Source organism: Nonomuraea turcica (genome assembly GCF_030718205.1).
Classification (GTDB): Bacteria; Actinomycetota; Actinomycetes; order Streptosporangiales; family Streptosporangiaceae; genus Nonomuraea.
Map to the genome: position 1 here is coordinate 1 of NZ_JAUZQF010000042.1, position 57,219 is coordinate 57,219.

Consider the following 57,219-nt stretch of genomic DNA (forward strand, 5'->3'; position numbering starts at 1 on the left):
ACATCGTGTTCCGTATCCAGACCGAGGAGCCGGTGCCCGCCCCGCATCCGGGGCCGAACACCGCGATCGACCGGGGCATCGCCGTCCCGCTCGCGCTGTCCACCGGAGAGAAGATCTTCCACCGTAAACAGTGGCTGTCCGGCGGGGAGCAGCAGCGCCTGCTCCGTCTGGAACGCAAAGCCGCCCGCCAGAAACGAGCCGCGAAACCCGGACAACCTGCCAGCAGCCGGTTGAAGACAACCTACGACCAGATCGCCCGCCTGCGCGCCAAAGCCAAGCGCCGGGCCATCGACTGGCAACACCAGACCACCGCCGAACTCACCGACCGGTTCTCCGTCATCGTGCTCGAAGACCTCAAGGTCACGAACATGATGGCGAGCGCCGCCGGCACCCCCGAACAGCCGGGCACGAACGTCGCCCAAAAACGCGGCCTGAACCGCGCCATCGCCGGACAGGCATGGGGCCGCACCGCCGAGTTCCTCACCTACAAGGCCACCGCCAAAGGCGGAACGGTCGTCTACATCCCGGCACCGGGCACCAGCCAGGAATGCCACGCCTGCCACACGATCACCGAAGGCTCCCGCCAGAGTCAGTCCCGGTTCGTGTGCAACAACACCGCCTGCGGGTGGATCGGCAACGCCGACGTCAACGCCGCCCGCACCCAGTTGTACCGGTACAACTCAGCCGCCGGACGGGCGGTCACTGGACGTGGAGGCCCTGCACCATTGGGGCCGGTGAAGCGTCAAGCACCTCATGGCGGGACTACCCGCACCGCCCCGCAAGGGGTGGCGGCGTAGCGGCCATGAGAATCCTCCCCCATTCATGGGAAGGAGCACGTCAATCCTCCGGGCACCGCAACACCTTCGGGCTCGACAGCACCGCGTACGCCTCCGAACTGGGCCACCGCACCTGGGACGAGGTCAATGTGCTCCGGCCGGGCCAGGACTACGGCTGGCCGGACACCGAGCGCGCGCACTCAGCCCGCCGGACCAGTGGTGCGCCGGTCCGTGACGAATCATCCTCACCTGTACGACACACCACGAATCTCGGCGACGGTCCGTGGTTCGCCGACATGAGGAGGACGCGGCCGATGTACATTACGGCTATGCCCGCCAAGGCCCCCCGCGAACGCATCATCGAGGCCACGGCGACGCTCCTCTCCGAAGGCGGCCGCGACGCCGTCTCCACGCGCACCGTCTGCGCAGCGGCCCGAGTGCAAGCACCAGCCATCTACCGGCTGTTCGGTGACATGCAAGGACTGCTCGACGCCGCCGGCAGTTTCGGCCTCGCCACTTACCTGGCCAAAAAGGCGGCGCTCGAGGACACGGACGATCCCGTCGAGGATCTGCGCGTCGGATGGGATCTCCACGTCGAGTTCGGCCTCGCGCAGCCGGCCTTCTACACCCTCATCTTCGGCGACGTGCGCCCCGGTCACGAATCCCCGGCAGCGGAGCAATCCGCCGCCATCCTCGCGCACAAGGTCAACCGCGTCGCCCAGGCCGGCCGGCTTCGCGTCACCGAAGAACGCGCCGCTCAACTCATCCACTCCACCGGCAAAGGTGTGACGCTCACGCTCATCGCCACACCACCGGAGAAGCGCGACATGACTCTGTCCACGATGGCCCGCGAGTCGATCCTGGCCACCATCACCACCGACCCCGTCACCGCGGACACCTCCACCGGTCTGCTCAACGCCGCGGTCTCGCTCCAAGCCCACCTAGACGAGGCCACCATCCTCACCGACGGGGAACGTACGTTGCTCGGCGAATGGCTGAGCCGCATCGGCAAGAACTGAGGCGATGCTGTCTGTTGGACCGGCTGTCGGCCGATCGAGGAGCGCCCTGGCGGTGTTCATGGACGCACAGGCAGAGCGGTCAGGGCGCGCATCAGGCCGGGCTTCCAGACGATCTGTTCGGCGGGCACCGCCAGCCGCAGCCCGGGCAGCCGCAGGAGCAAGGTATGCAGAGCGATCTGGGCCTCGGCGCGGGCGAGTGCGGCGCCCAGACAGTAGTGGATGCCGTGCCCGAAGCCCAGATGGGCGTTGTCGCCGCGGTCGAGCCGCAGGCTACCGGGGTCGCTGAAGCGACGCGGGTCACGGTTGGCCAGGGCGTTGACCACCTGAACGGCTTCCCCGGCGGGGATGGTGACGTCACCGACGCGGGTGGGTTCGAGGGTGAAGCGCAGCGGGGCGATCTCGGCCGGGCCGCTGTGGCGCAGCAGTTCCTCGACCGCGACGGCCATCGCGTCCGCGTCGCCGCGCAGGCGGTCGGCCTGGTCGGGATGGGTGAGCAGGAGAAGAACGCCATGGCTGATCAGGCTGACAGTAGTCTCGTGCCCGGCCATGAGGATGCTGATCGCGACCGAGGTCAGCTCTTGTGTACTGAGCCGGTCGCCGTCGTCCTCCTGCGTGCGGACCAGCGCGGACAGCAGGTCGTCGCCGCCGTCGCCGCGCTTGGCCTCGATCAGCTCGGACATGTACGCCACCAGGGCCCTGGCGCCTGCCGCCATCGCCTCCAGGTCGCCGGCGGTCATGGCCTCGCCCCAGACGCGCCAGGTGCCACGGTCGGCCTGGGGCACGCCGAGAAGCTCGCAGATGACCTGGACGGGCAGCGGGTAGGCGAAACGTTCGATCAGGTCGATCTCGTCGTGCCCGGTGAAGTCGTGCCCGCTGAAGTCGTGCCTGGTGAAGTCGTGCCTGGTGAAGCCGTCGATGAGCTCGTCGACGATCTGCTGGATGCGCGGGCGGAGCCGCTCCACCCGGCGGGCGGTGAACTCGCGCGAGACGAGCCTGCGCAGCCGCGTGTGGTCCGGCGGGTCGTAGGCGCCCATGGTGCGCGTCAGGTACGGCCGCACGTCCTCGGGTATCCCGGCGATGGCCGCCACGTTCAGCTTGGTCTGGCGGGCCATGTCGCTGCTGAGCCGGGGGTCGGTCAGCACGGCGAGGCTCTCCTCGTATCCGGTGACCAGCCAGATCGGCGTGCCGTCCAGGTAGTGGCCCCGGGTGACGGGGCCGTGCTCGGCGAGGCCGGCCAGGAAGGCGTCGCGGTCGGGGGTGGTGAACAGTTCGGCGAGGTCGGCGTTCACGCGGTCGGTGGTCATGCGAGGGTCTCCAGGATTCTGACTGCGGTGTGGACGCCGTTCTCGGCGCGGATCCGTGCGCCGAGGTTGTCGGCGCGTTCGGCCATGCCCTGGTCGGTGGCGGCGGCCGTGATGGCGGCGGCCAGGCTGTGCGGGGTGAGCCTGCGCTGCGGTTGGGGTGCCGGGGCGATGCCCGCCGCGTGCATCCGCGAGGCCCAGAACGGCTGGTCGGCGACGAACGGGCAGATCACCTGTGGGCGTCCGGCGGCCAGGGCGGCGCCGGTGGTGCCGCTGCCGCCGTGGTGCACGATCGCGGCCATGCGTGGGAACAGCCAGTCATGGGGCGCCTGGTCCAGCAGGAGCATGGTGTCGGGCAGGTCGTCGAGGTGGATGCCGCCCCAGCCGGAGACCAGGACCGCGCGGACCTCGGCCAGCTTGACGGCCTCGGCGACGATCCGGCCGACGCGGCGCGGGTCGGTGCCCGCCATGCTGCCGAAGCCGATGCAGACCGGCGGCTCTCCGGCCTGAAGGAAGGCGCTCAACTCCGCCGGCGGCGTCCACCCCGGGGCGGCGGGCAGGTACCAGAACCCGGTGGTGGGCACCCAGGACGGATAGTCGAGCCCTCGCGGCAGCACGTGCGTGCTGAAGGCCTGCAGCACGGTGACCGGGCTGCCGTCAGGGGCGCGCAGCACGTCGTGCCGTCCCCGCCGCCGGGGCAGGTGCAAGGTCTCGCGCCGGAACCGGTCGGCGACGCCGGCGATGGAGGCCCGCAACAGCAGCCTGGTGGGCAGGTACGAGGCCCGGTTCAGCGCCCGGGGTACCGTGACGCCGGCCAGCATCGGGTTGGGGAACGTGCCGGTCGGCACCCACACCGGCTGCATCGCGGCCGGCACGGCGGGCACGCCCAGGCGCTCGGCGATGTGATGGCAGGGAAAGCCGGGCGGGTGCACGATCACATCCGCGCCGCCGTCGGCTGCGGCGGCCATGTCGGCCAGCACCTGGGCCATCAGCGGCTTGGTCCGTTTGATGACGGTGAGCGCGATCTTCTTGCCGCGCAGGCCCCGGTAGTTGGTCTCGATCGCCTCCCGAATGTCTGGGTCGTCGATGAGCCGGTTCGGGCCGTCGTCCAGCGCCGCGAACGGCAGGCCGTACGGTTCGGCCAGGGACGCGGACGCGGCCGGGGCACCCAGCACCGCCTCGTGTCCGGCCTGGCGCAGGGCGTGGGCAAGCGCGGCGTAGGGTTGCACGTCGCCGCGGGTGCCGTGGGTGAGGATGAGGACCTTCATCGGCGTTTCCTGTCTGCGGGCGGGCCGGCGGCCGCACCTGCTCATCGACATTTCGTGGATCTTGCTCGCCGACCAGGCTTCCCGGCACACCGTCGACCCGCCACAGGCCGATTCCCTCCAATATATCGAAATTTCGGAAATTTCTGAAGACTCACAACGATTCGCTATCCTGCTGCATGGAGGTGGCGGGTGAGCGACAGGCAGGAGCAGTGGCTGGCGGCCGAACGGCTGGCCCTGGCGCTGACCGAGGGCGGGATGCAGCGCATGTCCGCGCGGACGCTCGCGGTGTTCCTGTTCACCGACACCGAGACGGTCACCATGGGCCAGATCGCCGAGCGGCTCGGCGTGAGCGCGGGCTCGGTCTCCGGCGCGGTCAGGACGCTGCTGTCAGTCGGGCTGATCGAACGCCTGCCCGCTCCCGGCAGCCGGCGTGAGCACTATCGGCTGCGCGACGACGCCTGGCCTCGGCTGTTTTCCACGCAGAACACCGTCGTCCAGGTCATGTTGCAAGCCGCAGACACCGGTATCGCGACCACCGAGCCGGGCGATCCGGCCCACCAGCGGCTGGCGCGGATGCGGGACTTCTACCAGTTCCTGCTGGACGAGCTGCCATCGCTGCTGCAGCGCTGGCACCAGCGACAACTGCCGCGTCCCTGATCGAACGCGGCGCGCCGGGAATGGGCTGCTCCACCGGCTGATGGCGCCGCCGTCCTCGTCTCCGTGCTGCACGCGTTGGACTGAGTAAGACCCGTTCTCATGGAGTTCTTAGACGGGCTTTATGGCAGTTTTCGCTGAGGTTTATGACGATGGGGCGATGGAGCGCGTGCCGCAGGACGCTGGTGCGGCCGAGGCTCAGGGAGCCGTGGCCGGGAGGGCTCGGCGGTTCGTCGTCGGGGGTGGCGCACTTGTCGTCGTGGCGGTGCTGGCGTACTGGCTGGGAAGCAGCGGTGGGAACGGCGAAGCGGCCGCGCCCCGGCCGAGCGCGACGCCGACGCCCAGTGCGACGCTCGCGGTGTCCGAGGTCTTCAAGAGGGCCGGGCCGTCGGTGGCGGTCATCCAGGCCGGGAAGTCGCTCGGCACCGGGGTGATCGCGGCTGACGACGGGACGATTCTGACGGCACACCACGTCGTCAAAGGCACCAAGGACGTCACCGTGACGTTCGCTGACGGCACCAAGACGAAGGCCGTTGTCGTGTCGGCGAATCCCAAGCGTGACGTCGCGACCCTCAAGCCCGCGGAGCTGCCCGAGATCGTCGTCCCGGCGACGCTCGGCGGCGCGGTGGCCGTGGGTGCGCCCGTGGTGGCGATCGGCAATCCGCTGGGCCTGACGTACAGCGTCTCCACCGGTGTTGTGTCGGGCCTGAACCGGAGCGCCGAGGACGGTGACCTGAGCGGGCTCATTCAGTTCGACGCCTCCGTCAACCCGGGCAGCTCCGGCGGTCCCCTCCTGGACGCTCGCGGCCTGGTCATCGGGATCGTCGTCTCGATCGCCGACCCGGGAGGCGACGAGGCGTTCGCCGGCATCGCGTTCGCGGTGCCGATCGGCGTGGCCCTGGGTGGCAGCGAAGGCGACGGCCCGCCGGGCGACGGGCCCCTGATTTGACCGACGAGAAGGAACACCATATGACCTCGACCAAGTCCCCCGAGTCGGCTCATCCGCTCGAACATGTGCTGTTCGAGGTCAAACGCACGATCGTCGGGCAGGACGTCCTGCTGGAGCGCATGGCCGTCGCACTGATCGCCGACGGCCACCTGCTCGTCGAGGGCGTGCCGGGCCTGGCCAAGACGCTCGCGGTGCGGTCGCTGGCCGCCGCGATCGCCGGGAGCTTCCAGCGCGTCCAGTTCACCCCCGACCTGGTGCCCGCCGACCTCGTGGGCACGCGGGTCTACCACCAGCACTCCGGCGAGTTCAAAACCGAGCTCGGCCCGGTGTTCGCGAACCTGCTGCTGGCCGACGAGATCAACCGCGCTCCCGCCAAGGTGCAGAGCGCCCTGCTGGAAGTGATGCAGGAGCATCAGGTGACGATCGGCCGTGAGACGTTCCGGGTGCCCGAGCCGTTCCTCGTCATGGCGACGGAGAACCCGATCGAGTCGGAGGGCACCTACCCGCTGCCCGAAGCGCAGGTCGACCGTTTCATGATGAAGGTGGTCGTCGACTATCCGACGCAGGCCGAAGAGCAGGCGATCGTCGACCGGGCGCTGCGTCCGCCGGAGTCGCCGCAGCCGATGGTGACGGCCGCGGAGCTGATCGCGATGCGGGCCCGCGCTCAGGAGGTGTACGTCGACCCGGCCATCGTCGACTACGCGGTGCGGCTGGTCGCCGTGACGCGTTCCCCCGCGACGGCCGGGCTCGGCGAGCTGGAACGGTATGTCACCTACGGGGCGAGCCCGCGGGCGTCCATCGCGCTCGTCACGGGCGCCCGGGCGCTGGCGTTCCTGCGCGGCCGCGACTACGTCCTGCCGCACGACCTGTCCGAGCTCGCGCTCGACGTGCTGCGCCACCGCCTCGTGCTGTCGTACGAGGCCCTCGCGGACGACGTCGACGCCGACACGATCATCACCAGGGTGCTCGGCGCTGTCCGGGCGCCCGACGTCGTCCTGCAGAACCGCTGAGCCATGGCCACCGCCCCCGAGAGGCTCCTGCTCCGCCTGGAGTGGAAGGTCGTCCGCAGGCTCGACGGCCGGCTCCAGGGCGCCCACCGCACCGCGCACCGCGGCTCCGGGATCGACTTCACCGGGTTGCGCGCGTACGTCGACGGCGACGACGCCCGCCACATCGACTGGAACGTGACCGCACGGCTGGACGAGCCGCACCTGCGCGTGTTCACCGAGGACCGCGAGCTGACCGTGTGGCTCGTGCTCGACCGGTCGGCGTCGATGGCGGCCGGCCGGCCGGGGCGCGGCAAGCACGACGTGCTCGCCGAGCTCGCGCTCGTCCTCGCCCGGCTGTTCGGCCGGGGCGGCAACCGCGTCGGCGCCCTGCTGTTCGACACCGGGATGCTGCGCGTCGTGCCGCCCGGCACCTCCCGGCGGCACGCGCTGCGGATCGGCGCCGAGCTGGAACGCAGCTCCGCGGCGCACGGTGGTGCCACCACCGACCTGGCGGAGATGCTCGATGCGGCCGGACGGCTGGCGCGCCGCCGCGCGCTCATCGTCGTGCTGTCGGACTTCATCGGCGACGGCGACTGGGAGCGCTCGCTTCAGCGCCTGGCCCGGCGGCACGAGGTCGTCGTCCTGCGGATCGTGGACACCGCCGACGACGTGCTGCCCGAAGCCGGGCTGATCGTGGTCGAGGACGCCGAGACCGGCGAGCAGCTCGTCGTCGACTCCGCCGACCCGTTGTTGCGGGTCCGCTTCCGCGAGGCCGTCGACGCCCGCGACGCCCGGCTCACGGCGGGCATGCGCCGGGCCGGGGTGCCCGTCCACCGCATCGACACCGACCGCGACCTGGACGAGGCGCTCGTCGAGGTCGTCGCCCGAACCCGGGACCGGTCGCCGTGAGCGAGCTCATCTCATGGGAGGCCTCATGACCTTGTCCTCCCCGCTGCTGCTGGCCGTCGGACTGCTCGTCACGGCGGCGCTCGCCTGGGCGGCCGTCGTCTCGGCGCGCCGCCGGACGGCAGCGCTCGCCGCGGCCGGCGTCATGGTGCCGGGCGGGCGCCGGGCGTACCTCGGAGTCGGACTGACGATCGCCGGCGTCGGCATACTCGGGATCGCCACCGCCGGCCCGACGGCCATGGTGCCGGTCCCGCGGACGGAGGGCACCGTCATCCTCGCCATCGACGTCTCCAACAGCATGGGCGCCGACGACGTAGCGCCCACCCGGCTGGCGGCCGCGCAGCGGGCCGCCCGCGCGTTCGTGGCGGCGCAGCCTGACAGCGTCGACATCGGAGTCGTCGCGTTCGAACGCGGCGCGCTCACCACCGCACGGCCCGACGCCGACCACTCCATCGCGCTCAAGGCCATCGACCGGCTGAAGATCGCCGGCGGCACCTCGCTGGAAACGGCCATCACGGGCTCGCTGTCGGCGATCATCGGCAAGCAGGTGGCCATCGGTCGCGACGGCACCGCACCCGACATCGGCTACTGGCCGTCGGCGACGATCGTGATGTTCTCCGACGGGCAGAACCGGGGCCCCGACGTCGAACGTGCCGCCACCGTGGCCCAGCAGGCAGGCGTCCACATTCACACCGTCGGCGTCGGCACCACGGCCGGGGCGACGGTGCAGGTCGACGGCTTCCACCTGCAGACCTCGCTCGAGGAGGACACCCTCACCGTGATCGCGGAGACCACCGGCGGCGCGTACCATCCCGCCTCCGACGCCGCACGGCTCAACGGGATCGCCGACACGATCGACCTGCGGCTCACCGTCTCCGACGAGCCGCTGCCCCTCGCCGGCGGGCTGATCTGGCTCGCCCTCGCGTTGCTCACCGGGGGAGCGGCGCTCACCGTGCTTCGGTCTGGACGGGTGATCTGAATGTCGTTCTCATGGCCGTGGGCGCTGCTGACCGTCCTGATCATCCCGCTGATCTTCGCCATCCGCTGGTGGGCGCGACGCCGCCGCCGGCGGGCCGCCGTGCGCGTCACCTCGATCGCGCTCGTACGCAGCGCCCTGCCCGGCCGTACGCGCTGGACGCGGAAGATCCCCGCGGCGCTGTTCGTAGCCGGGCTCGCGCTGCTCGCGGTCGGCGCCGCGCGGCCACAGGCGTCAGTACCGGTGCCGCAGACGTCGGCGACGATCCTGCTCGCGCTCGACACCTCCGGCTCCATGTGCTCCACGGACGTCGACCCCAACCGCATCACCGCCGCGACGAAGGCCGCCACGGACTTCATCGAGTCGCAGCGCGGCGGGCCGCGCATCGGCCTGGTCACCTTCGCGGGCAACGCAGGCCTGCTCGTCCCTCCCACCGACGACACCGACGCGCTGATCGCGGCGCTGGACAACCTCACCACGTACCGCGGCACCGCGATCGGGCAGGCCATACTCACCTCGATCGACGCGATCGCGGACGTCGACCCGTCGGTCGCGCCCACCGGCGCGAAACCCACCAGCAGTGGCGAAGGGTACGCCGGTGCCGCGATCATCGTGCTCACCGACGGCGCCAACACCCAGGGCGTCGACCCCCAGACCGCCGCCCAGGAGGCGGCCCTGCGCCGCGTGCGCGTCTTTCCCATCGGCTTCGGCACCACGAGCCCGGCCCCGATGGTCTGCGGCAACTCCCAATTCGACGGCGGCTTCGGCGGCTGGGGCGGCGGCCGCGGCGGATTCGACAGGGGCGGCCGCAATATCCGCATGATCGACGAGCCCGCCCTCAAGCAGATCGCCCAGACCACCGGCGGCTCCTACCACCGGGCTGAGAACGCCGACCAGCTCCAAAGCGCCCTCGACGCCCTCCCCGGCAGCTTCACCGTCATCCGCCAACGGGTCGACACAGCCGCCGCCTTCGCCGCCGGCGGCGCCATCCTCATCACCGCGGCCCTGTCCCTCTCCCTCTGGTGGAACCGCCCCCGAACCCCGGCCCCCTGACGGTACGCCGAGGTTCGCCTGCGCGAGGCATCCGTCACGAGAGCGGCCACTCGGCATCACCGGGTGGACGTAAGCCCTTCCGCGATCTTCTTCAGCTCGGCCGTGACGGCCTCGATGCCAGAGAACTCCTTGACATACATGGGGCTGACCATGATCTCGGCCCACTGCCTGTCGCCCATTCTGAGGAAGAGGGTCGGGGTGCCCTTCATGCCGTCCTCACCGACGTCCTGCACGACCAGGTAGCCGCTCCGGTCGCCGATGGCCACCTCCTCGCCCTCCCCCTCCTCGCGATATCCCCGGATCCGGTCGTCGACCTCCTGGACGGCCGCCTCCTCATACATGTAGATCTGGACTCGATAGGAGCCTTTGTCGTCGCCCTTGTAGTTGTACGCCGTCGAGTACCTGTCGCCGAAGTCCACCGACCATTCGGACCACTGCAGCCGCTCAGGCAGATATCCCACCTTGACGTGCCCGAACTCCTTCCCGTCGCCCAGGTTCCCGAGGTCCGGCGGTTCGGACCGCACGGGCGGGGTGTCGTCGATGGCAGGCGGTTCCGGTACTGCGGAGATCGTGGCCTGCTCGCCGCTCGTGGCCACTGAACCGGCGGTCAGGTAGGCGACGGGCGCGACGACCACGGCCACGGACGCGGCCACCGCCGCGGCCTTGGCCCTTCTCCTCCTGTTCCGGTGGGAGTGCACCACCCGCGTCAGCAGGTCGGGCGCGGCCTGCAGCCTCGCGGTCTCGTCCGCCATGAGCCGGCGGATCTCGTCCTCAAGCGTGGGCATTCTTGATCACTCCTTCCACTGTTTCCCTGCCGAGCGCCGAGCGGAGCTTGACCAGGGCCTTCGACGCCTGGCTCTTGACCGTGCCGAGCGCGCATCCGAGCACCTCGGCGGTCTGCGTCTCGCTCAGGTCCTCCCAGTACCGCAGGACGATCACCGCGCGCTGCCGGGGCGGCAGGGCGCGCAGCGCGTCCATGAGCACATGGACCAGGTCGGGGTCGCCGGCGCGGGCCGACGTCTCTGGCGGGCTGTGCATGGGAATGATGCTGAGGATCGCCCGGCGGCGGGCGCGGCTGATGGCGGCGTTGATGATGACGCGGCGCACGTAGGGCTCCGGGCTGTCGTGGCGGACCCGGTCCCAGTTCCTGTAAGTACGCTCGAGCGCCGTCTGCAGCAGGTCCTCGGCCTCCGTCTCGTCGCCACAGGCGAGATAGGCGACCCGCAGCAGGCTCGTGGCACGTGCGGCCACAAAGGCGCCGAAGTCATGCTCCGCGCCGCTCACGGCTGTCTGTCCGATGTCACGCCTCCTAATACGCTTCGGCCTTCCGCGACGGTTGCCCGCTGACGCGAACCCTTTCGTGGGCAACCGTTAGGGCAGCCCCAGGCGTATGGATAGTCGTGACTTCGAATCCATGGAGCAAACTGATGAGGTTCGCGACCGCGCCGGCCAGGCGGCTGATCGCTCTCGGCGTCGGCCTGGCCGTGGGCGCCACCGTCCTGAGCGCACCGGCTGCTGCCGCTCCCCCGGAGGGCGCGTACTGGCACACCAGGGCACTGATGACCTCCACCCACCCCTGGCGGTTCGGCACCAAGTCGGACCCCTATTCGCTGGTCCAGCGGCGGATCTCGGAATCGTGGAGCGCCCCCGACGGCAGGAGGTGGTTCGGATACCGGGAACTGGGGACGCAGCCGGCGACCGCGGCGGACAAGAAGGCGTGGCAGCGTGACGGCTCCCCCTCTAAGTGGAGCGAATCGATCGACGGCAAGACCGTGAAGTTGTCCACCGAGCCCTCCAAAGGTCGCATGGTCCCCGTGCGGGAACGGAACCAGTTCCTGCTCGCCGGGCAGTGGCTGACGTACGACGAGGTTCAGCGCCTGCCCGCCGACCCGAACCGTCTGAAGGACTGGCTCACGAAGGCGGGCCAGGTGAGCCGGCTCCAGGACATTTCCATCCCCGGGTGGCTCACGTCGACCCTGCCTCAGCTCCTGCACGCCCTTCCCGCTCCGAAGGAGGTCCGCGCGGCGGCCTACCAGGCTCTGCTGACAATGCCGGGCGTCCGCGCCGACGGCAATGCGAAGGACAACCTGGGCAGATCTGGCGCCGTCGTCGTGATCGACAGATCGAACGGGACGGGAGAGAAGGCGACCTCCGTCCAGCTGAGGCTGATCGTCGACACCGGCAGGATGGTGTTGCTGTCGCAGGACCAGACGGTCATGCTCAACGGCAAGGCGTTCGCGCAGAAGTCGTTCAACGAGACGCTGGTCGAGGTCGGCTGGACCAACTCCCAGCCTGCCGTGCCGGCTCTACCCTGAGGCGCTGTGACTCTGGACCATACGGTTCATCGCCCGGGAGGTGGGCGAATCTCCACGACGGCAACTGCCCCCGTGCCGGTCTGGCCCGGCCGAGCACGGCGCGGACGGCCTGCCCCACCGAGTGCAGGCCGTACCGCACCCTGCCACCTACGCGTCAGCCCGCGTGGAAGCGTAGCCCTCCAGCCGCTGTAATGCCTGCCGGGCCGCACTGACCACGAGGATGCTCACCAGCAGGACCGTGAACATCACGAAGTACACCGTGTGTTCCTGAAGCTCGGCCCTGTCCGCGGCCCAGACATCGAGGACCGCGAAGCCTATGAACCAGGCCATCCACCCGAGGACCGAGGTAGCCAGCAGACCGACGTGCCGTCTGGTCAGCGCGATGACGGCGATGACGCCGAGCGCGAGCTCGACGGTTTTGGCCGTCCACAGGGCCGCGGGCACCCATTCGGCCCCCAGGCCGACGGTGGCTTCCAGGTAGCGGGTGATCTGGGGAACACGATCTTTCCAGCCGAGCGGCAGTTCGGCGAAGTTGCACACGCCGAACGCCGCGAGGAACACTCCGATGGGAACGAAGATCCGAGGCCAGCCGGCCTCCCTGACGTTGAGCAGTCTTTCGACCATGAGAATTCACCCCGTTTGTGTTGCTTGGACCCCCACTTCCTTGGACTCCCGTCAGGCAACGCCGTCTTCTCGGAGTTGATCTCGAATGCCTAACAAATAGCCACATTTGCCACTTCTGTCGCAGGCGTGGCGGCCATCGGCTGCTGAAGCCGACAGGATGTCGTCGCATCCCCCGTCAGGCGCGGCTCGGTGCCGGCTCCGGTTCGGCGAGGGGCGGCGCTGCGCGGCGGGGGAGCAGCAGCGGAGTCGCCAGCAGGAGCACGCCGGCCAGGCCGATGGCCGTACGCGGGCCGAGCAGGCCGCCCAGCACGCCCCAGACGGCCGTCAGGAGCGCGGTCGAGGCCTTGGTCGTCACCGCCCAGGCAGACAGCATGCGGGCGACCCGGCCGGTCGCGGTGCGCTCGAGGCGGTGAGTCGCGCAGACGGGGTTGAAGACCCCGCAGCAGAAGATGAGCCCAAGCTCGACGCCCATCACCAGCAGCAGCCCTCCGGTGCCCGGCCCCAGGAAGGCCAGGCCGACCGACCAGAGCGCGCGCAGCGCCCCGGCCACGATGAGGACCTGGTGCTGCCCGAACCAAGTGACGAGGGGGCGGGCCAGCCGCGCACCGATCAGCCCACCGATCGCGGGCGCGGCAAAGGCGAGGCCGTACTGCCACGGCGCGAACCCCAGTTGGCCGAGCATCAGGACGGCCAGCAGCGGCCCGGTGGCCATCACCAGGCCGTTGAAAAGGGCGGTGTTGAACAACAGCCGGCGCAGCGTCGCGTCGGCGAGGATGTACCGCCAACCGTCGAGCAGGTCCCCGGCCCGCATGCGCGCCGCCTCTCGGCGCTGGGGCCGCGGCTCGTGCCCGCCCATCGCGCCGATGCCCAAGGCCGAGAGCAGGTAGCTGACCGCGTCGGCCACCACCGTCGCCACCGGACCGAGGAGCCCGATCGCCGCGCCGCCCAGCGGTGGTCCGATGATCGTGGTCGTCCAGGCCGTGGACTCGAATCGGGCGTTGGCGACCAGCAGGTCCTCGGCCTGCAGCAACGTCTTCAGGTACGCGCCGGAGGCGGCGCGGAAGGTGATGTCGGCCGCCGCGACGACGACCGAGACCAGCAGGAGCTGAAGGAAGGTGAGCACGCCGAGCGCGAACGCGATGGGGATCGTCAGCAGCGCCGCGAACCGCACCAGGTCCATCGCGATCAGCACCGGCCGCTTGCGGCGGAACTCCACCCACGGGCCGAGCGGCACCGCCACGGCCGCGCCCACCACAGCCCCCACGCAGGAGAGCGTGGCGACCTCGGCCGGTCCGGCGTGCAACACCTGGATGGCGATCAGTGGGAACGCGCCGAAGGCCAGCCACGTACCGAGCGCGCTGGTCCCGTACGCCCCCCAGAGCCATCCGAACTGCCGCCCCAGCCGGTGCCCGCTCCTCATGCCCGACGCCCCTCACTATCCACCCGCACAACCGATCCGCGATCGGAAAGCATCAAAGCGCGCGCCATACCCGGGGATCAAACAACTACAAGGCCCTCGGCCACAACGAACGGTTGTGTCCATAAGGTATGGGCATGGACTTCGACACCGTCCGGACCTTCGTCGCCGCCGCCGACGCGGGGCAGTTTCAGGAGGCCGCCGCCGAGCTGGCGGTCACCCAGCAGGCCGTCTCCAAGCGCATCGCCGTGCTGGAGCGCAACCTCGGCGTGCGGCTGTTCACCCGCACCGCGCGCGGCGCCGAGCTCACCATTGATGGGCAGGCGTTCCTGCCCCACGCCCGCGAGCTGCTGCGCGTCGCCGAGCGTGCGGTCGCGTCCGTGCGCGCCGGCAGCCGTCCGCTGCGCGTCGACGTGATCGCCTCGCGCAGCGCGGCGTCGGGCCTGATGCGCGGCTTCCACCGCGCGCACCCCGAGATTGAGCTCGACGTGGTGATGCTGTTCGATATCGAGAAGGCCGTCGCCGCCATTCGGTCCGGTGTGATCGACGCCTCCTTCCGCGCCGTCGCCGTGCCCGGCCGGCCCCTTCCCGACGACATCGAGTCCGTCCGCGTGCTCGACGAGCCGCTCCAACTCCTCACCGGCCCTGCCCACGCGCTGGCGTCCGCCCGGTCGGTGACCCTGACCCAGCTCGCCGGGCACCGGATCTGGATGCCCGGCATCGTCCCCGGTACCGAGTGGGCTGCCTACTACGACGACCTCGTCGCCGAGTTCGGCCTCACCATCGAGGCGACCGGCCCCAACTTCGGCTCCGACGCGCTCCTCGACACCATCGCCGACACCCCGGCCCTGGCCACTTTCATGGGCGAGCAGACCCGCCTCGTCTGGCCCGCCGGCCACGGCCTGCGCCGCATCCCGGTCACCGACCCCACGCCCGTCTACCCGCACTCCCTCTTGTGGCACCGCGACAACCCCCACCCGGCGCTGGCCACCCTCCGCGCCCACCTCGCCGCCACATCCCCCGGCCACGCGGCCGCCGGGGCCTGGGCGCCGGGCTGGGTGATTCCACGCTGAACGCCGCCGCGCCTGCGACCATCGTGGCCGGATCGATGGATGGGAACTCGGGGACAGGCGTGAGCATCGGCGCACTCCGGCTCTCCTCCTCGTATGGCTGATATGCCCTGACGGTGATCAAGGTTGTGAGATGCCGATTCGGCTCAGGAATCCGGTCGGGCCGCAGTACGTGGTTGGCAAGGGAGCTCGTTCGAAGGCTGTCCGGGCAGTGATCAGCGGCCACTTGGTGGGCGCTATCTGCCCGCGAAGGTCGCAATGGCCAGCGTGCCCGCGGTCGCGTCGCCGAGAGCCTGTGACGAGCCGGTCGCCGGCCGTGGCGGGTCCGGTCCGCGGAGGGCAGTTGCTGTGTTTGTGATCCTGCCTGTCGGACGAGACGGCACGATGTGGACATGACGTTGTCGACGGTGTTCACGGAGATGCTCGGCGTGCGGTACCCGATCGCGCTGGCGCCGATGGGTGGGTCAGCCGGTGGCGCGCTGGCCGCAGCCGTCTCTCGCGGTGGCGGGTTCGGGATTCTGGGCGGCGCGTACGGGGACCCGGAATGGCTGGCACGTGAGGTCCCGATCGTCGCGGGCACCGAAGGGCCGTGGGGCGTCGGATTCCTGACCTGGGGCATCGATCTCGCTGCGGTGGAGCTGGCGCTGAGCTACGGCCCCAGCGCTGTGATGCTGTCCTTCGGCGATCCGAGCCCATACGCGGAGCATGTCCGCCGGGCAGGGGCTCTATTGATCCTCCAGGTCACCGATCTGGAGGAGGCCAAGCGGGCCGTGGACCTGGGCGCCGATGTGATCGTGGCTCAGGGAACCGAGAGCGGCGGGCATGGAGCCGCGCGCGGGCGGTCCACCTTGCCGTTCGTGCCCGCGGTGGTGGATCTCGTAGCTCCGGTGCCGGTGCTGGCAGCGGGCGGGATCGCCGATGGGCGCGGTGTGGCGGCGGCTCTCGTGCTGGGTGCTGCCGGAACGCTCATCGGCACCCGCTTCCAGGCCACCACCGAGGCCCTGGCCCATCCCTCGATCACCAAGGCGATCCTCGAGGGGCGGGGTCAGGACACCGAGCGGAGCACCGTGCTGGACATCGCACGAGGCTCCAAGTGGCCGTCGAAGTATCCTGCCCGCACGCTCGGCCACCCCTACCTCGACCGTTGGCGCAGCCGGGAGGCCGAGCTCGCGGCCGATCCTCAAGCCCTTCAGGACTACCAGGAGGACGTGGCACGCGGCGCGATCCCCCCGCTGCCGGTTTGGGCGGGCGAGGCCGTCGACCTCATCATCGACCTGCCCTCGGCGGAGGACCTGGTCACCGCGATGGCCACCCAGGCCGAGGACGCACTGAATCGAGCGGGACGCCGCTGATCCACCAACCGTCAGCACCGTTCCGGCTCGTTCGTCACGTGCCGCGATGAAACTACCGAGCCAGAGCGGTCACTCGGGCTGTTGAGCCCGTTTATGGTCGCTTGCTGCGCTGCCGCCGGCCGATGCATGCACCAGCAGCCGACGCTGCGCTGTGCCCCTTTCCACTCGGCGGCGCCCATGCGATGCGGGCTGCTGCGTAACAGCATGCAAAAGATGCGTTGCCCCCGGTCCTGTGTCCTCGCGCCTGACGGTGACACGGCCGGCCTCCAGGGCCGGGCGTGGCAGAAATTTGACCGACGACGCTCCGACCCAAAAGTAAAAATTTCGGTCTGTCGCTATGCCATGACTCGTGTGGACCGTTAACGTTACCGAAACTTTGGTGCCCCTATGACCGAAGTGGGGAGGGATGGGCGAACGCCCTGTCACGATGTTGAACGTCCTGTCGTTGTCCTCAGTGACATCTGCTTTCACCCCCATCACCCGTCTTGGTGCCGATGTGCTCCGGACAGGGACGCAGGTCGTCGGGAAGGTCTGCGACTGGGCGGGCGGCCTGCCAGCTGCGGTGCTGGCGATGCCCGCACCGCTGGTCAACCGTGGCAGGACCATTCCGCCTGCGGTTCTCTCCGCTACGGGGTCTCGTGTGGAAGTACGCCCGCCGGGTGTGGCCCCGATGACCGTGGCGTACGAGCGGCGCGGAACCGGTGAGCCGGTGGTCTTGCTGCACGGCCTCGGGTCGAACCGGCAGGCGTGGGACGCGGTGGTGCCGTTGCTCACGGTCGAGCGCGACGTGATCACGATAGATCTGCCGGGCTTTGGTGAGTCCCCCGATCTGCCCGACGGTCAGCCCCACGACCTGCCCACCGTGGTGGCTGGGCTGGACGTGGTGTTCACCGCGCTCGGGCTGGAGCGGCCGCATGTGGTCGGGCATTCCCTGGGCGGGCTGATCGCGTTGCGGCTAGGCCAGGCAGGTCTCGCCCGCAGTGTGACCGCGGTGGCCCCGGCCGGATTCTGGAGCCACACCGAGCGGTGGTATGCCTTTGCCGTACTGAACGCGGCCCGTCAGATCGCGCGCCTGCCGGAGCCGATCACGGCTTGGCTCTCGCAGACGATCCTGGGGCAGGCGGCCTTGACCGGCACCCTGTACATGCGCGCTGACCAGTCCGCGCCGGAGGCAGTGGCGGCGGCGCTGCGGGCACTACGCCAGGCGGTCGCGTTCCAGGCCGCCATGCGTGCCGGGCGTGCACGGGACCTGTTCGTCGGGGACATTCCCGACCTGCCGGTGACCATTGCCTGGGGCACAGCCGACCGGGTCCTGCCGGCGCGCCAGGCTGCGCGTGCGGCAGCCATGATCCCCCTGATGCGGATGGTGTGGCTGCCCGGATGCAGCCATATGCCTATGAACGACGCGCCTCAGCTGGTCGCGCAGGTCATCTTGCAGGCCACCGCCCCAAGCTCCACGGCCGAGCGGAGTGTCGCGGACTCCAGGCCGGAGATCGCCATCCCTCGCCAGTCGACGGGCATTTCCTCATCGGAGTACCACGTACGTTTCGTGTTTGATGGCTAGACAGGGCCATGAATCTGTGGCATTACCTGCGACAACGCTGAGATAGAGCGCGACCGACTGCTCGTTCGGCTCGCGACGCTTCAGGATGCCGAGGGCATGTCGCGTTCTTCGACGCCGGCAACCTCGCGCTACCGGTGCCGGTCAGGGCCCGGCTCGTCCGACTCGCGAACGAACGAGTTCACAAAGCTCACACTGTTGTTGTCGCTGGTTCAGCCGATGTGAGGGCTGCCTCCCTGGAGGTAGTGCTGATCCTCAGCCGCATGGAGCGGTGCATGCCGTAGTTGTCGAGCTCGTGCCGGGGTACCCGGTGGACTTCCCGAGATTCCGGGCTCGGTGTTGGTTGCAGTTGAAGCTGTCGGAGTTCGCGCGTTGTTGTCGGTGCTCGTGTCGGTGTTCAGGTTTAGTTGCCGGATCACGCCTTCGATGCCGATCTTGGTGGTACGGAATCATCTGGAGAGGACACTCCGTAGTTCGGCCCGTTCTATGCAACCCGCGTCCGGGCTGGCGGCATCTCCTCTGGTGTGAAGCCATCTATCTGGGAGCCCCATGAGCCTTGATGAGGAGTACACCGCCTATGTGAGGGGCCGGCTGTCCTGGTTGCGGAAGATCGCCTACCCGTTGTGCCAGGACTGGCACCGCGCGGATGACCTGGTACAGACAGCGATAACACGGCTCTACGTCAAATGGCGCCAGGCGCGGGCGGCCGACGACCTCGACGCCTACGTACGGGTGATGCTGATCCGGGTCTTCCTCGCCGAACAGCGAAGAGGCTGGTTTTCGCGGGTACGGCTGACGTCCGCGATATCCCACCAGCCGCTCGAAAGCGGCGACCGGGACATGGCCATGGACATCCACCGGGCCCTCACCGCCGTCCCTCCGCGCCAGCGCGCCACCCTCGTACTGCGCTTTCATTGCGATCTGAGCGTGGAGCAGACCGCCCACGTGCTGGGCTGCTCCACCGGAACCGTCAAGAGCCAGACCGCCCGCGGCCTCGCCACTCTGCGCGCGATGCTCGGCGAGCCGGAATCCCGTCTAGCACGTGCGGAGGAATGCTGATGGATGTCAAGCAGGTGTTCGACTCGCTGGCGCGCGAGGAGCAGCCGCCTACCGCGGTGGACGTGAACCATGCCATTGCGGCAGGACGCGCCATGCGCAGACGTCATCGTGCGGCCGTCGCCGGGATCACGGCGGCGGTGACGGTCGCGGCCGTCGTTGCGGCCTGGGTGGTTCGCCCGTGGCCGGGGCAGAGGGACGGTGTCGCCGTCGCTGTGCCCGCCGCGCCGTCCGCCACGGCCACGCCACGGCCCACTTACAAGGGATTCGCGGAACTGAAGAAGAAGTATCCCCCCAAGGGAAAGATCGCCTCCGTGCCACCGCTTGTCATGTGGCTGAGCGACGCGCCCCGCAAGAACGAGCTCTTCCTTTGCGAGAGCGGGCCGAACGGTAGCTCCTGCTCCGGATTTCCTCCACTCGCCGCCAACGAGTTCGCCCGCACGCAGGGCAAGCTTCGCGGTATAGGCGTCTGGTTCGGTGTGGCCAAGCACGACGTTCACGGGGTGACGGCTGTCACAAAGGACGGGGGGAAGCTTCCCGGGAACCTCACACGAAGTGTCGGAGCGGGGCTCGGGCTGTGGGCCGTGGAGTATCCCTCGGGAGCCGACGTGCGGACGCTCGTCGTCATCGGCGCGAGGGGGGAGATCCTGCAGCGGATCCCACCCCAGTGACGAGCCTGACGGTCCACCATGGCCCGCCCGGTCATTTCGCTGCTGCCGCGCCCCCGGATCGGGTCTCGATGGTCTACCGACAATACGATTCATCCGAAAGGGACATTGGTCGGCCGCTGGTGGCCAGGCGGGCGCTCCAGGAACCGGTCGATCGCCTCGTCCTGGTAAGCGTGGGGCGTGATTTCAGCACGCCCTACAGCAAGAAGACCCCCGAACTCGGGGTATTCCCGAGCCGGGGGCCTAGTTGGGCGGGAGCTAATTAGCTGTTAATGCCCGCCCAGACGATGCCCGCCAGGATGCTGACGGTGATCGCGATGGGGCCGAGAACGATGCCGGTGATCGCCATGCCTTGCCCCTTGCCCACTTTGTTCGCGCGACTCATGCCGAGTCCCCCAAAGACGCAGGCCATAACGCCAAGAACAAACCCCAGCCCCGGAATGACGAACGCATTGAGGAGACCGAGGACGCCTTGAATGAGTGATGCAACCGCGAAATTGTTATTGGCAGGAAGAGGCCTGGGGAGACCTGGGTACATGGGGGTCTGGCCCGCGTGTGAACGCATCCCCTGAGTGTGAGAGCCAGAGTGATAGGGCGGTTGCGCGCCATACGGCCCCTGAGGGTATGGGGCGGAAGCAGGTCCGGGCTGGCCATATCCCGGATGTGCCTGGTACTCCCCTGGCGGATATCCCGGCTGCTGAGGATCTTGGGGGTAATGCGGCTGCATAGTGAGTATGTCGCTTCTAGGGACGACTTCGTTGACACGTTCCAAGTAACAAATCAATGACGTTACTGGCGCGATCTCACTGCCCGTTACGTGCAGAATTTCCGGATAGGCGCAGCATGAGCACCGTAGCCGGAACAGCCAGGTCGACCAGAGACCAACCTTTCCCTTCCCCAAATGTCTCCGTCAATGGATCCAGCACCTACACCTGGACGAGCAGGGGGTAGCGGCTCGTCAGCCTGCGACGGGGACGGCGTGACCATCCTGTTGCATGTGGAACACCGTGCCGTAGAGCCCGAGCGGCGTCAGTCGCACCGCGTAATTCTCGACTACAGCGGTACCGTATTCGGTGAGGACCTGCAGGATCGCGGCAAGTGGGTCGCCCTGCCGCGCCGCGACCATATCCCAGGACCACTGCCCGGTCCGGCCTACGGCGACTCGGCGCAGCTCACTGACAGGCACACTGCCTGGTGCCCGGAGCAGCGCGACCAGCAGCACGGGGACGAGCATATGGAAGGCGTCGTTGAAAGGGGGCAGAGCGTCCTCAGCGTCCGGGTCCTGGTCGAGGAGCTCGTCGAGGAGATCGATCTCAAGTTGGTCCGTGATGTTGGCGACGATTACTCCGTACATGCCTTTCGCCCACATCTCGACCGCCTGCGCGTCGGAGACCTCAGGCCAGGCGAAGGCGAGTTCCTTGGCGAAGAACCCCTCTTCGACCTCCAGGAAGCCTACGTTTGCAGCCACCCAGAACACGTGGTTCTCCTCACGGTTGTCGGGCGGGAGGTCGTCCGGCTCATACCCGAGCTGCTCCGCGCCCCTGGCGTACTCGGCTGCCCGCGTCAACGAGGGGCTCTGACGCGCGTCCGCGGCCAGCTCATGCAGATCGGCGAACCGCACGGGCGGGAGCGTGGCGAGCTCATCGGCGTCGAAGTCGAAGAGTCCAGGGGCATCGTCAAATTCGTCAAGATCCATCCAGCCAGCCTATTCAGCCACGCCCCGCCTCCGCTAAGGGTTTCCACGCCCTCCAGCACCTCGGCGTTGCCCTGCAACGAGTACCCCGCCTCGATCAGCAGCCGCCGCACGGTGTCGTCACTGACCGGATGCCCCTGGCGGGTCAACTCGGTGGCGAGCGTGTTCAACGACCACGCCGTCCAGCGCAGCGGCGACTCCGGATCGCCCCGAGAGGCCGGCTTCACCAGCGCATCCAGCGCCGCGGGCAGCCCGGGGTCGAGCTGCCCGGCGCGCTTGCGGTCCGCTCCGGAGCGAGGCGTCCGGCCCTCGGCCGGCGGACGGCGCCCCTCGTTTCGGGTGGTCTTATATCGAGTAGGCGCCGGAGGCGAGGGCGATGACGCCGACCACGGTGATCAGGAGCGCCGAGCCGGGGTGCATGGCGATGGAGATGCGGATGTCCTGCTTCTTCCAGGCGAGCCAGATGCCCGGGTAGAGGAAGACGAGCTTGGACAGGACTGTCCATGGGGCCCAGAAGTGGTACATCGAGAAGAAGAAGGTGTTGAAGAACGGGGCCCACTTGCCGAGTTGCGGGAGGCGGGGCAGCAGGAAGCCGCGGAAGTAGTACTCCTCGAGCAGGGGCAGGGTGAAGCCGGTGAACGGCGCGCAGATGAGCAGCGTGGTGAGCACGAGCTCCTGCGGGTAGCCCTGGAGGTAGGCGGTGCCGTCGGGGCCGGCGCCCTGGTAGTCCACCCAGGTGAAGAACCAGTCGTAGACGATGTTGTCCAGCGGGGTCAGTGAGAGCGAGACCACGCTCATCCACACGAGGCACGCGGTCCCGAGCCAGAAGACCTTGCCGCGCGAGACCGGTTTGTCGCGGTAGTGGACGACGCCCTTCATCGTGAAGCGGCCGGTCTGCTTCTTGCCCAGCCACAGCAGGAAGAGCTGGAGCGGGAAGAGCACAACCGCGAGGGCGATGGCCCAGGCCAGGAAGATCGGGAAGTCCATCGCCCGGACCAGGGGGGCCGCGAGGAACGCGTACACGGCGACGATGACCGCGCCGGGCACCAGGTGCAGTGCGATGGAGAACGGGACGGAGTGACGGTCGGCGAGGAGCTTGGCGACGAAGCCTTTCGGCTGGGCGCCCTGGGTGTCGGCCGGGGGCCGCATTGCTGTATCCATGCCGAGAATCGTGGCCCCGCGACCCGACACGGAGCTGACATCGCTCTGATACGGCTTCGAGCCGCCGTGAAAGGCGCAGGTTACGGTGGGTGCGGACCGGGCGGGAGCCATCGGGTCGCTCCCGCGTCGCGGGTTCGACGGGGATCGGAATTATCTCCAGGAGCTGCTGTAGGGCGACGCCGCCCCGGACGGGGCGTGGCGAGCGAAGACTGGAGGGAGACTAGGGCTGCTGGTAGAGGTCGGGGATCCCGTCGTGGTCGGAGTCCGCGGTCTCGGCCTGATGGATTCTCCGGTAGAGGCGGGCACGCAGCCGAAGGATCACTGTGGCCAGCAAGGCCGCGGCCAGGGAGCCGGCCAGGACCGCGATCTTGACCCGCGCGTCGGTCTCGCCCGTACCGAATGCCAGCTCTCCGATCAGCAACGACACGGTGAACCCGATGCCGGCCAGAACGGCCAGCCCGGCCATGTCGATCCAGGCAAGCCCTTCGTCCAGGGTGGCGCGGGTGAAGCGGGCCATCAGCCAGGTGGCAGCGAGGATGCCGACCGGCTTGCCGACCAGCAGCCCTGCGACGATCCCCATCGCCACGGGGTCACTCAGCGTGCCGGCCAGACCGTCGAGGCCGCCGAGGCCGACTCCGGCGGAGAAGAACGCGAAGACAGGTACGGCCACACCGGCGGAGATCGGCCGGAACCGGTGCTCGAAGTGCTCGGCCAGCCCCGGACCATCCGGGGTGCCATTGCGGGTGCCGGCCGGTGGTGTCCGGGACAGTACGGGGACGGTCAGCGCCAGCAGCACCCCGGCCACGGTGGCGTGCACCCCCGAGGCGTGCACCAGCGCCCAGCAGGCGAACGCCAGCGGCAGCAGCAGCCACCACGCCCGCACCCCGCGCCGCACCAGTACAGCGAAGACCGCCAGCGGCACCATCGCTGCCAGCAGCGGGAGCATCGACAGGTGCGAGGTGTAGAAGGTGGCGATGATGGTGATGGCGATCAGGTCGTCCACCACCGCCAGGGTCAGCAGGAAGGTGCGCAGCGCGTCCGGCAGGGAGCGGCCGATCACCGCGAGCACCGCCAGGGCGAAGGCGATGTCGGTGGCGGTCGGGATCGCCCAGCCTTTGGCTCCCGATCCGCCGGCGACCGTCAGGTACACCAGTGCGGGCACCACCACACCGCCGACCGCCGCGGCCACCGGCACCGCGGCCCGGCGCAGGTCACGCAGGTCGCCGGCGACGAACTCCCGTTTGAGCTCCAGGCCGGCCACGAAGAAGAAGATGGCCAGCAGCCCGTCCGCCGCCCAGGTGGCCAGGTCGAGGTTCAGATGCAGCGCGGCGGGCCCGGCCTCGATCGTCCGCAGGTCCTGGTAAGTCTGCGCCCACGGGGAGTTGGCCCAGATCAGTGCGGCGAGCGCGGCGGCCAGCAGCAGCGCCCCGCCGATGGTCTCCTTGCGCAGGATGTCGGCGATGCGTCGCGCTTCTGGCCACGTACTCCGGTTGAACAGGCGGGGAGTGCGTGTGGCGGTGGTGCCGGGCATGAAACTCCGCTCTAGGGGAGGGGTCGGGTCGCTCACTTGCCGACCAGGCTTCCCGGCACACCTGTCAAGAAGCTATCAGGACACGCAAAGAGTCACATAACGGGCTGTTCAGCTCCGCATGACTCGCTCACTTGCCGTCGGGAGGTTGCCGGACGATCTTCTTGCCGCGCCTATTGCATGAGACAGAGCCACCCACGCTGCACCGACCGGCAGGGGCTGACGGTGTGGCGCATTCGTGCCCTGTCGGAGTTGGGAGCCAACGACCTGCTGCGATCCGGTCGGCTCGATCGGCTGCAGGAGGCACAGCAGCGTGCCGAGGAGGTCGGCATGCTGGCCAGGGCCGCAGTGCTGGACGTAATAGGCTCAAGCACCCAGGAGATCGTGCAGAGGCCAGCCGTCCTTGTCGCCTGCCATGCGAAGGCACAGGCCAGCGCGGCTGGCCAGGTCGAGCGGTGCGATCCCGGTGATGGCATGGCCGTGGGCGAGGCGATCCAGTGTGGCGCCGACGAGTGGGCCGGCGGTCCGAACGGTGGCGGCCAGCGCGACGGATCGAGTGGAGCCTCCGTGGAGGACGATGTTCCGCTGTCGGTAGAGGCGGCGGAACGTACCCCGGAGATAGCCGTTTACCCGGTGAAGGGTCTTTACCGGATCCGTGACCAGTTCCCGTGTCCGCTCGAAGGCGGCCGCGGTGGTGAGGTCGCATGCCGGGCGGCTGGGTTGGGACACCAGCCACTCGGCCAGGCGTCTGGAACGTTCCCGGTTGTTGTCGCCGATGAGGTTCAGATCGTGGTGGAGCCGAGGATCCGCCTGCCTTATCTTGGGCGTGTGGCTCAGTGCGGTCAGTTCGGCGCGTGGCCATCCTGCGGTCACCAGTGCGGCCGCCCGGTCGGCGGAGACCACGCGGCCCTCCTCGTGGTCGGCGTCGTCCGTGTCGCAGAAGAGCAGCGACTCCAGCGCGGCCCACGCGCCCGCTACCGCGGTGCTCGGCGAGCTTTCGGTCAGCGGGGCGGCCAACTCCAGCGCGTCGTCGATCCGGGCGCCGTCGGAGCCTAGCTCCGGGAGTTCGTACAGCAGGCCGACACGTTCCAGCGAGAGTACGGTCACCGCGGCGTCGCCACGGTAGAAGTCTTGAGGCTCGGCCAGACCGGACAGGAAGATCTGAGGGTGGACGTCGAGGAACGTCTGCCCGCGCCGGTATCGGACCCGGTTCCGGATGCGGTCGAAACGTTCCGTGATCTCATGGAGCGCCGCGACGTGATCCCGGGCACGGACGCGGAACAGCAGGCCGCCGCTGGCACGGATGGACGCGACGTCTGGGAAGTCCGTGCTGAGCCGCCGACTCACTTCCTCCTGGGACAGCCAATGAGAAGACTTCTCCGCAACCTGTGCCGCCGGCAGTTTGTCCCGGAGGATGATCATTCCTTCGTACTCACGATCGCCCCGAGCTTCGAGTTCCAGGAACAGCTCGATCAAGTCGACCGCAGTTCCAGCCGCCCGGAGGCGCGTCTTGATCTCGCTGTAGAGATAGTCCTGGTGGAATCCCATGTCGAGCATGTGCGCCGCGATGCACCGAGCGGCACGTTCGACATGGACCGTTCCTGCCACAAGCAAGTCGCGCCATCGGCGCAGATACCCGTCAGCCACGAGGTCGGCGAGGAGCGACATGGTGCGCTGACTCCGCGCTCCCGGCTTGATCGGGCCGCTGCATGCTCTGTGGATCTCCCGCCGCAACTCACCGTCCCCAATCGCGCTGTCGGTCCTGAGCCTGGGCAACAGGGACTCTCGGACATACCACGCCAAGGTCCTCGGATGGAGGACATGGCGTCCCACCCAGTCGGCTGCCTCGACCGCCTCCCGCATCGCCAAGACCGTCCCGAGATCCCACAGCCGCCGGTGCCAGGGCTGCCAGGATTCGAGAAGCTCTCCGACGCGGGCGCGAACCAGTGCGTCGGCATCAGAGGGGATGGCGATCGCCACGGACTTCCTCCATAGGTACGTCAGGCTGATGCGTTTGTTTGCGGATAGAGCCGAACGGGGACTATCCTCAGTGGGACTTAGGCAGGGGAGTCGCCCTTAGGGGCCGCTCCCCATCGCCTTTTCTTGGGTCCCATTAGGGCATCAGTCTGACCGATCGAGGTCACCGCTTACCCGTGAATCAGGCAAGTCGCGCCGCCAGTTCATGGACATCGGCGGACAATTCTGGCCACGTTCTAGCCCGGGCACGGCGGGAGGTTTATGGCGGTCCTATGCGCCGTCTTTGTCCAGCAAGCGATCGAGTTTGAGCCGTAGCTGGTTCAGGTCGTCTTGGAGGGCGTCGTACCACTTGGTCTGCTGTAACGGCGACGGCGGCGCCGAAAGCCGTGATGATGATGTCGGTGCCTGGATGGGTTCGAGCGCTTGCCTGCGCTGCCTCAAGGGGAGGATCTCCGCCTCTATGTTCACGCGCCCCTGCCTTTGCGGTCGCCGGGTCCCACTGTCTGCGGGCACATGGTGGCAGACGGTCACCTCCGACCACGCCGAGTTCGAGTCTGCCCTCCCGACCCGGCCGTAGATCGCTATGCACGCGGGATCGACGGTAGGTTCTCGGCATGCTGGACGGGCTGTACGAGATCGAGTGGGAGTCGCTGGAGCACAACTACGGCAGCGCGGCGGACGTGCCCGAGCTGTTGGGGACGTGCTGGATTCACAGCAGGCGGATGACGCTGTTTTCAAGCTGGCGAACCAGTGGAATTGCTGGAGCTGCTGGGGGATCTCGCCTCGACTGCCCATACGTGTGATGAGGAGCTGATTGCTGAAGGATGGGGGACGGCGTGGCGCGATGCCCTGCCGACGCTGGCAGGGCTGCTGGACGATCCGGACCCGGAGCTGCGGGAGATGGTCACCTATCCGCTGTCCGGCGGGGGAGAGGACAGCGATCGGCTCGTCCCGTGTCTGCGTGATCGCTGGGCCAGGGAAGACAACGTCGCCGTTCTGGTGAGCCTGATGATGGCGGCGGAGAGGCTCGCTTCTCACTGCGAGGAGGAAGGGGTGGGCTGATACGGGCCTGGTTCTCTGAGGCGCGTCGGCACCCGCTGGCCGAGGTACGGCTGGCCGCACTGGTCCTTTCTCCGCCACCGGTCGCAGACCGGCTGGACGCGGCCGTCCACCTGTTGCGCGAAGAGGAGCTTGCAGGGCTGCGGGAAGCGGACGTGTGGGTGGGCGCGGGCCGCGGCAGCGTGGTGAGCTGACTGTACGACGCCTTGGGAGACGACGTCGAGTCGCGGACTGCACTCTGCCTCGGCCTGCTGGACGCCCTCATGCCGATCGGCGTGCCGGTGCGGCCCACGCCGCAGCCCGGCTACTGATGCGTTGGCGCTCCCCGCTGTCCCGGTTGCTGCCGGCGCTGGTGACACGGATGGCCGACCTTGATGACGACGTCCGATCCGTGGGCGTACACCTGGTGGCCGTCGCGGGAAACCCTGCTCACGCCGATGCGCTGGCGGCGGCGCTGGCCGATCGGTCATCGCTGTCGGCGCGGTTGCCTGGGACCGTGGGGGACATCGCCGTGTGGGGGTTGGCCCGGCTGGGAGACCCCCGTTGCGTCGCTCCGCTGGTCGAGCACATCACCCGGGCCGAGACCATCGTCGGCTACAGCTCGAACCATTACGGCGCGGACTTCTACTGGGTGGAGCTGCCGGGGATCCACGAGGTGCTCGCGCTGGTGCCGCAGTACGCTGCGGATCTGCTGCCCGTGGTTCGGGCCCGACTGCGTGACGCATCGTCCCTGGGGGAGCGGCGGGCGCTCTGCCAGGCGATCACCGCATGGGGTCCGATGGCGGCCGGCGTCGTACCGGAACTCATCGAACTGCTCGACAGTGATGCCGCCGAGTGGGCGGCAGAAGCCCTGGCCGCCGCTGGGCCGGCGGCCGCCTCCGCCCAGGCGGGGTTGCGGCGGCTGGCCCTGGATGCCCCGGCGGCTCCCAGTGTTCGTGAAACGGCGGCGTGGGCGGTTTGGAAGGTCTGCGCGGACCCCGAGCCGGCGTTGGGCGTCTTGGGGACGGGCCCGCGTACCGGTGGCCTGGGTTCGGGCGTGCAGCGCTTGGCTGATCTCGGGCCCGCGGCCGGGCCTCGGCTGCCCTCGGTGCGGGAGCTGCTGGACGGCACCGACGATTGGACCCGGGTCCGGGCCGCACATGCCGTGTGGGCAATCAGTGGCGAGCTAGATCTGGTTGTGCCCATTCTGCGGGAGATCGTCCTGCCGTTGGGTGAGGGCCGGATGCTGCCGGTGAGGCGGGCCGCCGTGCGGAAGATCGGTCCTCGCGCCGCGTCCGTCGTACCCATCCTGCAGCGGGCCCTCGCTACCGATCGCCGTCTCAGCCATGAGTCAGGATGGCGGGCTATTCATGGAGATGAGGAGTTCCGTGACGAGATCCGGCACACCGTTGATCGGATCGGAAGATCGGCAACAGAGGAGGAGACTCGCTACGCATAGACGAAACGTATCGCCCATCTATGCGTAGCAACGCGAAGGTCAGCGGCCGGGGGCCCGCTTCTTGACCTCCTGGAGCACCCAGCCATTGCCGTCCGGGTCGCTGAAGGTGGCGTAGGAGCCGTAGTCGGCGCGGGCGGGGTGCGGGCCGGCTGCCCGCACCTGGCCGCCGGTCTGGTGGGTGATCTCTCCGGCATCGTGGCCGTGGTAGAAGAGCCCTCCGGCGTCGTGGAAGATCCCGCTCACCTCGATGCCGCGGCCGACGAGCTCCGCACAGGCCTCCTGGATGTCAGAGACGATGAGGTAGAGGCCCTGGACCGAGCCGGGAGCAGCGGAGGTGATCCCCTTGCCGAATATGATCGAGCACTCGGAGCCGGGCGGCGTGAAGTGCACTGCGCGCCAGTCCTCACTGACGGCCTTGTCGAGATCCAGACGGAATCCCGCCGTCTCGTAGAAGGCCTTGGCCCGATCGACGTCGGATACCGGCAGCACGATGAGTTCGAGTTTCAGATCCATCTGGGTTCATCTTTCTTGACGTCGGTGAATCGCATGCCGTGCGTCACCGGTTGAGCTGTTGGTTGTGGTCGGTGGCGCAGTATGTCGCCCGCCGAGCAGGTTTCTCTCTTGATCTACAGCCGTACGGTGTGCATGGCTGTCTGTGTCATGGTGTCCACTCGGCTTTCGCTCCGCCGGCCGACAATCAATAAACTGGATATTTCTTATCCAGATTCACCTCCGGAAAAATCGCGCGGTCATGCCGTGCGGGAAAAAGGATCAGTCGCGCCCGAGCACCTGGCGAACATGCGCCGCCACGGTGGGAGCGTGTGCGTCGGCCGCGGCCTGCACGTCAGCCAGGCTCTGCTCGGCCAGCGCCTGCCGCCAGGCCGCTTCGGCTCGCGCCATGGCGGTCTTGACCGCACACGGCTGGGCGAAGCTGCCATCGGGGCATCGCTCCCCGATGGTGCCGCATTGACGGATCTCGGTACAGCGGAAGAGTGGCGCATCCCCCTCAATGGCAAGGACCACGTCCAGCACCGATATCGCCACCAGGGGACGGGCCAGGCGAAAGCCGCCCCGCGCCCCGGGGACCGACTCGAGCAGGCCGGCCTTGACCAGCTGCTGCAGCAGCTTGTTCAGGTAGGACACCGACAGGTCGTGACCGGCGGCCAGTTGCGCGGTGGCCACCGGCTCGCCGCCCCCCGACCATGCCAGATTGAGCAGCGTATGCATTGCCCACTCGACGCCCTTGCCCGTTCGCACAACCTGGATATTAGTTATCCAGGTTCTGTCTGTCAAAAAATGCCTGCTCATCGGCCACGGTACGCCGCCCGGGCGGTGTGGATGGCCTCGAGATGGTGGTCGGCCCAGCGCGCAACTCTGCAGATGATGGCGAGCAGCTCGCGCCCAGCGTTGGTGAGGTCGTACTCGACCTGGGGCGGGACGGTGGGGTGGTGCCCGACTCCGCCTGACGGGTCCGCTGGCCATCGGCGTCCCGTCGTGGCTCACAGGGTCACGTCATATTGCTGTGTACGGTACTTCTGATCAAGGAGAACGCGGCTGATGGCGCTCCGCTCGGGTCCGCGCAATCATGCCGGGCGAGCGGACTCGATTGGACCGGCTGAATGGTGGTGGGGCCGGAGGACTCGCCGCAGCGAGGTGGAACGGACCAAATCCCCCAACGGGCGGGTACGTTCGTCCTGCTCGATATCTTCACCACTGGCGAGGACCTGTCATGCAAGCCATCACCGTCCGCGACCGCTCCGCCGGCCTGGCAGGGCTTTCCCTGACGGAGGAGCCATATCCCCACGCCGCCGAGAACGACGTCATCGTACGGGTGCACGCTGCCGGGTTCACCCGCGGAGAGCTCGACTGGCCGGCAACGTGGACTGATCGCGCGGGCCGTGACCGGACGCCAAGTGTGCTCGGGCATGAGGTGTCGGGTGTCGTCGCCGAGCTGGGGTACGGAACCACGGGTCTGTCCATCGGCCAGCGGGTGTTCGGGCTGACCGACTGGGCCCGCAACGGATCGCTGGCTGAGTACGTGGCGGTGGAGGCCCGCAACCTCGCCCCCCTGCCGGCCGGCGTCGAACACACCGTGGCCGCTGCGCTGCCGATCTCAGGGCTGACGGCATGGGAGGGCCTGTTCGACCACGGTCGCCTCGCTGCCGGGCAGACCGTCCTGATCCACGGCGCCGCGGGCGGTGTCGGTTCCATCGCTGTACAACTCGCGCACGAGGCAGGAGCCCGGGTGATCGGCACCGGCAGGGGCGCCGTCAGAGACACGGCACTCGGGCTCGGCGTGGACGCCTTCCTGGACCTGCAGGCGGATTGCCTGGAAGATGCCGGCCAGGTCGACGTGGTGTTCGACGTGATCGGCGGCGACATCCTGGACCGATCGGCTGCGTTGGTGCGCCCCGGCGGCACGCTCGTCACCATCGTCTCGCCGCCCATGGTCCAGCCTCGAGACGGACAGGCGATCTTCTTCGTCGTCCAACCCGATCGCGACCGGCTCGCGGATCTGGCCCGGCGGCTGCGGGACGGACGGCTCCGCGTGATCGTCGGGGACGTGCGGACGCTCGCCGAGGCGCCCTCCGCGTTCGCCCAGCGCACTCCCGGCAAGACGATCATCCGGGTCACGGAAGGCGAATAACCTGTTACGTGCGGCGGACGGCTCAGCTGCCGGCGACGGGGTAGCGGCTCGTGATCGCCACGCGGTTGAAGGCGTTCATCACTGTCGACAGCCAGGCGACCGCCGAGACCTGATCCTCGGAGAGCACCGCGGCGGTCGCCGCGTAGTCCGCATCGCTCACATGACCGTCCGAGACCCGCGCGATCGCCTCAGCCAGGCGCAGGGCCGCGCGCTCGAACTCGGAGAAGTATCCGGTCTCCGCCCACGCGGGGAGCACCGCGAGGCGGTCCGTGCTCTCGCCCTTCTTGAGCGCGTCGCGGGTGTGCATGCGCAGACAGAACGCGCAACCGTTGATCTGGGACGTGCGGATCTTCACCAGCTCGACCAGGAGCGGGTCGAGACCTGCCGCCGCGGCGCCCTCCTCCGCTGCGGTCGACAAGGCGATGAGAGCTTTGTAGCTGGTCGGGTGCCGCTTTCCGATGTTGACTCGTTGCTGCTCAGTCACGGGGTCCAGTCTAGGCACGTGTTACTTAAGGCAGTCGACCCTGCACTGTTCGTCACGGCTCGGTGCTTGGGTGGAGTCGACCTGTGTCTGAGCAGACCATCACCAAGGCTTGAATGCGCCCATGGCAGATCTTCTACCTGCCGGGGCAGCGTACTCGAGCAACTCCACTCCGCCTGACCGGGACGCCACGCCGAGGTGAGCCGCGAGTCGGAGCAGCGCGCCCTTGGGGCGGAAGCCGGGACGCCTTGTGGCGCCCGTACGGCTCAAGGGTCCAAGCAGGATGGGAGAGTCATCATGATCCGAGTACGGTGTGCCGATGGTTTTCTGGCTGCCGGTCTGGTGGCTGCGGCCGCTGCCTGCGCTCCCTCGGCAGAGCGTGCGACGGGCATGATGCCGGTCGCTGTCACGGTTTCGCAGCCACCGTCCGAGACGCTGTCGCCTCTGTTGGAACAGGCGCTTCCGAATGTCGAGGGCAAGACGTTCACCTCGGCGATCGCCGACTTCCCGCCCGGTGCACGCGCGGTGCCCCATCGGCACGGCAAGGCCTTCGTGTACGCCTACGTGCTCGAGGGCACCCTGCGCAGCCAGATCAGTGGCGAGCCAGTCCGCACTTACCGCCAAGGCGAGAACTGGGTCGAGCCGCCGGGCGCCCACCATGTGCTCACGGAGAACACCAGCCGGACAAAACCGGCGAAACTGCTGGTCATCTTCATCTCCAACACAGGAGACGAGATCAAAGTCGATGATCGGCCAAGATAACAACCGCAAAGGACTAAGGAACCCATGAGCGCCGATCATTCGCACCACCTCGAGAACCCCAACGCGACCACGCCGCCGCCGAAGATCGAACTCATCTCGTCGGTGCCATCGCCGCCCCCGATGCCCGACAACGCTGAGGCGATGACAATCCGGGTCATCCTGCCGCCCGGCAGTGAGGGTAACCCGCCGCACCGCCACACCGGTCCCACGTACGGATACATGATCAGAGGCGAGATGCTCTTTGAGCTGGAAGGTGAACCGGAACGGGTGGTCAAGGCCGGAGAGACGTTCTGGGAGCCGGGCGGCGACCTCATCCACTACCAGGATGCCAATAACCTCGCAGACGCCGAAACGGAATTCGTCGTCACGATGTTCGGTGTGGCCGGGCAGCCGATGCTCATCCCGGTGAGCGCGGAAGAACTCGAAGCGCGGCGAGACCGCCGGGCGCCTCGCCCGTGACGCGCTCGGGCACGTTGAAGACACCGGCCCTCTGACCGGACGGTAAGCCAGGCGGACACGTATGGCCTGGGCATGTTCTGTGGCGGAATGCTCGTGCTGGGCTCCGTCGTGTGGACTGTGCTCGGCCGTTTCCGGTACGCGCCCGCGCTGCTAGGTCTGGGCCTGGTCCTGGTCAGCGGCCTGGCCGGCTACGGCTCCGCCGACGACCTGCTGTCCGGCACCGTCCTGGGCAAGCTCCCCATCGTCCTCTGGTACGGCCTCCACGTGCTGACCGCGCTGGCCCTGGCCGCCACGCTGGCGATCGCTTCGCACCGGGAGGCCGCCCGTCAGCCCAGAACGCCGGCTTTCGTGGCGCTGAGCCTCGCCCTCACCGCGCTGGTGCTCTTCTGGCGCTGACGATCGATGCTGCTGGTCGAACTCGCGAACGGGTAGCTCGTCAGCTTTCCAGGCGAGCGCGCAGGCGCCCGAGATCGGCCGCGATGCTCGCGTGGACCTGGCGGGCCAGCAGCGGCGTGGCCCAGCGGAAGAACCGCCCCGGCTCGCCCGAGGCGTGGATCGTGACCAGAGTGCCGTCCGGGTGGTCGGCCAGCTCGTAGCGGATCGTCATCGGGAAAGGCCGCTCCACCGCCAGCTCCACCATGCGATCGGGGTCGAGCGCGGTGACGACATAGCCGTAGGTGAATCTCCGGCCCAGGAACCTGGCCGTCCGCTCCACCTGAGCGCCCGTCCGCAGCGGACCGGGCTGGGCAGGGCGGCTGGCGGTGATGCCGCCGGTCCATTCCAGATCGTGGGCCGGGTCGAACATATATGCGGCCACCTCGGCTCGCGTCCGCCGCACCACGACGTGCGGGCTCACCTCGACGGGCATGCGTCCATTCTCGTACGCCGATGAGCCGGCGCGCCACGGGTCACCGGTCAGCCGCGTGTGTCGACCGGGACGTGCAGCGAGAGGTGCGAGGACAGCGCGCGGAGGAAGTCCGGGGCGTCGAAGACCGCGCCCGCGGAGACGACGCCGGTGGTCCTGGTCCGGCCGGTGAGGATGCGGTCGACGGCCTCCACCGCGAGCGGCGCGCTGATGGCGTAGATGTCCTGACCGGCGACGGACACGCGGCGTTCGGCGCCGCCGGAGCGGACGAGGACGTCGACGACGAAGGTCTGCGCGGAGCGGCCACGCTCGTCGACGGCGGCCGGTGCCAGGGGGTCAGGAGAGGACAGGTCCGCGGCCGCGTTGGCGGTCATGTAGGTGCGGACCTCCGGGACCGCCAGGTGGCTGGGAACGGTGACGACGTCGGCCATGGTGAACTCGCCGATGACGCTCTGGGGGCCGAGCGGAGCCGGGAAGGACCACTCCAGGGTCGGCAGAGCGTCGTCGTGGTACTCCAGCTGTCCGCCGGTGTAGCGGACCCGCCGGCCGCCCCGTCGCTGCCCCGAGACCACGCCCGAAGCGAGCGTTCCGGTGGTGGGGTGCCAACTGCTCAGGCCGTAAGCGATGTGCGCCTCGTCCGCCGCCGTCCAGTCGCCCATCGCGGTGGTGACCAACAGGTCGCCGAGGCCGCCGTAGAAGGCCATCGCCGGGACCACCACGGTGCCCGCGGCGCGGGCGCGCTCCGCGAAGTGCGCGAACGTGTCAACGTTCGCCTCGATCTCGGCAGCCACGTCGACATACGGGATGCCGGCGCGCAGCGCCGCCTCGACCAGCGGGGCGGCGGTCGTGGCGAAGGGCCCGGCGCAGTTGATCACGGCGGCCGCGCCGTTCAGCGCGCGGTCGAGCGAGGCCGGGTCGTCGACCGAGGCCTGCCGCGCCTCGAGCCCCGGTTGGGCCTGCGCCATCGCCAGCAGCTTGTCCTGGTCACGGCCGAGGAGCAGCGGGACGTATCCGCGCTCGCGCAATTCCGCGACCACGAACCGCCCGGTGTGCCCGTAGGCGCCGAACACCGCCACGTTCTGACCCGATCCCATGCCTGCTCCTGCGTGCTTGAAGTGATTCAGTGCGTCAATCCTGTCCCGTTGGCCCATCGGTGCCCAGCGTCCGGAACGACATGACCCGTACAATTTCCGACATGAGTTCTTTCCCGCGCTCCGTCGCGGTCGCCGCCACCGACGGGATGCTGCACTTCGAGCTGGCCCTGGCCGCCGAGGTCTTCGGCTCCGCCCCGGACGCCGTGCCAGGCCCCTGGTACGACGTCCGGGTGTGCGGCACCCACGCCGTCCGGGTCGGCCGGTTCCTGCTGGAGCCGGACTGCGGGCTCGACTGGCTGACGCACGCCGACACCGTGATCGTTCCCGCCCTGGCGGACGTCGACGAGGACCCGCCGGCCGACATGGTCGAGGCGGTGCGCGCGGCCCACGAGTCGGGCGCGCGGGTGGTCTCCCTGTGCACGGGCGCGTTCGTCCTCGCCGCCGCCGGCCTGCTGGACGGGCTGCGCGCGACCACACACTGGGCCCACACCGAGGAGCTGGCCGCGCGCTACCCCCGGGTGGAGGTCGACCCGGACGTGCTCTACGTCGACAACGGCCGCGTGCTCACCTCTGCGGGCAAGGCCGCGGCCATGGACCTGTGCCTGCATCTGGTCCGCCGCGACCACGGCTCGGCGATCGCCAACGTGGTCGCCCGCCGCCTCGTCGTGCCGCCCCACCGCGCCGGCGGCCAGGCCCAGTTCGTTTCCACACCGGTGCCCGCCCAGGACGGCCATCCCCTGGCCGAGCTGCTCACCTGGGTGATGCGGCGGCTGGACCAGCCGCTCACCGTGGAGGACCTGGCCCGCCAGGCGAACATGAGCTCGCGCCACCTGGCCCGCCACTTCCGCTCGGCAACCGGCACCACCCCGCTGCAGTGGCTGCTGACGCAGCGGATCCGCCGCGCGCAGGAGCTGCTGGAGACCACGGACGACAGCGTCGACACCATCGCCTCGGCGGCGGGCATGGGCACGGCGACGACACTGCGCCGCCACTTCCACCGCACGATCGGCGTACCGCCGGACGCCTACCGCCGCACGTTCCGGGCGTGAGGCTGCGGTCCTCGGCTGGCACATCGGGTGGACTCACGGTATCGAGGAGTCATGACGTACGAGCTTCGTCCCATCGGAGTCGTCGAGTCGCCGTTGGTGGATCGCGCGAGCGCTCCGAAGCAGGGGGTGGAAGGCGGTCCCGAGGCCCGCTGACCGGTGTCTTCAGTACCCGTTCCTCCGACCGGCCCAATCCCATCGGTCTGCACCGCGTTCGGGTGCTCGCGATCGACGGGCTTCGGGTGCGGGTAGCCGATCTCGAGGCCATCGACGGCACCCCGATCGTGGACGTGAAACCGGTCCTGGACGCAACGCGCTAGCGGAAGGTCGTCATTCGACGATGAACTCGTCCACCAGCGGGTCGTCGCGCAGCGCGGCTACGGTGGCGTCGGGGTCGAGCGCCTCGGCCGCCAGGTGCACGCCGGGCGGCACGGAACCGGCCAGCACCGCGCGGGTCGCCAGCGCCATCACCACCCCGCTCACCGCATAGGAGTCCACGGCCTTGAGCAGCACCCTCGCCGGGCCGGGCGGCGCACCTGGATGCGGGCGGGCGGTGAACAACATGATGTAAAAGGCGCCGAAGTCGGCGTTGTCCTGCTGGGAGGCACGCACCACGGTGTCCGCGTGCGGTGCCAGGGCGGCGGGGAGGGTGTCGTCCGCATCGGCCCAGACGGCTGCGAGGGCCTCGGGCAGGCGGTTGGAGACGAACACGTTGTAGGAGCGCACCTCGTCGGCGCCGGTGTCCGCGGCCAGGGTCTGCGCCTCGGTGGTGAGGTACGGCCACGCGTGCACCGGCACGGGGAAGCCGGGCAACCGCACCTGGTGCAACGGCGTCAGCGTGTTGGGCACCACCCGGCCGTCCCGCCAGGCCGCCATCGGCACCCCGAACTTCGGCCCGCGGGTCAGCAGCGCGTCCACCGCGGACAGAGGAGTGAAGACGGCCGCGCCGCCCACGTACACGTCGAGGCGGCGCAACGGCCGTCCCTTGGCCAGGAGCCGGGGCAGCAGGCCGGAAAGCCCGGGCATGACGCCGGCGGAGAACACCGCGGTCCTGCCGGTGGTCACGTCGCGGCTGGTGAGCGCGTCCTTGGCGGCCAGTTCGCCGCCGATGTCCACATAGTCGGCGCCGGCTGCGAAGGCGGCGCGGGCCACGGTGTCCAGGATCTGGTACGTGGGTCCGGCGCAGTTGACCACGATCCGGCACCCGTCGCAGAAGGCGGCCAACTCGGCGGGGTCGTTCAGATCCACCCGGACCGCGTGCGCGGGAGCGGTGAGCGAGCCCGCGAGGTCGGCGGCGCCCGTCAGGTTCCTGCCGCCCACGCGGAGCGGACCGAGACCGTAGGCCGCGATGCGCTGCGCGGCGGTGCGGCCGACCGCGCCGGTGGCGCCCAGCAGCCCGATCACCGCTGGTCACCGAGGCGGGAGCGGACGGCGAGCGCCACCCCGGCCACCGTCGAGTCGGCCAGGAACTCGCGCACCGGCACGGACGTGCCGACCTCCTTGGCGAGTCGCACGACCGCCCGTACCGCAAGAAGGGAGTCCCCGCCCAGGCCGAAGAAGTCGGCGGCGCGGTCGAGCACGGGCACCTCCAGGAGTTCCTCGAAGACGTCGGCGACCGCCTGCTCGAGATCGTCGGCCGGCGGCCCTTCCCGGTGGCGGACGACCGGCTCGGGCAGCAGCCCGAGCCGCAGGCCGCCATCGTCTGAGCCCGGATCGGTGGCCTCGGGCAGACCGGGCACCCGATCCCAGCCGGTGCCGTCGGCGAGGCCGTCGACCAGGGCCACGAACTCGGCGAACGCCGCCGCCACCTGATCGTTCTCGAACAGTTCGTCCACCAGTGAGAAGACCGCCACCATCTCCGGCCCCAGCTCGAAGCAGCGGACCTCGAGCGCGACCTGTGGGGTGCGCAACTGGTGGAAGTAGTCGGAGGCGACCACCCGGCCGAGCGGCCCGGCGTCCTGCGGCGGCCCGCCGCCCATGGCCGCGTCCACCCCGAGCACGCTCTGGAACACGACCGGCCCGACGGGCCGCCAGCTGCCACGGCGGCGGGCCAGCTCGCGCCCGACCTCCACGCCGGTGATCAGGTTGTGCGCGGCGTGCTCACCGGATGCCGCCTGCGCGGCGGTGGCGAGCTCGGCGAACGTGGCGCGCGGATCGAGGTCGAGGGGGAGCAGCATGGTCGCGGCGAACGCCCCCACGACCCGCTGCACGTCGGGATGCAGCGGCAGCCGGTTGAGCTGCAGCGAGTTCAGCAACATCCGGCGATGCCCGGCCCATCGCGCCAGCACCACGCCGAAGGCGGTCAGCATGGCGGTCGACGGGGTCACGCCTCGGCTGGTGCACTGCTGCCGCAGCGCCGCCCAGCTCTCGGCGCTCCAGCGATGCTCCCGGTTGCCCATGGTGACCGGGCGCACCTCCTGGGGGTCGGCGGCCAGCGGCAACGCCGGCGGCCCCGGCAGCGCGTCGAGCCGGGACCACCACCAGTCCCGGTCGGCCTGCCAGGCCTCGGTCGCGGGCAGGTCCGCGAGCGAGGTGACGTAGTCGCCGAAGTGGATCTCCAAGGGTGGCAGGGCGGCGTTCCAGTCGGCCACGAAAGTGAGGAGGTCGCGGCTGAGCACGCTGGAGGACCACCCGTCGAAGACGAGCAGGCTCAGGCCCTGGTGAAGCCGGCCCTCACCGCCCGGCAAGAGGGTGAGGCGAAGGTCCAGACCGGGACCGCTGGTGGGGTCAGGGCCGCGGGTGCTCATCTCCTGGCGTACGTCCCGGAGGACCGCCGCGATCTCCTCGGCCCCGGCCTCGCGCAGGTCGTATACGCGGACCTGGGGCACCGCCCCCGGCGCGGCCATCGGCAAGACGTGCTGGCGGCCGTCGGAGGTCACGCGGGCCCGCAGCGTGGGCTGGTGCACGGCGAGCCGTTCCAGCGCGTCCGCCAGAGCGTCGGCGGCCTCGTCGCCGTCGACGTCGGTCAGCGCGTAGTCGAGGTAGTAGTGGGCGGAGTCGTAGGACAGCTCCCACCCGTCCTGCTGCCCGACGAAGTAGCCCTGTTGGAGGGGGAGCAGGGGGAATTCGGCGTGGGGGTCGGGGCGCGCCGTGACGGTGATCGGCAGGGCGCGCGGCGTCGGCTCGCCGGAGGCGCGCCGCCGTACGAGCTCGGCCAGTTCGCCCAGCGTGGTCTCGACCCGCACGTCCGACAGGGCGAGCGTGACGCCGAGCCGTTTGCGGACCAGCGCCGACATGCGGACCGCGAGCACCGAGTCGCCGCCCAGGCGCAGGAAGCCGACATCGTGCGGGATCTCGTCGGGCGGCAGGCCGAGCAGCTCCGACCAGATCTCGGCCAGTTCCTTCATGGGCACTCCCATCGTCAGGTGATCAGCGGGTGGCGACGAACAGGCGCTGCGACAGCGCGGCCAGTGGGTCCCCGTGGCGGGGCAGGTCCGCCTCGACGCGCAGCCCGGCGGCTTCGAGCGCGCACAGCCATTCCTCACGGCTCAGGTACGTGCGCGTGGTGCCGGCGCGGCCGTCGAGCCGGCGCGGCGGGCCGTCCTCCGTGGACAGGGCGAACGGCATCGAGGTGAGCGACTGGGGGTGTTCGCGGACGGTCTCGATGAGCAGCACCCGCCCGCCGGGGGCGAGCAGCGCGGCGACCTGGTCGAGCAGGCGGCCGACGTGCGGTGCGTTGTGCGCCATGGTGGCCGCGACGACCAGGTCCAGCTCTTTCGGCTGGTGCGGCAGGTCGCGGGCGATGTCGAGCAGCGCGTACCGCAGGAAGCCGAAGTCGAAGCGGCGTCGCGCGGTGTCGAGGAAGAACGGCGACAGATCGGTGAAGAGGTAGAACTCGACGGGCCGGGCGGCCAGGACGGGCAGCAGGTCGGCGGTGGTGGCGCCGATGCCCGCGCCCAGCTCGAGGATCCGCAGCGGGCGGGTGGCGCGTTCGGCCTGGTCCCTGAGCACCTCGGCCGCGGCGGCGTTGAGGTAGCGGTTGATCAGGTTGTCGCGGTAGACGGCCTCGGCGGTGGCGGGCTCGCCGTCGGGATAGAGCAGCGCCTGCACGCCGATCTCGTCGCGGAGCAGGGCGGGCAGCAGCCGCAGCGAGCGCAGCATCAGCTGGGCCAGTTCGGCGGGGTAGCCGAGCGCCACCCGCGCGGCCTCCATGCGGGTGCGGGCGGCGGCCAGCTCCGCGCGCCGGGGACCGTGCAGGTCCTGGTAGTGGCCGTCGGCGTCCCGGCTCGCCAGGCCGGCCGCGCGGAGGGCGTCGAGCCAGTGACCGGCGATCCAGCGGTGCCGCCGGGCGGCGCCGAGGTCGTCCGCGACCGCGCCGGGCTCGTGTGCCGCGCCGTCACGCAGCCGGGTGCGCCGGTGCAGGTCGGCCGCGATGCCCAGGAGGATCAGGCGGTCCAGGTCGTGGACGGCTTCCGCCGCGCCGCCGGTGTCGGATCTGGCGATCGTGGCGTGGCCGGCGCGGTCCGCACGGTCGTTCAGAGGCGACATAGGGCGAGATCGTACGAAATAACGGTAATCATTTTCAAGATCTGGACAAAGTGGCAAAGTTGTGTAGCAATGAAAACCGTTTCCATTGTGCCGTCTCCGTGGAAGGGGTTCTCCCTTGGGTTCCGCCGCCGTCGAAGAAGTGCTCGCCTGCCTGGCCGACGTACTGGAACTCCGGCCCTCGGACCTGGACCCCGACGCCCCGCTCACCTCCTTGGGGCTGGAGTCCTTCACCGCTGTGCGCCTGCGGCGGCGCCTGCTGGAGGAGTCCGGACTCGACCTGCCGCTGACGGCCTTCCTCGGGGACGCGACCGCGCGCACGATCGCCGCCGGGACCGTGCCGGAGGAGTCCGCGCAGGTGGGCGAGCCGTTCCCGCTGACTCCCATCCAGACCGCCTACCTGGTCGGCCGGGACCCGGCGTTCCCCCTGGGTGGAGTGGCCACCTTCTACTACTTCGAGTACGACCGCGTGCCGCAGGAAGCACCCGAGGCCGACCTCGATCGGCTGGAGAGCGCCTGGAACAGGTTGGTCCGGCGGCACCCGATGCTGCGCATGGTCGTGGACGTCGACGCCCGGCAGCGGGTGCTCGACCAGGTGCCCGACTACGCCATCGCCCGTGCCGACCTGCGTGCCGAGACACCGGAACGCGTCGAGCAGGCGCTGGACGCCCTCCGCCATGAATGCTCACACCAGGTGCTTCCCTCCGACCGGTGGCCGCTGTTCGACCTGCGTGCGGCGTTGCTGCCGGACGGGCGCACCCGGCTGTTCGCCGGCGTGGACGTGCTCGCGCTGGATCTCATGAGCTGGATGCGCCTGATGCGGGAGTGGGGGCAGATCGTGGCCGACCCCGCCCTGGAACTCCCCGCGCCGCCGCTCGGCTTCGCCGATCTCGTACGGCGCCGGCTGGAGGACCCGGCCGCGCAGCGGCGGCGCGAGCTGGACGCCGCCTACTGGGCCCGGCGGGCTCCGGCGCTGCCGGACGGACCCGCTCTGCCCTGGACGCGCGGTCCGGCGGACTTCCGCGGCCACCGCATCACCCGGCACGCCGCCGAGCTGTCCGCCGAGGACTGGGCGCAGCTGCGCAAGCAGGGCGCGGCACACGGGCTGAGTCCCACAGGCCTGCTGCTGGCGGCCTTCGGCCTGGTGCTGCAGCGCTGGGGCGCGCGCGAGCCCTTCTGCCTCAACACCACCCTCTTCGACCGCGACGACCTCGCCCTCGGCGACGACACTCCAGGTCTGGACAGTGTCGTCGGCGACTTCACCAGCACCGTCCTCGTGGAGATCCCCACGACCGACCCCGGACGCTGGTACGGCTTCGCCGGCTACGCCGCCGCCGTCAACCGGCAGTTCTGGACCGACCTCGACCACCGGGCCGTCTCCGGGATGGAGGCACTGCGTACAGCGATCGAGTCGGGGGAGCGCCCGCGGGTGACCGACCCGGCCACCGGCCTGCCCGTCCCCACGCACACCGTGGTCTTCACCAGCGGAGTCGGCCTGGCGGGGCCGGGCGAGCCGCCCGCCGCCTGGCTCGGCACGGAGGTCTTCGGCGTTTCGCAGACGCCGCAGGTGATGCTGGATCACATCGTCTGGGACGAGGACGGCAGGCTCCGCATCGCGTGGGACGCCGTGGACGGGGCGCTGCCGGCCGGGTTCGTCGACGGGATGCTGGCCTCGCACGTCGGCTTGCTACGGCGGCTGGCCACCGAGCCGGAGCTGTGGACCGACCCCGCGCTCGGCTGGGATCCGTCGTTCCTGGCCGACCAGGACGTGCCGGGCGGGGTGTTCGACGGGGCCGGTCCACTCCTGGACGACCCGCTGCGCGCCGCCGCCGAGCGGCGCCCGTCCGCGCCCGCCCTGCTCGACCTGACCCGCGAGGTGTCGGCGCGGGAGCTCGCCGAGCGGGCCGCCCGCACCGGACGCGCACTGGCCGCGCTCGGGGCCGGGCCCGGCGACCTGGTGGCGGTGGCGGTGGACAAGGGCGTCGCGCAGGTCACCGCGCTGCTTGGGGTGCTGGCCAGCGGGGCGGGGTACGTGCCGGTCGAACCCTCCTGGCCCGCCAGCCGGGTGGCCGCGCTGAGCGAGCAGGCGTCGATCCGGATGGCGCTGCTGGCGGCGGAGGCCGACGACGCCGCATGGCCGGAGCAGGTCACCGTTCACCGGCTGGACGACGATGGCGTCCTTCAGCATCCTGACGAGGCCGAGTCGCGGCGGCCCGCGCCGGACGACCTCGCCTACGTGATCTTCACGTCGGGCTCGACCGGGCGGCCCAAGGGCGTGGCCATCGAGCACCGCGCGGCCCGTACCACTCTCGACGACCTCGCCGAGCGTTTCCCCCTCGGCCCCGGCGACCGGGTGCTCGCCTTGTCGGCGTTCAGCTTCGACCTGTCGGTCTACGACATCTTCTCGGTCCTCGGCTCCGGCGGCGCCGTCGTGCTGCCCGATGCCGGTCGCCAGCGCGACCCCGGTCACTGGCTGGAGCTGATGGCCCGCCACCGCGTCACCGTGTGGAACACCGCTCCCGCTCTGCTGGAGATGCTGGTGGAATACGCCGAGCTGGAGCCGGAGGCGGTACGCGGGGCGCTGTCCACGCTGCGGCTGGTGTTCCTGTCGGCCGACTGGATCCCGGTGACCCTGCCCGACCGGCTGCGGGCGCTGGCCCCGCACGCCGAGGTGGTCAGCCTGGGCGGCGCCACCGAGGCGTCCATCTGGTCGATCTGCCACCCCATCGGCGAGGTCGACCCGTCCTGGCCCAGCATCCCGTACGGCAGGGCGCTCCGCGGTCAGTCCTTCCACATCCTCGACGAACACGGCCGGCCGTGCCCGGTCGGCGAGCCCGGCGAGCTGCACATCGGCGGGGACGGTCTGGCCCGCGGCTACGTCGGGGACCCGGGGCAGACGGCCGAGCGTTTCATCACGCACCCAATCCTGCGCCGCCGCCTCTACCGCACGGGCGACCTCGGACGCTGGCGGTATGACGGGACGATCGAGTTCCTCGGCCGGCTGGACCGGCAGGTCAAGATCCGCGGCCACCGGATCGAGCTCGGCGAGATCGAGGCCACCCTTGACCGGCTGCCGTCCGTGCGGCAGGCGGTGGCCCGCGCGGTGCCCGGGCCCGACGACCGCCCCCGGCTGGTCTGCTACGTGGTCCCCGCCGATCCTGCCGCGCCGCCCTCGGACGATGAGCTGATCGAGACCTTGCGGGCGAACCTGCCCGGGTTCATGGTGCCCAACCGCTTCCTGACCATGGACGCGCTGCCGATCACGGACAACGGCAAGATCGACTACAAGGCGCTCGCGAACCCCTACCAGCGGTCGGACGCTCCGGACGAAGCCTCCCAGGCCGACCGCCACTCGGAGACGCTGCCCTCGGAGACGCTGCCCTCCAAGACGTTCTCCGCGCGGACGGCCGCTGCCGAAGAGGACGCACCACGTGCGGGGGCGATCACGGCGACGGTGACGCGCGGGCTGCGTCTCAGCCTCACCGTGTCGCCCGACGGGGTGATGGAGCTCGTCGTGGAGGGCAGCGCCGAGGGCGACGGGCTCCCCAGGCTCGTCGCCTCCTCGCAGCCAGGCACCACCGCCCTGCCGCACCCGGCCGGGACGGCCGCCGGGCCGCACTCCGCCACGTCCGCCGCCGGGCCCTCCGCCTTGCCGCAGTCCGCTGTGCCCGCCGGGCCGCTCTCGGTCACGGCCGCCACCAGGGTGCCCCCCGCCACGGCCGCTGCCTCGCCCCATCAGGAGCCGCCGCCGCTCGCCGCTCCTGCCGCGGGGGCGGATCCGCAGGTGGAGCGGGTCGTTGCCCGGGTGTTCAGTGAGCTGCTCAAGACGCCGGTCGATGTCACCACGCCCTTCTTCCGGCTCGGCGCGTCGTCCCTGACCATGGTGCTCGCCCACCGCACGCTGCGAGCCGAGCTGGACGAAGGGCTGACGGTGGTGGACATGTTCGCCCGGCCGACGGTCCGGGAGCTGGCCACGTTCATCACCGCCAGAAGGGAGGCGTCCGGCGCCAGGCCGGCACCACCCCTGGACGGCGCAGCGGAGCCGGAACCCGCGTCCGGGCGGGCCGCCGCTCGCCGGGCCGCCCGGGCGCGTGCCGCGGAGCTGGCCGGATGAGCGCCGTGTCGAACCCGCCCGCACCCGATCAAGGCGAGCCCGGTCCGATCGCCGTCGTCGGCCTGGCCTGCCGCTTTCCCGGGGCACCGGACGCCGAAGCGTACTGGGAGCTGCTGCGCGACGGCCGCGAAGGGCTGACCAGGTTCACCGACGACGAGCTGACCGCTCGCGGCGTGCCGAAGAGGCTACGGGCGCACCCGGGGTTCGTCCCGGTCGGCGGGGTCATCGAGGGCCAGGCGGACTTCGACCCCGAGCCGTTCGGGTTCAGCGACGCCGAGGCGGCCGTGCTCGACCCCCAACAGCGTCTGTTCCTCGAATGCGCCTGGCACGCGTTGGAGCACACCGGCCACGGCGGCGGACGCGGGGCCGGCGCGGTCGGCGTCTTCGCCGGCGCCATGCAGAGCGCGTACCTGGCGAGCAACCTCGCCGGCCGGTGGGATCCGACCGGCGCGGGGCGGGACCCGCTCGGCAGCCTGCAGACGGCGATCTCGACCCAGGCCGACTACCTGCCGCTGCAGACGGCTTACCGGCTCAATCTCACCGGCCCGGCGGTCGCGGTGGCGAGCAGCTGCTCGACCTCGCTGGTCGCGGTACATCTGGCTGCGCAGTCGCTGCTGTCCGGCGAATGCGACACCGCGCTCGCGGGCGGGGTGTCGCTGATCGTGCCCCAGGGCCAGGGGTACGTGCACGTCCCCGGCGGCGTGTACGCGGCGGACGGGACGATCAGCCCGTTCAGCGCCAACGGCACCGGCATCGTCTACACGCAGGGCGTCGGTGTGGTGGCGCTGCGCCGGCTGGCCGATGCTCTGGCCGACGGCGATCCCGTGCTCGCCGTGTTGCACGGCTCGGCCGTCAACAACGACGGGGCCGACAAGGCCGGGTTCACCGCGCCGTCGCTGCGCGGCCAGGCCCGGGCGGTGGCCGAGGCGCTCGCGGTGGCCGGTGCGTCGCCGCGCGAGATCGGGCTCATCGAGGCGCACGGCACCGCCACCGCGCTGGGCGACCCCATCGAGGTGGCGGCGCTGCGGCGGGTGTTCGGGGACACTGGTCCGGCGTGGTGCGGGCTCGGCTCGGTCAAGGGCAACATCGGTCACGCGAACTCGGCGGCCGGCATCGCCTCGTTCATCAAGGCGGTCCTGGCCGTGCACCACCGGGCGCTGCCCGCGTCGCTGCACGCCCATCCGCTCAACCCGCTGCTCGGTCTGGAGGGGTCGCCGTTCGAGGTGATGGCCGAGACGCGGGACTGGGACACGCCTTCGCTGGCCGGGGTCAGCTCGTTCGGCATCGGCGGTACCAACTGCCACGCCGTGCTCGGGCCGGCCCCGCAGCGTGCACCCGTCGCCGCCGACCCGCGGCCCCAGCTGCTGGCCGTCTCGGGCGCCACCGCCGAGGCCGCGGCCGCCACCGCCCGGGCCGTGACGTCCCGAGCCGAGCCCGACGAGGCCGATCTGGCCTACACGCTGGCGGTGGGACGTTCCGAGCTGGCCTATCGGGTGGCGGGCGTGGGCAGGGCGGGGCTGGCCGCCGCGACCCCGGTCAAGGCGGACGGCCCGCGCGTGGTTTTCGCCTTCCCCGGTGCGGGGAGCGCCTATCCGGGGATGGGCGGCGGGCTCTACCGCGACGAGCCGGTCTTCGCCCGGGCCGTCGACGAGTGCGCGGAGCTGCTGCGCCCGCTGCTGGGCGCCGACGTCCGCGACGCCATGGACCCGGGGATCGCCGAGGAGCGCGTCCGCGACGCCGGCTTCGGGCTGCCGGCGATCTTCGCGGTGTCGTACGGGGTCGCGCGGCTGCTGGCCTCGTGGGGCGTGCGGCCCGACGCCGTCGTCGGGCACAGCCTGGGCGAATGCACGGCCGCGGCGGTGAGCGAGGCGCTGCCCCTTGCCGAGGCCGCCAAGCTGGTCGCCGCCCGGTGCGCCGCCGCGGCCAGAGCCGCCGGCGGCGGTGCGATGGTCGCCGTCCCGCTCGGCGAGGACGGTGTACGCGAGCTGCTGTCCCGCCACCCCGGCCTCGACGTCGCCGCCGTCAACGCCCCGGCCGCCTGCGTGGTGTCCGGATCCGCCGCGGCCGTGGACCGGCTGGCGGACGAGCTTCGCGAACGTCACATCACCGGCACGAGGCTACGGGTGGACGCCGCGATGCACTCCCGGCTGATGGAGCCGGAGCTGCCCGGGCTCGGTGCCGCGCTGGCCGATCTGACCGGCGGGGCCCCGGTCGTGCCCGTGTTCAGCACGGTCACCGGCGGGCCGATCGGCGCCGAGCTGGCACAGGCCGGTCACTGGACGCGGCAGCTGCGCGAGCCGGTGCGGTTCGCGCAGGCCCTGCGGGCGGCGATCGGCCCCGAGGAAGACACCCTGATGGTGGAGATCGGCCCAGGAACCGCCCTGTCCGCCTTGGTTCGCAGGAATGCGCTGCCCCATCTGCGGTCGGTCCTGGCGACGCTGCTGCCCGGCGAGCCCGAGTCCGTGAGCCTGCGGCACGCGGCCGGCACCCTGTGGGCCCACGGCCATTCCGTGGACCTGGCCGCGCTGTCCGCCCCTGGGCGGCGGCGGGTACACGCGCCCGGCTACGCCTTCCAGCGCCGCCGCCTGTGGATCGACCCACCGGCGGCGGGCACGTCGCTGGAGGTCGCCGCGGATGAGCCGCTGCAGGTTCCGGTCTGGAGCCAGGTCGTGCCTGCCGAACCGGCCGCGATCCCGGACGGGCGCTGGGCGGTGATCGGGACCGGCGCACTGGCGGACGCGCTCCGTGCCGAACTGGGTGGGGCCACGGCCTCGGGCGACCCGGCGACCGGACTGGTCATTGTGGCATCGGAGGAGGAGGCGGCGGCCGCCGGTGACGCCGTCTCGGCCGCTGTGCTCGCGTTCGGCGAGGCCGCGGCCGTGGCCGCCGCGCAGGCTGAGCAGCCTTGCGTGCTGCTGGTGACCCGGCACGGTGAGCAGGTCGGCGGCGACCCGCCGCCCGACCCGGCCCAGGCGGCCGTCCGCGTGCTTCCCCGCGTCCTGGGCCAGGAACAGCCCGGGTTGCGGTGGGCGACGCTCGACCTGGGCACGCCGGCGGACCTCCATACCGAGACGCGTGCCGTGCTCCGCGAGCTCGGCGCGCTGGCGGGCGGGGAGGAGACCGGAGCGGAAACCGCCGTGCGCGGCGCGACCCGGTGGCGCCGCCGCCTGGCACCCTGGACCCCGGCGGTTTCCGGGAATCCCGGAACGACCGCCGCGGCGCCCGGCACCGTACTGATCACGGGTGGACTGGGGGCGGTGGGGCAACTGTTCGCCAGGCACCTGGCCGCACGCGGACATCGCGTGGTCGTCACCTCCCGTACGGCCGCCCGGCGCGGGACCGGGCTCGACGGGGCCGGTGTGGACGTGCGGGTCTGCGACGCCGCCGACCCCGTCGTCACCTCGGCCCTGATCGAGGAGCTCTCCGCCGACGAGCCGATCGAGCTCATCGTGCACGCGGCCGGCGTGGTCGCGGACGCGCGACTGGACCCGCTGCGGTCGCTCAATCCCGGGCAGGCCGCCGAGCACGTACGGGCCAAGGCCGGGGGAACGATCGCGCTCAGCGACGCGATCGCCGCGCTGCCGGCGGAACGCCGGCCCCGGACGGTGCTCCTCATGTCCTCGGTGACCACGCTCGTCGGCGGCGTCGGCATGGGCCCATATGCAGCGGCCAACGCCGCGATGGACGCACTAGGCCTCGCGGCGCCCGGCCCCACCCAATGGGTCAGCGCGGTCTGGGACGGCTGGCGGGTGGCCGACGACGGCGGCGAGGCCACCGTCGTCCTCGCCGACGCGCTCGACGCGGCCACGGGCACCGAGGCGCTGGACCGGCTGCTGGCCGCCTGCGCGGCGGGCACGGCGCCCCCGATCGTGGCGGTCGCCGCGACCGATCTCAACGTGCGCGTCGCCGCGGCCGGACGGCCTCGGCAGGCCGTGACCACCGGCGACATCGCCCGGCTGAGCCCGGCCGAGCGAGTAGTGGCTGAGGTGTGGTCGGAGCTGTTCGGCGTGCCCGTGACCGATCCCGACGCCGACTTCTTCGCGCTCGGCGGCCACTCCCTGCTGGGCGTGCGGATGCTGGCCGCGCTGAGCGAACGGTTCGGGGTCCAGCCCGGCATGCGGGACCTGCTGGCCGCGCCCACCGTGGCGGGCATCGCCAAGCTGATCGAGTCGGCACGCTCGCAGCCGTACCCGACCTTGGAGATCACCCGGGACGAGGACGTCGTCGATCACGACGGCACCTTCGCCATGACACGCGTGCAGCACGCCTACTGGATCGGGCGGGACGGCGGGTACCGCTGGGGAGACCTGCCCTGCCACTTCTACCTCGAATACGACTGCCACGGTCTGGACCTCGACCGCTACGAGGACGCGTGGAACCAGGTCGTGGCCCGCCATCCCATGCTGCGTGCCGTGGCCACGTCCGAGGGACGGCTGCGCGTGCTGGACGACCTGCCCCGGTACCGGATCAGGGTCCACGACCTGACCTCCATGACCGAGGAACGCAGGACGGAGCGGCTGGCCGTCCTGCGGGAGCGGTTGTCGACCAAGCCGGGCCCGCCGGACCGCTGGCCGCTTGCGCAGATCCAGGCGGCCCGCTTGCCCGGTGACGTGATCAGGCTGTTCATCGGCGTCGACGTGCTCATCTGCGACGCAGCCAGCTGGTGGATCATCGAGTCGGAGCTGCACACCCTCTACAAAGACCTCGACGCGCCGCTGCCGCCGCTGGACCTGCACCCGGCCGGCTGCGCGGCCGCCCTGGAACGGCGGCGCGACGACCGCGCCGCGCACTACTGGCGGGAGCGGCTCGACACGCTGCCCGGCCCGCCCCGCCTGCCGGTCCGCGACCCGGACGGGACGCCGCCCCGCTTCGTCCGGCATGCCGCGCGGCTGAGCCGGGAGGAGTGGGCCGGGCTCCGGGACGCCGCCTCCCGGTACCGGGTCACGCCTGCGGCGATGCTGCTGACCGTCTACGCCGACGTGCTCGCCCGCTGGGCGGGGCCGGCCGGGTTCTGTGTGACACTGACCCTCTTCGACCGCCCGCCCATCCACCCGCACGTCAACCGGGTCGTGGGCGACTTCACCTCCTTGCTGCTCCACGAGGTCCCCGCCGAGCCCGCCGCCACCTTCGCCGAACGGGCCGCCGCCACTCAGGCCAGGATGTTCGCCGACCTGGACCACCGCGGCTTCTCCGCCCTCGACGTGCTCGCCGAGCAGGCCGCGCGGACGGGAGAAGTACGGCCGGTACCCGTGGTGTTCACCAGCGCGCTCGGCATCACCGACATGGTGGAAGGCGGAGGCCGCCTGGAGTGGGCCGGCGAGCAGGTGTACGCGGTCTCGCAGACCCCGCAGACCTGGCTCGACCACCAGGTGCTCGAACACGACGGCGAACTGCGGCTGCAGTGGGACGCACTGGACGCCGCCCTGCCCGCCGACGAGTTGGAGGCGGCGATCGCCGAGCACGTGGAACGGGTGCGCGCCCTGGCCCGATCGTCCGACGCATGGCTCCGACCGGAACCATCGAGCCCAGCCCACGCCGCACCATCCGCACGCCAAGCAGCGCCGACCCCGCGAGCGGCCGTCCAGGCCGGCCCGGTGCGGGACATCGTGCTGCCCCTGCGTGCCGAGCCCGGCGGCGCGGTCCGCCCTACGCTCTACCTGGCCCATCCGTCCGGGGGCGACGTGTTGTGCTACGCCGAGCTGTCTCGGCTCCTGGACCCCCGCGTGGACGTCGTGGCGCTGGCCGACCCTGAGCTCGCGGGCGCGTCCGGCGCGGGACCCGAGACCATCGAGGGCATCGCCGAGCAGTACGTGGCGGCGATCGACGCCTACGGCGGCCCCGGCCCCTGGCTGGTGGGCGGCTGGTCCATGGGCGGCACCGTGGCCCAGGAGATGGCCGCGCAGCTCTACGCAGGTGGCCGGCACGCCTCGCTACTGGTGCTGCTGGACTCCAACGATCCCGCGCTGATCCGCGAGGTGCCCGGCCGCGACGCCGCCGAGATCGCATGGGAGGTGACGGTACGGCACCTGCACGCGCTGGAGGCGTACCTCGGCATCGACCTGACGATCGGTGACGTACCCGAGGAAAGGCGGATGGCGGCGGTCGCCGAGCGGCTGCGCGAGCACCGGCTGCTGGGTCGCGGCGAGGACCTGGCGGGGCGGCTGGCCGTATTCGCCAGGCACCTGCGTGCACTGGCCGCCCACACCCCGCGGCGCCTCGGCGACCCGGACACGGCCACCTTGCTGATCCGGGCGGACCGGCCGTCGCCTCGCAACTCCGGCATCGGGATGGGCGTCGACGACACCCCGCCGGGCCGCCCCGACCTCGGCTGGGGGCGTCATCTGGCCGGCCCCGTCGAGGCCGCCGGAGTCGACGCCCACCACTACGGCCTGCTGCACCCTCCGGCGCTGCCGGCCGTGGCCAAGCTGATCAACGCCGCGCTCGACCGGGCGCTGGCGCGACTTTGAGAAAGGTTGCCATGCATCCCCAGCTCCGCCGCCGGTCAGCGGCGGTCCTCGCCGCGGTCGCCCTCCTGACGGGCTGCGCCGCCACGAAACCGGCCGTCACCAGCTCTCCACCGGCCGGAACCGGCACCAGCACCGCGACCGTACGCTATGCCGCGCCCGGCTCGCCCTCCAACGCCGTCGCCGATCCGCACGGCCTGCTGCCCGGCGAGAGCGACGTGGTGAGGATGGCCCTCACGTACGACGTCCTCACCGTCCCCGGGGCCGACGGCTCCACCAAGTCACGCCTGGCGACCGCGTGGAAGCCCGACGCCACCCTGACCAAGTGGCGGATCACCATCCGCGACGACGCCGCGTTCTCCGTCGGCCGCAAGGTCAAGGCGGCCGACGCGCTCTTCTCGCTGCGCCGCATGGGCAAGAAGGCAGCGGAGAACTTCGGCCGCATGGCCATGTTCGACCTCGACGCCTCCAAGGTCATCGACGACACCACCTTCGAGCTGGTGACCAAGAAGCCCTACGCCGAGGTCGGCAAGGCACTGGAAGGCGCCACCTTCGTCGTGCCCGAGGGCAGCGACGACTTCACCAAGCCGGTCCCCGGCTCCGGGCCGTTCCGCCCGACGAACAAGGGCGGAGCGCAAGCGGTGGTGTACGAGCGCAACGACGACTGGTGGGGCCCCAAGCCGCCGGCCAAGATCATCGAGGTCCGAGCCGTGCCCGATCCGCAGGCACGGGCCCAGGCCCTGCTGTCGGGCCAGGTCGACCTGGCCGGAGGCGTGCCGGCCACGCTGGCGAAGCAGCAGGAGGGCAACAGCGCGGTACGCCTGCTCCGCAGGCCGGGCGCGACCCTGTATCCGCTCGTCATGCGGATGGACACCAAACCCTTCGACGACCGCCGCGTACGCGAGGCCGTACGGCTCGCCCTCGACCGCAAGCAGCTCCTCGACACGGCCTTCCTCGGCTACGGCGAGGTCGGCAACGACCTCATCACCCCCAAGGACCCGACCAGCCCGGTGAACCTGCCGCAACGCACCCGCGACCTCGCCCGCGCCAAGCAGCTGATGTCCGAGGCCGGGCTCGCCGACGGCGTCGACCTCACGCTGCACACCACCACGGCCTACCCGGGCATGGACAGCGCCGCCACGCTGATCTCCCAGCAGCTCGCCGACATCGGGATGCGGGTCAAGGTGGCCGTGGAGCCGGCCGACACCTACTTCTCCGCGGTCTACGCGCAAAAGCCCTTCTACCTCAGCTACCTGGGCGGCATCCCGTTCCTCGACGTGGTCAGGGTGACGCTCACGCCCGGTTCGCCCACCAACGAGACGGCGTGGAAGGACCCGGCCTGGTCCGTGGATTTGGACAAGGCCTTGGCCGAGCCGGACGACGCCAAGCGGCGCGGACTCCTCGCGGACCTGCAGACCCGGCTCCGAGACCAGGGCGGCTACGCCATCTGGGCGCTCAGCGACCGGCTCGACCTCGCCAAGGCCGGGCTGAGCGGCGTGCCCGAGGGGATCGGCTTCGCCTCCGCGTTCATCGACCAGGTGAGCCTGGACGGCTGACGTGTGCAGGATGCCGCGACCGGCCGGCGCGCTGATCAGGTGCGGGTTGCTGCTGGCCGCCGCCTCCGCGGTGATCTTCCTGTGTACCGCGGCGCTGCCCGGTGACGCCGCCGACGTGCTCGGCGGCGGCCGCGCCACCCCGGAAGAGCTCGCCCGGATGCGAGCGGAGCAGGGGCTGGATCGTCCCCTGCACATCCGCTATCTGGACTGGCTGTCGGGAGTGCTGACCGGCGAGCCGGGCGCCTCCCTCATCACCGGGCGGCCGGTCGCCGAGCTGGTCGCGGAACGCGCCGGTGTGACGCTCGCCCTGGCCGGGGCCGCGCTGGCGGTGAGCGGGCCGCTCACGGCGGCCCTGGCCTGGGCCGCCGTGAGCGGGCCCCGGTGGCTGCGCTCCACGGTGAACGCGCTGATCGTGGCCGGCGCCGCCCTGCCCCAGGCCGTGGTGGCGGCCGCGCTGGTCGGCTGGTTGTCCGCCGCTTGGGGGTGGTTCCCGCCGGTGTCGATGTTGCCCGCCGGGGAGCCACCCTGGCACCGGCCCGACCTCCTTGCGCTTCCCGCGCTCACGCTCGCGCTGCCGACCGCCGCGTACGGGGCCGCCCTGCTCCGTGGCGCGATCGCGGACGTGCTGGCCCGGCCGTACGTCCGCGACGCCGAGCTCCGCGGCTTGTCGTCGGTCGCGATCGGGCTCCGGTACGTGCTGCCGATGGTCGCGGCGCCCGCCACCCGCCTGCTCGCGGTCATCCTCGGTGGGCTGGTGGCGGGCACCGCCGTGGCCGAGACCCTGTTCGGACTGGCCGGGCTGGGCGAGCTGCTGGTCACGGCCATCTCGACGAGGGACGTGCCGGTCGTCCAGAGCGTCGCGCTCCTCGCCGCGGCGGTCGTGGTCACATGCCTCCTCGCCGCCGACGCAGCCGCCCCACGCCGGCACCCGAAGGCGGCTCGCCCATTGAAGCGTCTGGGCGGTCCCAACGGCTCGGCTCCGACCTCTTCAGCCGGCTCTGGGCAGGACGCAGCCTCGAGGGGGCCGGTCGGTGGTGGGGACGGCTCGCTTCCGAAGCGCCCGGTCGTGGCCGCGGACGGGTGGTTCGCGGGGCGACCCGCCGCGGTCGCGCGTGAGCCGTCGGTCAAGCGGCGTGCCATGCCGGTCTTGGGCGTCGTGGCAGGGGCCGCTCTGCTGGTGGCGCTCGGCGGGGAGGCGATGGCGGGGCACGATCCGACCGCGATCGTGGCGGCACCATGGACCGGGGCCGTTCCCGGGCTGCCGCTGGGTGCCGATGGGCTGGGGCGGGACGTGCTCGCCCGGGTCCTGGCCGGTGGACGGGACCTGACCCTGACGTCCCTGGCCGCCGCCCTCACGGCCTCAGCCCTGGGCGTGGCAGGCGGGCTGTGGGCGGGATGGAGCCAGAGCAGGGCCGCCCGCGCCGTCGCCGGCGCCGCCGACCTGCTCTTGGCCCTTCCGCTGCTCCTGCTCGCCTTGCTCGCAGTGGTGGCGTTGCCCGGCCCCGCCGCCGTGATCATCGGCACCGTCCTGGGCGGCACGCCGCTGACGCTGCGCATCGTCGCCGACGCCACGGCCGCGGCCAGGCATGCGGGCTACGTCGAGGTGGCACTGTCGCGGGGGGAGCGCGGGGCGTCCGTGCTGCTGCGCGAGGTCCTGCCCGCACATGCCGCACTCGTGGGCGCGGACCTCGGCCAGCGGCTGGTGCTTGCGGTGCAGCTCACAGCCGCGCTCAACGTCCTCGGCTTCGGTCCGGCGCCCCCCGCGCCGGACTGGGCCGCCATGCTCCGCGAGAACCTGCAGGGCCTCGTGCTCAACCCCGCCGCGACGATCGCGCCCGCCGTCGCGCTGGCGGTCTTGGCCGGCAGCGTGGCGGCGCTCTCGCACGCCCTCGCCACCCGGGACGACCTCTCGTGAGCGGGCCCGGGCTGACCGTCCGCGGGCTGACCGTCGCCGATAGGACCGGGACGATGATCGTCGACCGGCTGGACCTGCGAGTCGCCCCGGGCGAGGTGGTGGCGCTCACAGGCCCGTCCGGTACGGGCAAGACCACTGTGTTGCGGGCCGTGCTCGGTGCGCTGCCCGGCGGGCTGACCCTGGCGGCGGGCCGGATCGAGTGGCACGGAGCTCCCGTACGGGCCCCGCGTCGCTGGCGGCGGCGGACCGTCGGTTTCCTCGGCCAGGACCCGGCCTCGGCGCTGCATCCCCTGCTGGACGCGCGCGCCGCGGTACGCGAGGCGCTGCCCAGAGCGGCGCGCCACGGCGGAGCGGAAGGGGCCCTCGCCGCAGTCGGCCTGGACCCGGCCGACATCGCCGGTCTCCGTCCGCACCAGCTCTCGGGCGGGCAGGCGCAACGGGTGGCGCTCGCCCGAGCCCTGGCGGCCGACCCAGAGCTGCTCATCCTGGACGAGCCCACCAGCGCGCTGGACCCCGCCGCGCTCCATCTCGCACTCGAGCTGGTACGGCGACGCCGTGGCGACGGCCGCTCGGTGACGCTCGTCGTCTCGCACGACCTGGGCGTGGTGGCCGAACTCGCCGACCACGTCGTCCGGCTCGGCCCCGCGAACGACCCCCAAGCCCCGGAGGACGCCGCACCGTCGCCGGATCGCCGCCGGACGGTGGCGGCGGATCCGGACGTCACGCGGACGGCCGGCAGGCCGGTGCTGAAGGTGCACGGGCTGGCTCTGGCGCAGCCGCCTGGTGGCGCGCCGCTGCTGTCGGAGGTGGATCTCGCGGTCTCGGCGGGGGAGTCCGTCGCCGTGCTCGGGCCTTCCGGCTGCGGGAAGACCACGTTGCTGCGCGTCCTCGCCGGGCTGCATCCCGCCGAGCGCGGGCACGGCACCGTGCTGGGAGAGCCGCTGCCCTGGGCGGTGACCGACCGGACCCCGACGGCGCTACGGGCCCTCGCGTTGGTCGGGCAGAACCCCCTCGACACGCTCAACCCGGCACGCACCGTGGGCGCGGCGCTCGCCCGCCCTCTCCGTACGCTCCGCGGTCTCCCCAGGAAAGAGGCCCGTGCCGAGGCGCTCCGGCTGCTGGACACGGTCGGCCTCGCACCGGAGCACGCACACCGCTACCCGGCCGCGCTGTCCGGCGGGCAACGCCAGCGAGTCGCCCTCGCCAGAGCGCTCGCCGGGAACCCGGCGGTGCTGCTGGCCGACGAGATCACCGCCGCCCTGGACGCCCGCACCGCCGGCCTGGTCCTCGACCTGATCGACACCTTGCGCCGCGACACCGGCCTCGCCGTCGTGGCGGTCACCCACGACCCGGCGGTGGCCGCCCGCGCCGACCGCGTGCTGCGTGTCGAGGGCGGCCGCCTGACCCCATCCCTGTCCGACCACCATGACCGGAGGCGTTCCGTTGACGTCCTATGAACCTCTGCTCGCCCATCCGTGGATCGCCCGCGTGGACCGCACCGGCACCGGCGGGCTCATCGTCACCGCCGACCCGGCGGCCCTGGCCGTACGCCATGAGCAGGGACATCCGCCCATGCTCGGCGATCTGGTGGCGGAGCACCTCGAGCACTGGGGGGAGGTCTACGACTGGACCTACCGCTCCGGAGAGGGCACACACCGCCCCGACCTCGACCTGTCCGGCTGGCGCGCCACCGACACCGGCGAACCGCTGCCCGCCGAGCACATGGCCGAGTGGGCCGACCGCACCGCCGAACTGGTCCTGCGGCACCAGCCCTCCCGGGTGCTCGAACTCGGGTGCGGGACCGGGATGCTCCTGCACCGCCTCCACCCGCACCTCAAGGGGTACGTGGGCACCGACATCGCCGAACACGTCGTGACCCGCCTGGACGGACTCGGGCTGCCCGGCGTCACGGTCGTGCGGGCCGCCGCCCACGAGATCAACGGCACCGCGGTCCGCACCGCCCTGGCCCACCTGGGCGAACGGCCGGATTGCGTGCTGCTGAACTCCGTCACCCAGTGCTTCCCCAGCGTGGACTACCTGGCGGCCGTGCTCCGCGACGCCATCGACCTCGTCGCCCCCGGAGGGACCGTGATCGTGGGCGACGTACGCCACTCGGGGCTGCTCGAGGAGCACTACCGCACGCTCGAACACACGCCCGCCGGTGCGGGACCCGGGGCCGACACTGAGCTGCTGTTCGACCCCGCCACGCTGGCGGCCGTGGCGGCCGGCGCGAACCGGCACGTCACCCTCAGCTTCTTCGCCAAGACCCTCACGGCCGACACCGAGCTGACCCGCTATCGCTTCGACGCCGTCCTGCACGTCGATCCGCCTGCGGCCCCCGCTGCCTCCGTCCGCGCCTGGGACTCCCTGGGGCCGGACCCGCTGGCCGCCCTGGCCGGGCTGGCGCGCCAGGGTGATCCCGTCAAAGTGGTCGGCATCCCCAACGCCCTGCTCAAGCCTGCCGAGACCGCCCAGTCGGCGGCCGGTCTGCGGGCCGCGACGGAAGGCACGCGAGCAGTCG

At 70.9% G+C, this 57,219-nt stretch carries 48 protein-coding genes and 2 pseudogenes (1 of these 50 only partly in view); 29 read left to right on the forward strand and 21 right to left on the reverse strand.

What is annotated here, in order from left to right:
• Together Q9G87_RS55690 and Q9G87_RS55695 are read left to right on the forward strand one after the other, a co-directional pair.
• Positions 1 to 797 (forward strand): RNA-guided endonuclease InsQ/TnpB family protein (locus Q9G87_RS55690; RefSeq protein ID WP_305924814.1); only part of this gene is annotated, 797 nt, incomplete at its 5' end.
• 5 nt (positions 798 to 802) lie between these two features.
• Positions 803 to 1,795, forward strand: coding sequence for a TetR/AcrR family transcriptional regulator (locus Q9G87_RS55695; protein WP_305924815.1), 993 nt, complete (start codon positions 803 to 805; stop codon positions 1,793 to 1,795).
• A gap of 56 nt (positions 1,796 to 1,851) precedes the next feature.
• Here the strand turns inward: Q9G87_RS55695 and Q9G87_RS55700 are convergent, their stop codons facing one another.
• Both Q9G87_RS55700 and Q9G87_RS55705 read right to left on the reverse strand, forming a co-directional pair.
• Positions 1,852 to 3,099, reverse strand: a complete 1,248-nt coding sequence (locus Q9G87_RS55700) for a cytochrome P450 family protein (RefSeq protein ID WP_305924816.1) — start codon at positions 3,097 to 3,099, stop codon at positions 1,852 to 1,854.
• Positions 3,096 to 4,364: a glycosyltransferase gene (locus Q9G87_RS55705; RefSeq protein WP_305924817.1), complete on the reverse strand. Its 1,269-nt coding sequence runs from the start codon at positions 4,362 to 4,364 to the stop codon at positions 3,096 to 3,098. Before Q9G87_RS55705 ends, Q9G87_RS55700 begins: the two co-directional genes overlap by 4 nt.
• Here Q9G87_RS55705 and Q9G87_RS55710 point away from each other — a divergent pair.
• The 7 genes from Q9G87_RS55710 (at position 4,351) to Q9G87_RS55740 (ending at position 9,891) form a co-directional block, all read left to right on the forward strand.
• Complete coding sequence (locus Q9G87_RS55710) at positions 4,351 to 4,557, forward strand: hypothetical protein (protein ID WP_305924818.1); 207 nt, start codon at positions 4,351 to 4,353, stop codon at positions 4,555 to 4,557. The genes Q9G87_RS55705 and Q9G87_RS55710 overlap by 14 nt on opposite strands.
• Positions 4,554 to 5,021, forward strand: a complete 468-nt coding sequence (locus tag Q9G87_RS55715; RefSeq protein WP_305924819.1) for a GbsR/MarR family transcriptional regulator — start codon at positions 4,554 to 4,556, stop codon at positions 5,019 to 5,021. The genes Q9G87_RS55710 and Q9G87_RS55715 overlap by 4 nt, the downstream gene beginning before the upstream one ends.
• Before the next feature lie 157 nt (positions 5,022 to 5,178).
• Entirely contained in the window at positions 5,179 to 5,967 is a 789-nt protein-coding gene (locus Q9G87_RS55720) for a S1C family serine protease (RefSeq protein ID WP_305924820.1), read from the forward strand.
• Positions 5,968 to 5,987: 20 nt separating this feature from the next.
• Entirely contained in the window at positions 5,988 to 6,977 is a 990-nt protein-coding gene (locus Q9G87_RS55725; protein WP_305924821.1) for an AAA family ATPase, read from the forward strand.
• Between the two features lie 3 nt (positions 6,978 to 6,980).
• Positions 6,981 to 7,865: a DUF58 domain-containing protein gene (locus Q9G87_RS55730; protein ID WP_305924822.1), complete on the forward strand. Its 885-nt coding sequence runs from the start codon at positions 6,981 to 6,983 to the stop codon at positions 7,863 to 7,865.
• A gap of 25 nt (positions 7,866 to 7,890) precedes the next feature.
• Positions 7,891 to 8,841 carry a VWA domain-containing protein gene (locus Q9G87_RS55735; RefSeq protein WP_305924823.1) on the forward strand — a complete coding sequence of 317 codons (951 nt, stop codon included), beginning with the start codon at positions 7,891 to 7,893 and terminating at the stop codon, positions 8,839 to 8,841.
• Positions 8,842 to 9,891, forward strand: coding sequence for a VWA domain-containing protein (locus Q9G87_RS55740; RefSeq protein ID WP_305924824.1), 1,050 nt, complete (start codon positions 8,842 to 8,844; stop codon positions 9,889 to 9,891).
• Positions 9,892 to 9,947: 56 nt separating this feature from the next.
• On the opposite strand, the gene Q9G87_RS55745 is transcribed toward Q9G87_RS55740, so the two are convergent.
• Both Q9G87_RS55745 and Q9G87_RS55750 read right to left on the reverse strand, forming a co-directional pair.
• The gene (locus Q9G87_RS55745; protein WP_305924825.1) at positions 9,948 to 10,676 is read right to left on the reverse strand and encodes a hypothetical protein; all 729 of its coding nucleotides are present in this window, start codon (positions 10,674 to 10,676) and stop codon (positions 9,948 to 9,950) included.
• Positions 10,663 to 11,175: a SigE family RNA polymerase sigma factor gene (locus Q9G87_RS55750; RefSeq protein WP_305924826.1), complete on the reverse strand. Its 513-nt coding sequence runs from the start codon at positions 11,173 to 11,175 to the stop codon at positions 10,663 to 10,665. Before Q9G87_RS55750 ends, Q9G87_RS55745 begins: the two co-directional genes overlap by 14 nt.
• Before the next feature lie 143 nt (positions 11,176 to 11,318).
• Between Q9G87_RS55750 and Q9G87_RS55755 the strand changes: the two genes are divergently transcribed.
• On the forward strand, positions 11,319 to 12,206 hold the full coding sequence (locus Q9G87_RS55755) for a hypothetical protein (RefSeq protein WP_305924827.1): 888 nt from the start codon (positions 11,319 to 11,321) through the stop codon (positions 12,204 to 12,206).
• Between the two features lie 147 nt (positions 12,207 to 12,353).
• Here the strand turns inward: Q9G87_RS55755 and Q9G87_RS55760 are convergent, their stop codons facing one another.
• Entirely contained in the window at positions 12,354 to 12,830 is a 477-nt protein-coding gene (locus Q9G87_RS55760; RefSeq protein ID WP_305924828.1) for a hypothetical protein, read from the reverse strand.
• Between the two features lie 175 nt (positions 12,831 to 13,005).
• Entirely contained in the window at positions 13,006 to 14,250 is a 1,245-nt protein-coding gene (locus tag Q9G87_RS55765; RefSeq protein WP_305924829.1) for an MFS transporter, read from the reverse strand.
• A 128-nt stretch (positions 14,251 to 14,378) separates the two neighbouring features.
• Between Q9G87_RS55765 and Q9G87_RS55770 the strand changes: the two genes are divergently transcribed.
• The 5 genes from Q9G87_RS55770 to Q9G87_RS55790 all read left to right on the forward strand — a co-directional run bounded on the left by Q9G87_RS55770 (position 14,379) and on the right by Q9G87_RS55790 (position 19,957).
• Complete coding sequence (locus Q9G87_RS55770) at positions 14,379 to 15,320, forward strand: LysR family transcriptional regulator (protein WP_371825988.1); 942 nt, start codon at positions 14,379 to 14,381, stop codon at positions 15,318 to 15,320.
• Between the two features lie 389 nt (positions 15,321 to 15,709).
• Positions 15,710 to 16,669 (forward strand): NAD(P)H-dependent flavin oxidoreductase, encoded by a 960-nt coding sequence (locus tag Q9G87_RS55775; RefSeq protein WP_305924831.1) that lies wholly within the window; start codon positions 15,710 to 15,712, stop codon positions 16,667 to 16,669.
• Positions 16,670 to 17,339: 670 nt separating this feature from the next.
• Positions 17,340 to 18,233, forward strand: a complete 894-nt coding sequence (locus tag Q9G87_RS55780; RefSeq protein WP_305924832.1) for an alpha/beta fold hydrolase — start codon at positions 17,340 to 17,342, stop codon at positions 18,231 to 18,233.
• 546 nt (positions 18,234 to 18,779) lie between these two features.
• Complete coding sequence (locus Q9G87_RS55785) at positions 18,780 to 19,289, forward strand: SigE family RNA polymerase sigma factor (protein WP_305924833.1); 510 nt, start codon at positions 18,780 to 18,782, stop codon at positions 19,287 to 19,289.
• Positions 19,289 to 19,957: a hypothetical protein gene (locus Q9G87_RS55790; protein WP_305924834.1), complete on the forward strand. Its 669-nt coding sequence runs from the start codon at positions 19,289 to 19,291 to the stop codon at positions 19,955 to 19,957. The genes Q9G87_RS55785 and Q9G87_RS55790 overlap by 1 nt, the downstream gene beginning before the upstream one ends.
• A gap of 259 nt (positions 19,958 to 20,216) precedes the next feature.
• Here Q9G87_RS55790 and Q9G87_RS55795 read toward each other — a convergent pair whose 3' ends face one another.
• The 6 genes and pseudogenes from Q9G87_RS55795 to Q9G87_RS55820 form a co-directional block, all read right to left on the reverse strand.
• Complete coding sequence (locus Q9G87_RS55795; protein WP_305924835.1) at positions 20,217 to 20,519, reverse strand: hypothetical protein; 303 nt, start codon at positions 20,517 to 20,519, stop codon at positions 20,217 to 20,219.
• A 393-nt stretch (positions 20,520 to 20,912) separates the two neighbouring features.
• Positions 20,913 to 21,650 carry a hypothetical protein gene (locus Q9G87_RS55800; protein WP_305924836.1) on the reverse strand — a complete coding sequence of 246 codons (738 nt, stop codon included), beginning with the start codon at positions 21,648 to 21,650 and terminating at the stop codon, positions 20,913 to 20,915.
• 47 nt (positions 21,651 to 21,697) lie between these two features.
• Positions 21,698 to 21,955 (reverse strand): annotated as a pseudogene (locus tag Q9G87_RS55805) (ISAzo13-like element transposase-related protein); the annotation flags it as partial.
• A 37-nt stretch (positions 21,956 to 21,992) separates the two neighbouring features.
• Positions 21,993 to 22,808 carry a CPBP family intramembrane glutamic endopeptidase gene (locus tag Q9G87_RS55810; protein ID WP_305924837.1) on the reverse strand — a complete coding sequence of 272 codons (816 nt, stop codon included), beginning with the start codon at positions 22,806 to 22,808 and terminating at the stop codon, positions 21,993 to 21,995.
• A gap of 220 nt (positions 22,809 to 23,028) precedes the next feature.
• On the reverse strand, positions 23,029 to 24,339 hold the full coding sequence (gene nhaA, locus Q9G87_RS55815) for a Na+/H+ antiporter NhaA (protein WP_305924838.1): 1,311 nt from the start codon (positions 24,337 to 24,339) through the stop codon (positions 23,029 to 23,031).
• A 363-nt stretch (positions 24,340 to 24,702) separates the two neighbouring features.
• Entirely contained in the window at positions 24,703 to 26,316 is a 1,614-nt protein-coding gene (locus Q9G87_RS55820; protein WP_305924839.1) for a hypothetical protein, read from the reverse strand.
• Between the two features lie 753 nt (positions 26,317 to 27,069).
• On the opposite strand from Q9G87_RS55820, the gene Q9G87_RS55825 reads away from it, so the two are divergent.
• Together Q9G87_RS55825 and Q9G87_RS55830 are read left to right on the forward strand one after the other, a co-directional pair.
• Positions 27,070 to 27,375: a hypothetical protein gene (locus Q9G87_RS55825; RefSeq protein ID WP_305924840.1), complete on the forward strand. Its 306-nt coding sequence runs from the start codon at positions 27,070 to 27,072 to the stop codon at positions 27,373 to 27,375.
• A gap of 334 nt (positions 27,376 to 27,709) precedes the next feature.
• A complete protein-coding gene (locus Q9G87_RS55830; protein ID WP_305924841.1) occupies positions 27,710 to 28,810 on the forward strand; it encodes a hypothetical protein in 1,101 nt (366 codons plus the stop codon).
• A gap of 39 nt (positions 28,811 to 28,849) precedes the next feature.
• Here the strand turns inward: Q9G87_RS55830 and Q9G87_RS55835 are convergent, their stop codons facing one another.
• The 3 genes and pseudogenes from Q9G87_RS55835 to Q9G87_RS55845 all read right to left on the reverse strand — a co-directional run.
• Positions 28,850 to 29,323, reverse strand: coding sequence for a VOC family protein (locus Q9G87_RS55835; RefSeq protein WP_305924842.1), 474 nt, complete (start codon positions 29,321 to 29,323; stop codon positions 28,850 to 28,852).
• A 258-nt stretch (positions 29,324 to 29,581) separates the two neighbouring features.
• Complete coding sequence (locus tag Q9G87_RS55840) at positions 29,582 to 30,067, reverse strand: RrF2 family transcriptional regulator (RefSeq protein ID WP_305924843.1); 486 nt, start codon at positions 30,065 to 30,067, stop codon at positions 29,582 to 29,584.
• Between the two features lie 47 nt (positions 30,068 to 30,114).
• Positions 30,115 to 30,246: pseudogene (locus Q9G87_RS55845) on the reverse strand (winged helix-turn-helix transcriptional regulator); the annotation flags it as partial.
• 293 nt (positions 30,247 to 30,539) lie between these two features.
• On the opposite strand from Q9G87_RS55845, the gene Q9G87_RS55850 reads away from it, so the two are divergent.
• On the forward strand, positions 30,540 to 31,457 hold the full coding sequence (locus Q9G87_RS55850) for an NADP-dependent oxidoreductase (protein WP_305924844.1): 918 nt from the start codon (positions 30,540 to 30,542) through the stop codon (positions 31,455 to 31,457).
• A gap of 22 nt (positions 31,458 to 31,479) precedes the next feature.
• Here Q9G87_RS55850 and Q9G87_RS55855 read toward each other — a convergent pair whose 3' ends face one another.
• Positions 31,480 to 31,941: a carboxymuconolactone decarboxylase family protein gene (locus tag Q9G87_RS55855; RefSeq protein WP_305924845.1), complete on the reverse strand. Its 462-nt coding sequence runs from the start codon at positions 31,939 to 31,941 to the stop codon at positions 31,480 to 31,482.
• A gap of 294 nt (positions 31,942 to 32,235) precedes the next feature.
• Here Q9G87_RS55855 and Q9G87_RS55860 point away from each other — a divergent pair, with 294 nt between their 5' ends.
• From Q9G87_RS55860 to Q9G87_RS55870, 3 genes are all read left to right on the forward strand, one after another.
• Positions 32,236 to 32,700: a cupin domain-containing protein gene (locus tag Q9G87_RS55860; RefSeq protein WP_305924846.1), complete on the forward strand. Its 465-nt coding sequence runs from the start codon at positions 32,236 to 32,238 to the stop codon at positions 32,698 to 32,700.
• Between the two features lie 24 nt (positions 32,701 to 32,724).
• Entirely contained in the window at positions 32,725 to 33,159 is a 435-nt protein-coding gene (locus Q9G87_RS55865; protein WP_305924847.1) for a cupin domain-containing protein, read from the forward strand.
• Positions 33,160 to 33,231: 72 nt separating this feature from the next.
• Complete coding sequence (locus tag Q9G87_RS55870) at positions 33,232 to 33,555, forward strand: hypothetical protein (RefSeq protein WP_305924848.1); 324 nt, start codon at positions 33,232 to 33,234, stop codon at positions 33,553 to 33,555.
• Between the two features lie 40 nt (positions 33,556 to 33,595).
• Here Q9G87_RS55870 and Q9G87_RS55875 read toward each other — a convergent pair whose 3' ends face one another.
• Both Q9G87_RS55875 and Q9G87_RS55880 read right to left on the reverse strand, forming a co-directional pair.
• Positions 33,596 to 34,027 (reverse strand): SRPBCC family protein, encoded by a 432-nt coding sequence (locus Q9G87_RS55875; protein WP_305924849.1) that lies wholly within the window; start codon positions 34,025 to 34,027, stop codon positions 33,596 to 33,598.
• A 47-nt stretch (positions 34,028 to 34,074) separates the two neighbouring features.
• Positions 34,075 to 35,118 (reverse strand): saccharopine dehydrogenase family protein, encoded by a 1,044-nt coding sequence (locus tag Q9G87_RS55880; protein ID WP_305924850.1) that lies wholly within the window; start codon positions 35,116 to 35,118, stop codon positions 34,075 to 34,077.
• A 101-nt stretch (positions 35,119 to 35,219) separates the two neighbouring features.
• On the opposite strand from Q9G87_RS55880, the gene Q9G87_RS55885 reads away from it, so the two are divergent.
• Together Q9G87_RS55885 and Q9G87_RS55890 are read left to right on the forward strand one after the other, a co-directional pair.
• Positions 35,220 to 36,167, forward strand: coding sequence for a GlxA family transcriptional regulator (locus Q9G87_RS55885; RefSeq protein ID WP_305924851.1), 948 nt, complete (start codon positions 35,220 to 35,222; stop codon positions 36,165 to 36,167).
• A gap of 200 nt (positions 36,168 to 36,367) precedes the next feature.
• A complete protein-coding gene (locus tag Q9G87_RS55890; protein WP_305924875.1) occupies positions 36,368 to 36,484 on the forward strand; it encodes a TrmO family methyltransferase domain-containing protein in 117 nt (38 codons plus the stop codon).
• Between the two features lie 10 nt (positions 36,485 to 36,494).
• On the opposite strand, the gene Q9G87_RS55895 is transcribed toward Q9G87_RS55890, so the two are convergent.
• Genes Q9G87_RS55895 through Q9G87_RS55905 form a run of 3 tightly spaced genes read right to left on the reverse strand, consistent with a single transcriptional unit; the run spans position 36,495 to position 40,652 of the window.
• Positions 36,495 to 37,568 (reverse strand): saccharopine dehydrogenase NADP-binding domain-containing protein, encoded by a 1,074-nt coding sequence (locus Q9G87_RS55895; RefSeq protein WP_305924852.1) that lies wholly within the window; start codon positions 37,566 to 37,568, stop codon positions 36,495 to 36,497.
• A complete protein-coding gene (locus Q9G87_RS55900) occupies positions 37,565 to 39,511 on the reverse strand; it encodes a phosphopantetheine-binding protein (RefSeq protein ID WP_305924853.1) in 1,947 nt (648 codons plus the stop codon). Before Q9G87_RS55900 ends, Q9G87_RS55895 begins: the two co-directional genes overlap by 4 nt.
• Positions 39,512 to 39,533: 22 nt before the next feature.
• Complete coding sequence (locus Q9G87_RS55905) at positions 39,534 to 40,652, reverse strand: class I SAM-dependent methyltransferase (RefSeq protein WP_305924854.1); 1,119 nt, start codon at positions 40,650 to 40,652, stop codon at positions 39,534 to 39,536.
• Between the two features lie 115 nt (positions 40,653 to 40,767).
• Here Q9G87_RS55905 and Q9G87_RS55910 point away from each other — a divergent pair, with 115 nt between their 5' ends.
• The 6 genes in view from Q9G87_RS55910 to Q9G87_RS55935 are tightly spaced (at most 11 nt apart) and all read left to right on the forward strand, a layout consistent with a single transcriptional unit that may run on beyond the window.
• Complete coding sequence (locus tag Q9G87_RS55910) at positions 40,768 to 44,763, forward strand: non-ribosomal peptide synthetase (protein ID WP_305924855.1); 3,996 nt, start codon at positions 40,768 to 40,770, stop codon at positions 44,761 to 44,763.
• Positions 44,760 to 51,230 (forward strand): SDR family NAD(P)-dependent oxidoreductase, encoded by a 6,471-nt coding sequence (locus Q9G87_RS55915; protein ID WP_305924856.1) that lies wholly within the window; start codon positions 44,760 to 44,762, stop codon positions 51,228 to 51,230. The genes Q9G87_RS55910 and Q9G87_RS55915 overlap by 4 nt, the downstream gene beginning before the upstream one ends.
• 11 nt (positions 51,231 to 51,241) lie before the next feature.
• Positions 51,242 to 52,783, forward strand: coding sequence for an ABC transporter substrate-binding protein (locus Q9G87_RS55920; protein WP_305924857.1), 1,542 nt, complete (start codon positions 51,242 to 51,244; stop codon positions 52,781 to 52,783).
• 10 nt (positions 52,784 to 52,793) lie between these two features.
• Positions 52,794 to 54,698, forward strand: coding sequence for an ABC transporter permease subunit (locus tag Q9G87_RS55925; RefSeq protein WP_305924858.1), 1,905 nt, complete (start codon positions 52,794 to 52,796; stop codon positions 54,696 to 54,698).
• Positions 54,695 to 56,155, forward strand: coding sequence for an ABC transporter ATP-binding protein (locus tag Q9G87_RS55930; RefSeq protein ID WP_305924859.1), 1,461 nt, complete (start codon positions 54,695 to 54,697; stop codon positions 56,153 to 56,155). Before Q9G87_RS55925 ends, Q9G87_RS55930 begins: the two co-directional genes overlap by 4 nt.
• Positions 56,142 to 57,219, forward strand: partial view of a class I SAM-dependent methyltransferase gene (locus Q9G87_RS55935; RefSeq protein WP_305924860.1) — the start only. It continues 1,385 nt past the right edge of the window; only the first 1,078 of its 2,463 coding nucleotides appear in the window; the start codon lies at positions 56,142 to 56,144; the stop codon falls past the right edge of the window. Before Q9G87_RS55930 ends, Q9G87_RS55935 begins: the two co-directional genes overlap by 14 nt.

Bases quoted from the DNA above. Each gene is read 5' to 3' on its own strand.
- Q9G87_RS55725 (WP_305924821.1), top strand. From the start codon at position 5,988: ATGACCTCGACCAAGTCCCCCGAGTCGGCTCATCCGCTCGAACATGTG.
- Q9G87_RS55720 (WP_305924820.1), top strand. From the start codon at position 5,179: ATGGAGCGCGTGCCGCAGGACGCTGGTGCGGCCGAGGCTCAGGGAGCC.
- Q9G87_RS55800 (WP_305924836.1), bottom strand. From the start codon at position 21,650: ATGGATCTTGACGAATTTGACGATGCCCCTGGACTCTTCGACTTCGAC.
- Q9G87_RS55730 (WP_305924822.1), top strand. From the start codon at position 6,981: ATGGCCACCGCCCCCGAGAGGCTCCTGCTCCGCCTGGAGTGGAAGGTC.
- Q9G87_RS55765 (WP_305924829.1), bottom strand. From the start codon at position 14,250: ATGAGGAGCGGGCACCGGCTGGGGCGGCAGTTCGGATGGCTCTGGGGG.
- Q9G87_RS55865 (WP_305924847.1), top strand. From the start codon at position 32,725: ATGAGCGCCGATCATTCGCACCACCTCGAGAACCCCAACGCGACCACG.
- Q9G87_RS55775 (WP_305924831.1), top strand. From the start codon at position 15,710: ATGACGTTGTCGACGGTGTTCACGGAGATGCTCGGCGTGCGGTACCCG.
- Q9G87_RS55920 (WP_305924857.1), top strand. From the start codon at position 51,242: ATGCATCCCCAGCTCCGCCGCCGGTCAGCGGCGGTCCTCGCCGCGGTC.
- Q9G87_RS55860 (WP_305924846.1), top strand. From the start codon at position 32,236: ATGATCCGAGTACGGTGTGCCGATGGTTTTCTGGCTGCCGGTCTGGTG.
- Q9G87_RS55755 (WP_305924827.1), top strand. From the start codon at position 11,319: ATGAGGTTCGCGACCGCGCCGGCCAGGCGGCTGATCGCTCTCGGCGTC.
- Q9G87_RS55770 (WP_371825988.1), top strand. From the start codon at position 14,379: ATGGGCATGGACTTCGACACCGTCCGGACCTTCGTCGCCGCCGCCGAC.
- Q9G87_RS55695 (WP_305924815.1), top strand. From the start codon at position 803: ATGAGAATCCTCCCCCATTCATGGGAAGGAGCACGTCAATCCTCCGGG.
- Q9G87_RS55905 (WP_305924854.1), bottom strand. From the start codon at position 40,652: ATGTCGCCTCTGAACGACCGTGCGGACCGCGCCGGCCACGCCACGATC.
- Q9G87_RS55780 (WP_305924832.1), top strand. From the start codon at position 17,340: ATGACCGTGGCGTACGAGCGGCGCGGAACCGGTGAGCCGGTGGTCTTG.
- Q9G87_RS55760 (WP_305924828.1), bottom strand. From the start codon at position 12,830: ATGGTCGAAAGACTGCTCAACGTCAGGGAGGCCGGCTGGCCTCGGATC.
- Q9G87_RS55915 (WP_305924856.1), top strand. From the start codon at position 44,760: ATGAGCGCCGTGTCGAACCCGCCCGCACCCGATCAAGGCGAGCCCGGT.
- Q9G87_RS55700 (WP_305924816.1), bottom strand. From the start codon at position 3,099: ATGACCACCGACCGCGTGAACGCCGACCTCGCCGAACTGTTCACCACC.
- Q9G87_RS55810 (WP_305924837.1), bottom strand. From the start codon at position 22,808: ATGGATACAGCAATGCGGCCCCCGGCCGACACCCAGGGCGCCCAGCCG.
- Q9G87_RS55835 (WP_305924842.1), bottom strand. From the start codon at position 29,323: ATGGATCTGAAACTCGAACTCATCGTGCTGCCGGTATCCGACGTCGAT.
- Q9G87_RS55880 (WP_305924850.1), bottom strand. From the start codon at position 35,118: ATGGGATCGGGTCAGAACGTGGCGGTGTTCGGCGCCTACGGGCACACC.
- Q9G87_RS55885 (WP_305924851.1), top strand. From the start codon at position 35,220: ATGAGTTCTTTCCCGCGCTCCGTCGCGGTCGCCGCCACCGACGGGATG.
- Q9G87_RS55705 (WP_305924817.1), bottom strand. From the start codon at position 4,364: ATGAAGGTCCTCATCCTCACCCACGGCACCCGCGGCGACGTGCAACCC.
- Q9G87_RS55740 (WP_305924824.1), top strand. From the start codon at position 8,842: ATGTCGTTCTCATGGCCGTGGGCGCTGCTGACCGTCCTGATCATCCCG.
- Q9G87_RS55875 (WP_305924849.1), bottom strand. From the start codon at position 34,027: ATGCCCGTCGAGGTGAGCCCGCACGTCGTGGTGCGGCGGACGCGAGCC.
- Q9G87_RS55735 (WP_305924823.1), top strand. From the start codon at position 7,891: ATGACCTTGTCCTCCCCGCTGCTGCTGGCCGTCGGACTGCTCGTCACG.
- Q9G87_RS55850 (WP_305924844.1), top strand. From the start codon at position 30,540: ATGCAAGCCATCACCGTCCGCGACCGCTCCGCCGGCCTGGCAGGGCTT.
- Q9G87_RS55710 (WP_305924818.1), top strand. From the start codon at position 4,351: ATGAGGACCTTCATCGGCGTTTCCTGTCTGCGGGCGGGCCGGCGGCCG.
- Q9G87_RS55900 (WP_305924853.1), bottom strand. From the start codon at position 39,511: ATGAAGGAACTGGCCGAGATCTGGTCGGAGCTGCTCGGCCTGCCGCCC.
- Q9G87_RS55785 (WP_305924833.1), top strand. From the start codon at position 18,780: ATGAGCCTTGATGAGGAGTACACCGCCTATGTGAGGGGCCGGCTGTCC.
- Q9G87_RS55790 (WP_305924834.1), top strand. From the start codon at position 19,289: ATGGATGTCAAGCAGGTGTTCGACTCGCTGGCGCGCGAGGAGCAGCCG.
- Q9G87_RS55925 (WP_305924858.1), top strand. From the start codon at position 52,794: ATGCCGCGACCGGCCGGCGCGCTGATCAGGTGCGGGTTGCTGCTGGCC.
- nhaA (WP_305924838.1), bottom strand. From the start codon at position 24,339: ATGCCCGGCACCACCGCCACACGCACTCCCCGCCTGTTCAACCGGAGT.
- Q9G87_RS55870 (WP_305924848.1), top strand. From the start codon at position 33,232: ATGTTCTGTGGCGGAATGCTCGTGCTGGGCTCCGTCGTGTGGACTGTG.
- Q9G87_RS55795 (WP_305924835.1), bottom strand. From the start codon at position 20,519: ATGCGTTCACACGCGGGCCAGACCCCCATGTACCCAGGTCTCCCCAGG.
- Q9G87_RS55745 (WP_305924825.1), bottom strand. From the start codon at position 10,676: ATGCCCACGCTTGAGGACGAGATCCGCCGGCTCATGGCGGACGAGACC.